The 45,498-nt window shown below is 29.8% G+C and carries 39 protein-coding genes (1 of these 39 running past the window's edge); 26 read left to right on the forward strand and 13 right to left on the reverse strand.

Annotation, left to right across the window (positions count from 1 at the left end; all coding sequences use genetic code 11):
* The 3 genes from rsgA to BVC87_RS07280 all read left to right on the forward strand — a co-directional run.
* Positions 1-348: the end of a ribosome small subunit-dependent GTPase A gene (rsgA, locus tag BVC87_RS07270; RefSeq protein ID WP_075341700.1), read on the forward strand. It extends 600 nt beyond the left edge of the window; 348 of the gene's 948 nt are visible here — the last part of the coding sequence; the start codon falls outside the window, past its left edge; the stop codon is at positions 346-348.
* 11 nt (positions 349-359) lie between these two features.
* Positions 360-812 carry a D-aminoacyl-tRNA deacylase gene (dtd, locus tag BVC87_RS07275; protein ID WP_075341701.1) on the forward strand — a complete coding sequence of 151 codons (453 nt, stop codon included), beginning with the start codon at positions 360-362 and terminating at the stop codon, positions 810-812.
* A gap of 73 nt (positions 813-885) precedes the next feature.
* Positions 886-1,530 carry a YceI family protein gene (locus tag BVC87_RS07280; protein ID WP_075341702.1) on the forward strand — a complete coding sequence of 215 codons (645 nt, stop codon included), beginning with the start codon at positions 886-888 and terminating at the stop codon, positions 1,528-1,530.
* Positions 1,531-1,673: 143 nt separating this feature from the next.
* Here BVC87_RS07280 and BVC87_RS07285 read toward each other — a convergent pair whose 3' ends face one another.
* Both BVC87_RS07285 and lipB read right to left on the reverse strand, forming a co-directional pair.
* Positions 1,674-3,020, reverse strand: coding sequence for a family 43 glycosylhydrolase (locus BVC87_RS07285; protein WP_159439331.1), 1,347 nt, complete (start codon positions 3,018-3,020; stop codon positions 1,674-1,676).
* Positions 3,021-3,130: 110 nt separating this feature from the next.
* A complete protein-coding gene (gene lipB, locus BVC87_RS07290) occupies positions 3,131-3,853 on the reverse strand; it encodes a lipoyl(octanoyl) transferase LipB (protein ID WP_075341741.1) in 723 nt (240 codons plus the stop codon).
* 72 nt (positions 3,854-3,925) lie between these two features.
* On the opposite strand from lipB, the gene BVC87_RS07295 reads away from it, so the two are divergent.
* Positions 3,926-7,252 carry a reprolysin-like metallopeptidase gene (locus tag BVC87_RS07295; RefSeq protein WP_075341704.1) on the forward strand — a complete coding sequence of 1,109 codons (3,327 nt, stop codon included), beginning with the start codon at positions 3,926-3,928 and terminating at the stop codon, positions 7,250-7,252.
* 52 nt (positions 7,253-7,304) lie between these two features.
* Here BVC87_RS07295 and BVC87_RS07300 read toward each other — a convergent pair whose 3' ends face one another.
* The 3 genes from BVC87_RS07300 to BVC87_RS07310 all read right to left on the reverse strand — a co-directional run bounded on the left by BVC87_RS07300 (position 7,305) and on the right by BVC87_RS07310 (position 11,778).
* On the reverse strand, positions 7,305-10,031 hold the full coding sequence (locus BVC87_RS07300; RefSeq protein ID WP_075341705.1) for a TonB-dependent receptor: 2,727 nt from the start codon (positions 10,029-10,031) through the stop codon (positions 7,305-7,307).
* A gap of 27 nt (positions 10,032-10,058) precedes the next feature.
* The gene (locus tag BVC87_RS07305) at positions 10,059-10,886 is read right to left on the reverse strand and encodes a GLPGLI family protein (protein WP_075341706.1); all 828 of its coding nucleotides are present in this window, start codon (positions 10,884-10,886) and stop codon (positions 10,059-10,061) included.
* A gap of 70 nt (positions 10,887-10,956) precedes the next feature.
* On the reverse strand, positions 10,957-11,778 hold the full coding sequence (locus BVC87_RS07310) for a GLPGLI family protein (RefSeq protein WP_075341707.1): 822 nt from the start codon (positions 11,776-11,778) through the stop codon (positions 10,957-10,959).
* A 125-nt stretch (positions 11,779-11,903) separates the two neighbouring features.
* Between BVC87_RS07310 and BVC87_RS07315 the strand changes: the two genes are divergently transcribed.
* The 12 genes from BVC87_RS07315 (at position 11,904) to BVC87_RS07365 (ending at position 23,123) form a co-directional block, all read left to right on the forward strand.
* Entirely contained in the window at positions 11,904-13,424 is a 1,521-nt protein-coding gene (locus BVC87_RS07315; protein WP_075341708.1) for a sensor histidine kinase, read from the forward strand.
* Positions 13,417-14,097 (forward strand): response regulator transcription factor, encoded by a 681-nt coding sequence (locus BVC87_RS07320; protein ID WP_075341709.1) that lies wholly within the window; start codon positions 13,417-13,419, stop codon positions 14,095-14,097. The genes BVC87_RS07315 and BVC87_RS07320 overlap by 8 nt, the downstream gene beginning before the upstream one ends.
* A 159-nt stretch (positions 14,098-14,256) precedes the next feature.
* Complete coding sequence (locus BVC87_RS07325; RefSeq protein ID WP_075341710.1) at positions 14,257-14,871, forward strand: deoxynucleoside kinase; 615 nt, start codon at positions 14,257-14,259, stop codon at positions 14,869-14,871.
* A gap of 6 nt (positions 14,872-14,877) precedes the next feature.
* Positions 14,878-15,543, forward strand: coding sequence for a response regulator transcription factor (locus BVC87_RS23920; RefSeq protein ID WP_075341711.1), 666 nt, complete (start codon positions 14,878-14,880; stop codon positions 15,541-15,543).
* A gap of 81 nt (positions 15,544-15,624) precedes the next feature.
* Positions 15,625-17,910, forward strand: a complete 2,286-nt coding sequence (locus tag BVC87_RS07335; protein ID WP_075341712.1) for an outer membrane beta-barrel protein — start codon at positions 15,625-15,627, stop codon at positions 17,908-17,910.
* 149 nt (positions 17,911-18,059) lie between these two features.
* Positions 18,060-19,553: a 7TM diverse intracellular signaling domain-containing protein gene (locus tag BVC87_RS07340; RefSeq protein WP_075341713.1), complete on the forward strand. Its 1,494-nt coding sequence runs from the start codon at positions 18,060-18,062 to the stop codon at positions 19,551-19,553.
* A gap of 226 nt (positions 19,554-19,779) precedes the next feature.
* Positions 19,780-19,956, forward strand: coding sequence for a hypothetical protein (locus BVC87_RS23370; protein WP_159439332.1), 177 nt, complete (start codon positions 19,780-19,782; stop codon positions 19,954-19,956).
* A gap of 43 nt (positions 19,957-19,999) precedes the next feature.
* Positions 20,000-20,428: a hypothetical protein gene (locus tag BVC87_RS07345; RefSeq protein WP_075341714.1), complete on the forward strand. Its 429-nt coding sequence runs from the start codon at positions 20,000-20,002 to the stop codon at positions 20,426-20,428.
* 228 nt (positions 20,429-20,656) lie between these two features.
* On the forward strand, positions 20,657-20,863 hold the full coding sequence (locus tag BVC87_RS07350) for a hypothetical protein (RefSeq protein ID WP_075341715.1): 207 nt from the start codon (positions 20,657-20,659) through the stop codon (positions 20,861-20,863).
* Positions 20,864-21,005: 142 nt separating this feature from the next.
* On the forward strand, positions 21,006-21,995 hold the full coding sequence (locus BVC87_RS07355; RefSeq protein ID WP_075341716.1) for an ATP-grasp domain-containing protein: 990 nt from the start codon (positions 21,006-21,008) through the stop codon (positions 21,993-21,995).
* Complete coding sequence (locus BVC87_RS07360; protein WP_075341717.1) at positions 21,992-22,171, forward strand: hypothetical protein; 180 nt, start codon at positions 21,992-21,994, stop codon at positions 22,169-22,171. Before BVC87_RS07355 ends, BVC87_RS07360 begins: the two co-directional genes overlap by 4 nt.
* Before the next feature lies 1 nt (position 22,172).
* A complete protein-coding gene (locus BVC87_RS07365; protein WP_075341718.1) occupies positions 22,173-23,123 on the forward strand; it encodes a hypothetical protein in 951 nt (316 codons plus the stop codon).
* 14 nt (positions 23,124-23,137) lie between these two features.
* On the opposite strand, the gene BVC87_RS07370 is transcribed toward BVC87_RS07365, so the two are convergent.
* Positions 23,138-23,872 (reverse strand): TrmH family RNA methyltransferase, encoded by a 735-nt coding sequence (locus BVC87_RS07370; protein WP_075341719.1) that lies wholly within the window; start codon positions 23,870-23,872, stop codon positions 23,138-23,140.
* Positions 23,873-23,943: 71 nt separating this feature from the next.
* Here BVC87_RS07370 and tamL point away from each other — a divergent pair, with 71 nt between their 5' ends.
* Complete coding sequence (tamL, locus tag BVC87_RS07375) at positions 23,944-26,418, forward strand: translocation and assembly module lipoprotein TamL (RefSeq protein ID WP_075341720.1); 2,475 nt, start codon at positions 23,944-23,946, stop codon at positions 26,416-26,418.
* Positions 26,419-26,527: 109 nt separating this feature from the next.
* Entirely contained in the window at positions 26,528-27,586 is a 1,059-nt protein-coding gene (fbaA, locus tag BVC87_RS07380) for a class II fructose-bisphosphate aldolase (RefSeq protein ID WP_075341721.1), read from the forward strand.
* A gap of 89 nt (positions 27,587-27,675) precedes the next feature.
* Here fbaA and BVC87_RS07385 read toward each other — a convergent pair whose 3' ends face one another.
* Positions 27,676-28,515 carry a hypothetical protein gene (locus BVC87_RS07385; protein WP_075341722.1) on the reverse strand — a complete coding sequence of 280 codons (840 nt, stop codon included), beginning with the start codon at positions 28,513-28,515 and terminating at the stop codon, positions 27,676-27,678.
* A gap of 239 nt (positions 28,516-28,754) precedes the next feature.
* On the opposite strand from BVC87_RS07385, the gene accD reads away from it, so the two are divergent.
* Entirely contained in the window at positions 28,755-29,612 is an 858-nt protein-coding gene (gene accD / locus BVC87_RS07390) for an acetyl-CoA carboxylase, carboxyltransferase subunit beta (protein WP_075341723.1), read from the forward strand.
* 76 nt (positions 29,613-29,688) lie between these two features.
* Here accD and BVC87_RS07395 read toward each other — a convergent pair whose 3' ends face one another.
* Positions 29,689-30,528 (reverse strand): hypothetical protein, encoded by an 840-nt coding sequence (locus BVC87_RS07395; protein WP_075341724.1) that lies wholly within the window; start codon positions 30,526-30,528, stop codon positions 29,689-29,691.
* Positions 30,529-30,815: 287 nt separating this feature from the next.
* Between BVC87_RS07395 and rpsO the strand changes: the two genes are divergently transcribed.
* Both rpsO and BVC87_RS07405 read left to right on the forward strand, forming a co-directional pair.
* The gene (gene rpsO / locus BVC87_RS07400) at positions 30,816-31,085 is read left to right on the forward strand and encodes a 30S ribosomal protein S15 (RefSeq protein WP_075341725.1); all 270 of its coding nucleotides are present in this window, start codon (positions 30,816-30,818) and stop codon (positions 31,083-31,085) included.
* Positions 31,086-31,238: 153 nt separating this feature from the next.
* Positions 31,239-33,437 carry a polyribonucleotide nucleotidyltransferase gene (locus tag BVC87_RS07405; protein WP_075341726.1) on the forward strand — a complete coding sequence of 733 codons (2,199 nt, stop codon included), beginning with the start codon at positions 31,239-31,241 and terminating at the stop codon, positions 33,435-33,437.
* An 80-nt stretch (positions 33,438-33,517) separates the two neighbouring features.
* Here the strand turns inward: BVC87_RS07405 and BVC87_RS07410 are convergent, their stop codons facing one another.
* Positions 33,518-35,659 (reverse strand): T9SS type A sorting domain-containing protein, encoded by a 2,142-nt coding sequence (locus BVC87_RS07410; RefSeq protein WP_075341727.1) that lies wholly within the window; start codon positions 35,657-35,659, stop codon positions 33,518-33,520.
* Positions 35,660-35,835: 176 nt separating this feature from the next.
* Here BVC87_RS07410 and BVC87_RS07415 point away from each other — a divergent pair, with 176 nt between their 5' ends.
* From BVC87_RS07415 to folK, 5 genes are all read left to right on the forward strand, one after another.
* A complete protein-coding gene (locus BVC87_RS07415) occupies positions 35,836-36,753 on the forward strand; it encodes a hypothetical protein (protein ID WP_075341728.1) in 918 nt (305 codons plus the stop codon).
* Positions 36,754-37,023: 270 nt separating this feature from the next.
* Entirely contained in the window at positions 37,024-37,866 is an 843-nt protein-coding gene (locus tag BVC87_RS07420) for a hypothetical protein (protein ID WP_075341729.1), read from the forward strand.
* A gap of 258 nt (positions 37,867-38,124) precedes the next feature.
* Positions 38,125-38,664 (forward strand): RNA polymerase sigma factor, encoded by a 540-nt coding sequence (locus BVC87_RS07425; RefSeq protein WP_075341730.1) that lies wholly within the window; start codon positions 38,125-38,127, stop codon positions 38,662-38,664.
* Positions 38,654-39,928, forward strand: a complete 1,275-nt coding sequence (locus tag BVC87_RS07430; protein ID WP_075341731.1) for a porin family protein — start codon at positions 38,654-38,656, stop codon at positions 39,926-39,928. The genes BVC87_RS07425 and BVC87_RS07430 overlap by 11 nt, the downstream gene beginning before the upstream one ends.
* Positions 39,929-40,006: 78 nt before the next feature.
* Positions 40,007-41,131: a 2-amino-4-hydroxy-6-hydroxymethyldihydropteridine diphosphokinase gene (gene folK / locus BVC87_RS07435; RefSeq protein WP_075341732.1), complete on the forward strand. Its 1,125-nt coding sequence runs from the start codon at positions 40,007-40,009 to the stop codon at positions 41,129-41,131.
* A gap of 74 nt (positions 41,132-41,205) precedes the next feature.
* Here the strand turns inward: folK and BVC87_RS07440 are convergent, their stop codons facing one another.
* The 4 genes from BVC87_RS07440 to BVC87_RS23380 all read right to left on the reverse strand — a co-directional run.
* The gene (locus tag BVC87_RS07440; RefSeq protein ID WP_262509523.1) at positions 41,206-42,261 is read right to left on the reverse strand and encodes a WG repeat-containing protein; all 1,056 of its coding nucleotides are present in this window, start codon (positions 42,259-42,261) and stop codon (positions 41,206-41,208) included.
* 18 nt (positions 42,262-42,279) lie between these two features.
* Positions 42,280-42,456 (reverse strand): hypothetical protein, encoded by a 177-nt coding sequence (locus BVC87_RS23375; RefSeq protein WP_159439333.1) that lies wholly within the window; start codon positions 42,454-42,456, stop codon positions 42,280-42,282.
* Between the two features lie 159 nt (positions 42,457-42,615).
* Positions 42,616-43,065 carry a hypothetical protein gene (locus BVC87_RS07445; RefSeq protein WP_075341734.1) on the reverse strand — a complete coding sequence of 150 codons (450 nt, stop codon included), beginning with the start codon at positions 43,063-43,065 and terminating at the stop codon, positions 42,616-42,618.
* On the reverse strand, positions 43,065-45,498 hold a 2,434-nt coding region (locus BVC87_RS23380; protein ID WP_200799174.1), incomplete at its 5' end, for a hypothetical protein. The genes BVC87_RS07445 and BVC87_RS23380, both read right to left, overlap by 1 nt.

Consider the following 45,498-nt stretch of genomic DNA (forward strand, 5'->3'; position numbering starts at 1 on the left):
TTAAAAACCAAAGAAATCTCTGAGCAACACAAGCAAGGGCAACATACTACCACATTTGCTGAAATGTTTGATTTAAGTTTTGATGCACATATTATTGATACCCCAGGAATCAAAGGTTTTGGTGTTGTAGATATGGATAAGGATGAGTTAGGAGATTATTTCCCTGAATTTTTTGCCTTAAAACAACATTGCAAATTCAATAATTGTATACATGTTAATGAACCACATTGTGCTGTTAAAGAAGCATTAGAAAATGAAGAAATATCTTGGTCTCGTTATAAAAGTTATCTCCAAATTCTAGAAGGTGAAGAAGAAAATTATAGAACTGATATTTTATCTGGAAAATAACTAATAAGTAGATGAAAGCTGTAATTCAACGCGTTTCAAGAGCAGGTGTAACTGTAGACAATAAAATTGTAGCCCAAATCCAACAAGGTTTATTAGTTTTAGTTGGAATAGAAGATGAAGATGCTGATGAAGACATATTATGGTTGACTAAAAAGATAGTAAACCTGAGAATTTTTAATGATGAAAATAATGTGATGAATTCTTCGTTATTACAAACTAATGGTGACGCTATTATTGTAAGTCAATTTACCTTACATGCCTCAACCAAAAAAGGGAACAGACCAAGTTATATCAAAGCTTCTAAACCTGATTTTGCCATACCTATGTATGAAAAGTTCATTACTGAATTTGAAAAGAGTCTTGGTAAAAAAGTTCAAACTGGTGTATTTGGTGCTGATATGAAAGTTGATTTACTAAATGATGGCCCAGTAACCATAATTATAGATACAAAAGACAAAAAATAATTCCATAGCAGGCAAATAATAAATATATTTGCCATGGAAAATAAATTTCGTAATAATAAATAATCTAAACAAAATGAAAAAATTATTCTTATCAATAGCTGTAGTAGCTATCGCGTTAACTTCTTGTAAAGGAGAAAAAAAGGTAGAGACTAAAGCAGAAGTTAAAGTTGAAGAGAAGGTTGCTGACCCAATCGCTTCTTTTAATGTGAATGTAACTGAGTCTACTATGACTTGGAAAGGAGATAAAAAAGTAGGTGATGCACATAATGGAGACATTAAATTACAAAAAGGAATTTTTGATGTTGAAAGCGGTGTTGTAAAGGCTGGTGAATTTGTAATTGACATGAATTCTATCAACTGTTTAGATTTAGAAGCAGGAAAAGGTAAAGAGAAATTAGAAGGGCATTTAAAGGCTTCTGACTTTTTCGATGTTGAAAAATTCCCAACTGCAAAGTTTGTTGTTGCTAGTTCTGAAGTTAAAGATGGTAAACTTCATATTACTGGAAATTTAACTATTAAAGATGTAACTAAAAGCATTACTGTTCCTACTACACTTACTGAAAACGGAAATGATATTACATTAAAAAGTGACGTTTTTAATGTAGATAGAACTGACTTTGGTGTACAATATGGTTCAGGTAAGTTTTTTGATAACTTAAAAGACAAAGCTATCAACGATTTAATTGCTTTTTCTTTTGATATTAAAGCAAGAAAGTAATTCTTACACCATATAGAGAAAAAAAAAAACGAGCTTTTAAAAGCTCGTTTTTTTTATGAATTCGTTTACCTAATCTAAGAAGGTTTTTAAAATAACATTTAGATATCTCGTAAACTTAACTTGATATTATTCGTCGTTTATATTTAATCAGATAATAACAACCAATTTATATTCGCACCCTTAGTATTACCATCTTGAGTTTTGAAGGTTATAAATATATCATGTACTCCAACAATCTTTCTTGTTAAATCGGTTTTCAACGTACGCCACTTATTCCATCCTCCAGTATACTTATTTTCGAATTCCGCTATCTTTACACCATCAAAAGTATCCAATCGTATTTCAAAAGTTCCAAATCGTTGACCGCAAGCTACTCTTGCTTCAACTGTTTTTGCTTTTGTAAAATCAACACGGTTAAACCTAATCCAACCATTATTTTTAGCATCGCAAACCATCCAACCTATAGGTTCATTACCTCCAACAAACTGGGTTTTACAATTATGTATCTCATTGTATCGATCAATTTGAATAGTATCTTTTATACGTGGCGTTCCTATTCCTCGTAATGTAGGAATCACTTTATTAATAGAACCTTTACTATCTCTATTGTAAGATGGAGCTTCGTCATTAAAGGCTAAATAATCTGCACATATTGATCTTAGTTTATTAGTTCCACTAATTGCCCAATTATGATAAAAAAGTATCCATTGATTTTGATATTTAACTATAGAATGGTGGTTCGTTCCTTTACCTATATTATCCATTATTTTTCCCATATACCGAAATGGTCCAAAAGGGTTTTCGCTTTTAGCATATCCAATTGTATATCCTTCATGATGAAATCCGTGTGCAAAAGTTAGGTAATAAATTCCTTTTCGTTTAAATGGAAACATAGCTTCTTTATATCCAACTGGTAATCCTTCAATATGTCTCGGTTGGGTTTTTAGTGATTTCATGTCATCATTTAACTTTGCTACTTTTCCCTCAGCCCAATACATATATGTTTCGCCATCATCATCAATGAGAACTCCTGGATCTATACCATCTAACCCTTCAATAGGTTTTTTCTCCCATCTGAAAGGACCTGTAGGGCTATCTGAAACTCCTACTCCTATTTTATGCCATTTACGATCATGAGGTTCAGCAGGAAAATAGTAATAATATTTTCCATTTTTTTCTACACAATCTGGCGCCCACATTGTGTAAGATCCTTTTTTACCCCACGGAACCTGATAGCTATTTAAAATACGACCATGATCTTTCCATGTATTCCCGTTTTCTAAAGAGAATACATGATAACCAGGCATACAAAAACGTGGAAACTCTTTTTCTCTTCCAACTGGAGGAATGGTATCACTAGATGGATAAACATATAATTTTCCATTAAAGACACGTGCTGTAGGGTCAGCTGTAAAAACATGAGTTATAATTGGGTTTTGTGCATTACTTCTTGCTGCTATAAGTATAAGAATGCAAATAACTATTTTCACATTATTCATTTTTGCGGCATTAGATTAGCTAATCTATTCTAAATGTAGTTATCTATACCGTTATATAGTAGCTTTTAGCTTTATGTTAAGTTTAAATCTAGTATTTTATGTTAAATTAAACCATTCCAAGGCATGTCTACAAACTCATTTACCTCAAAGAGCGATTTAAAATGGTACTGAATTTTGTTTTTTACTTCTTCCAAATCAAGTTTTCTTCCTAGTTCTACCTCTAATGAGGTTACTGATTTATCATTAATCCCGCAAGGTATGATATGATCAAAATAACCTAAATTGGTATTTACATTTAGTGCAAAGCCATGCATAGTAACCCATCTGCTTGTTCTAATTCCCATAGCACATATTTTTCTAGCAAATGGTGTACCAACATCTAACCAAACTCCAGTTTCTCCGGTACTTCGCTCTCCTTTTAATCCATATTCTGCAAGCACATTAATCATAACTTCCTCTAATAATCTTAAATACTTGTGAATATCAGTAAAAAAGTTTTCCAAATCTAAAATTGGGTACCCTACTACTTGCCCAGGTCCATGATACGTAATATCTCCTCCTCTATTTATCTTATAAAAAGAAATTTCTTTCTCTTTTAACTGATTTTCATTGAGAAGTAAATGCTTCATATCACCACTTTTCCCTAAAGTATATACATGTGGATGCTCTACAAATAGTAAATAATTTGGTGTAATTTCATTACTATTTTCTCTTCTATTTCTGATTTTCAAATCCACAATACTTTGTAGTAATTCAGTTTGAAAATCCCAAGTTAACTTGTAATCTTTTTGAAATAATTCGACTAAATAGACGTTTTTATTCATATTTTTACCTCTGTTTATATCTGATGTAAGTCCCTTTTTTTTCAATGTTTACATCATAATTCTTATCCTATAATGAAGAGAATTTTATTTTTATTATTCCTATTAAATGTAAGTTTTATTTTTTCGCAAAGTTCGTGGAAAAAACTCAATTCAGAAAATACAGCGCAAAAAGGTCAAAAGGTTTTTATAAATACCGAACCTAAAGAGTACAACTTATATAGTCTTGATTTTACTGCATTTCAAAAAGAACTTAATGAAAAAAATAAAGGAACTCAAAAAATAATCAGACTTCCAGATAATTCAGGAAATCTATCTGATTTTTACATTAAAGAACATACTAATTTTGGTCAGCCTTTACACACTGACTTTGATTTTATTCGTTCTTATGATATTCAAAATAGTAAAGATGCATCTACTACGGGTAAAATAAGCATTGGAGCTGATGGAGTACATGTAACTATATACTCTCATAAACATAAAACTTTTTATATAGATCCTTATACAAAGGATAACGTATATATAGCTTATAATAGAAAAAATATTAAAGCTAAAGCATCTCATTTTGGATGCGACTTAGTAGAGAAAATAGAAAATTCTAAAAATAAGAATCCTATATCTAACAGAATTAGTAATGATGGTTTATTAAGAACATATAGATTAGCTTTATCTTGTACAGGAGAATATGCACAATTTCATATTAGAAATCAAGGAGTAGAGACGGGTAGTGAAGCACAGCAAAGAGCTGCTGTTTTATCTGCCATGAATACTACCATGACTAGAGTTAATGGACTTTTTGAAAGAGATTTATCTGTTACTATGAATATAGTGCTTGTGGGTGGGGCTAATCCATTAATTTTCTTAGATCCAGACACGGATGACTTTACAAATACTAATGGACGTCAATTATTAGACGAAAACCAAGCAGTTACTGACAATATAATAGGCACTGCTAACTATGATATTGGACACATTTTCTCTACCGGAGGTGGTGGTGTTGCTGTACTAGGTTCAGTATGTGGAAATTTTAAAGCTAATGGTGTAACAGGGTTACCTTCGCCTATTGGAGATAGTTTTAATGTTGATTTTGTTGCACATGAAATAGGTCATCAATTTGGTGGACATCATACGTTCAATGGTGATACAGGAAACTGCGCAGGGGTAAATAGAAATAACCCTACAGCTGTTGAACCTGGAAGTGGTAGTACTATAATGGCTTATGCAGGAATTTGTGCTCCTCAAAATGTTCAAAATAATAGTGATGATTATTTTCATGCAATTTCTATCCAAGAAATCAACAACTTTATAGATGCTAGAGGAAATTGTGCCACTACTGCTGATACAGGGAATACTAATCCGACTGTAAATGCTGGAGCCGATTATACTGTTCCAAAATCTACTCCTCTAATGTTAAATGGATCTGCAACTGATGCAGAAGATAATGCTACGCTAACGTATTGTTGGGAGCAAATTGATAATGAAATTACTGATCCAATACCGAATCCAGATAGTACAGGCGGAGCTCTTTTTAGATCATTGCCTCCTACTACTGTTACAAACCGATACTTCCCAACATTACAAACAGTTGTTAACGGCACCTCTTCTCAATGGGAAGTACTGCCAAATGTTGCTAGAGAAATGAACTTTTCCTTGCTAGTGAGAGATAATAGAGCTGGAGGTGGAACCACAGGAAGAGATGATGTGAAAATAACAGTTGCTGATGCTGAACCTTTTGTAGTAACCTCACAGAATTCTGCTGTAACTTGGGATGCGGCATCTACTAAACTCATCACATGGGATACATCTACTACTAATCAAGCCCCAATAAATTGTCAGAACGTAACCATTAAATTATCTGTTGATGGTGGACAAACTTTCCCAACTATTTTAGCTCAAAATGTTCCTAACGATGGTAGTCAAGAAATTACAGTTCCTAATAATCCTACCGATGAAGGTAGAATACTAGTAGAAGCAGCAGATAACATTTTTTATAATGTGAATAGTGCAAACATCACTATTTTAGATTCTGGACCAACTTTTTCATTTTCAAACACTTCTGCTAATCAAGAAATTTGCTCATCTACTACTTCTTCTACTCAATTTGTAGTGAATGTAGACTACCTAAGAGGATTTTCTGACGAAGTAAATTTCTCTGTTTCTAATTTACCAACTAATGCTACTGCAACCTTAAATCCTAGTAATTTAACTGCGCCAGGACCAATAACAGTTACCATTAACAATTTAAATAATGTAACACCTCAAAATTATAGTATCACTATTGAAGGACAATCTGTTACTACTGCTGTAACTAGACGAATTGATCTTCCAGATTTAACCGTATACAATGATGATTTTGATGAGATACAAATCAATTTCCCTAGTAATAATGATGTTAATATCACTACGGATCGCTTAACATTAGATTGGAATGACAGCTTTAATTCTACTTCATACGATGTACAATTAGCCTTAGATAACGAGTTTAATACTATAGCTTTTTCTGCTGAAAACATTACGGATAGTAATTATGAAATCCCTGATTTTTTAGAGTGGGGTACTACCTATTACTGGCGTGTTAGACCTAAAAACATCTGTGGAGATGGAGCATATTCTTTTATTAGTCAATTTACCACAGAAGAAGAAAATTTTTGTCAATCTAACTTTCAACAAGTTATTGAAAGTGAATTTATTTCTAATGTAAGTTTTAATGCAATTAATCATGACTCTGGAGACGACCATGATCCTGAACCTGATGATGGTTATCAAGATTTCACTAGTATCTCAACATCATTAGCGAGAGGAAAAACCTATCCCATAAGTGTAACATTTAACACCAGAGGTTTTCAAGATAACTGTCTAGTTTTCATTGACTGGAATAATGATAGTAGATTTAATAATGATACTGAAAAATATGATTTAGGAGAACATCGAAATACCATTTCTACCGCTACGGCTGAAATAACTGTTCCTGATAATGCTGTATTAGGTAAAATTCGTATGCGAGTGCTTATACAATACTTTGATGGTAATATTGCCATTGGACAAGGGGCTTGTGATATAGATCACAATACAGAATCTGGAGAAACGGAAGACTATTCTCTAGTAATTCTTGAAAGTGATTTGGGACAAAAAGACGATGTATTCAGTAGTTTCAGTTTAGGTCCTAACCCTACTAAAGATTATAATATCAACTTATCTTTTGATGTAGACGATATTAATACTCCAGTAACGTTACGTTTATATGATTATACAGGAAGATTATTAAAAACCATGGCGTATAGAAGTGATCTTACTTTCTTTACAGAAAGAATTGATTTCTCTGATATTGGTTTTGGTTTATACATTCTTCAAATTAAAAATGGAGAAAAAGAAGTCAACAAAAAAATAATTATCAATAGATAAAAAAGAATCCATGATAACAAAAGCTCCTTTTTTAAAGGAGCTTTTTGTTGTTTTATAAATTATAAGTAACTGAAAAGGTGAGAAACCTAGGTTGAACTATATATACCGAAGAACTATTAAAAATAGCATTTGAATCATCTTGATTTAATGATTTCGTATTTAATAAGTTGGTTGCTTTAATTTTATATTCCCATTTACTATCTCCTTTTTGATAGCTTAAATCTGCATCCCAAAAACTATAGTCATTTAATGTGCTAGATTGATTTCTAAAGTTATTATACGTATATCTAGTATTAAATATCAAATTATCCGTAATAAATGCATCAAAATTTACAAAAGGACTATGGGTCGTAAACGTATTTACTATTCCTCCTTGATCATAGGTATTAATACTTACATTATAACCTATATCAAAATTTGGAAAATCTTTAAAATTAGAACTAAATCTTGTTCTGTAAGATTGTGTAAATGAATTCGATTCTCTGTTTTCGTTTTCTCCAATTTCTCTAGAAAAGAAAAGGTTATTTGACACTGCATATGCTAGATTACCGCCTAAAGTAATCTTGAATTTTCTATAACTTTTTTGAAAATTAGCATTCGCAGAAATCGTTTCATCTGGAAACGCTGAATTAATAGAACTAGAGACTTGATCTACACCATTAAAGACAGTAACTCCTTTTACAGCATCGATTAATTTACTATAATTTACACTAGCAAAAACATTTGTATAATTAAACATATTAAAACTGAAGTAACTTAGATTTATAGTATGAGATAATGAACTCTCTAACTCTCTATTACCACTGTATAAACGGTTATAATTATTAAACACAAAATTTTCTGCAACTCTATTAATATCCGTAAAACTTACTTGTTGACTATAATTTAATCGTAAGGTTTCCGATTTTTTTAACGCTAATTTTACCGAAGCATCTGGTAGAAGTTTTGTAAAACTATTATCAAAAACACTACCCAATTGTGTATTTACTGCCGAATATTTATGTGCTGTAAAACCTTGATTAAAGGTAAAAATACCTGTAATGAATTTATAATGCAAGCCTAAATAATAATCGTCAAAAGTATACGCTACATCATTAATTGTATTCGGATTTGAAATATGTACTTGGTCTCCATTATCTAATACTTGGAAAACATCTGAATTAAATTGCTGATTGCTTAAAGTTGTACCTAACGTGAGATTTAAATGACTTTTAGGATTAATCACATAATAGTAATCTAACTTGGCATCCAATTTATTTGTTTTAACTCTTTTGTTTTGTGAAACATCAAATAATGACTGATTGGTAAGTCCTAATTGATTAAAAAATGATAGTTGTAATAATTGTGCGTTATAAAACGGATCTTCATCTTGCCATAAATGTTGCGCTTCAAAAGCAAAGATGTTACTCTCATTTAATGTATAGTAATAATTTACATTTTGATTGATAGAAAATGGATTCTGACTTGTTAATTGTGTAATAGGTAATGAGGTTACATTTCCATCAATAGTTGTTCTATTTGAAGTTAATAATTGATTTTCTTTTTGTCCAGAGACCTTTGCAAAAATATCATAGTCTAATTGATTATTTGTATTTGCTTTATAACTTGAACTTAATTTAATTAAGCCTAAATCACTTTGTTGATTTGTTAAGCTTTCTGTAGTTTCTGTTGCAATAGATTGGCTATCATTTTCATCTGGATTTAAATAATTTCGTATAGTATTCTCTTCTAAATCAGTGTCTGAACCTGAATAGATAGCAAAACCGCTTACATCCCAATTTTCTTTAGGCGAATAACTAAAGTTTAAAGCCCCAAAACGAGAAACTATTTCTTTAGCTTTATTATTTCTCAACGTTAAAAAACCAATATCTGAAGAAGCTACATTAAACCCTGTACCTCTTCCTCCAGAACCTCTAAAACCTCCTGTGAATTTAAAATAGTCTCGTCGAGTAAAGGGTACTTCTCCTATGTTATTAAAATCGGTAATTAGATTTAAACTAAATTTTGGACTGTAGTAAAATAATTTAGGATGTACTATATACCTTGTATCTTCACGTGCCATACCAATTCCTACTGAAATCTCTCCAAACCAAAAGTTTTTCTTTCCTTCTTTTAATTTTAAATTGATAACAATATTATCTTCATTATCCGTTACACTACTCATTTGTTGTACTTCACTATGATTCTTTAGTACCTGAACCTTATCAATTGCATTCGCAGGTATATTTTTGGTAGCCAACTTAGAATCTCCATCAAAAAAATCTTTCCCTTCTACCATTACTTTACTAACCGTCTTACCTTCTACCTGAATTTCCCCTTCATCATTTACTTCTACTCCAGGCAGTTTTTTAAGCACATCTCCTAATTTTTTTTCTGTACCACTCTTAAAAGAATCGGCATTATACACAATAGTATCTCCTTTAACTGTTACTGGCATTTTAGAAATAATTTCTACCTCATCTAAGGTATTATCTAATTCTAAAACTATGTTTTTATTTAATTCAGATTCTTCTGTAGTAATTAGAATCTCTCTTGTTTTCATTCCTACATAACTAGCTCTAATACTATACTTTGAATTTCTCTTCAAATTCAATTTATAATTCCCAAATGCATCCGTAAATCCATATGAATCTATTTTTTTTGTTTGCTGATTCATTGCAATTATATTGGCCATTTCTAGGACATTTCCATTTGCATCTGAAATAACACCTGTTAGTTTAATTTGGGCACTAGCATAACTAGCAATTAAAATAATTGCCAAGAGTACTATTTTTTTCATTCCTAAAATTTTGTTGTTGAATATTTCTTAACGCCTAGATCGGCCTCCTCTACGACCTCTCCATATTTCTCTCATCTCCTTCATCTTCTTTTTTACAATTTCGTTGTATTCTACTCTGGTTACTTTATCTCCTTTAGTTAATTGCTTTATTTCAATTCTTTCATTTGGATTCAATACTACTTCAGTACATAAAATTGTTGTTCTATCAGAATTTACTTCTAAAATTAATCCAGGTAAACCCCAAAAATCAGCCGGACCATTACTTATTGGTATTTGAGGAGTATACCAAGCTGTAACTAAAACTTCCTTAGGCTTTTTTTTCTCTTCTGGAGTTTGTCTACTCCTTTTAGTTCCACCTCTTTTTGGTCTTTCCCTTCTACTCCAATCAAAAGCATTTGTTTCCTTCAGCATTATTGCTTTATAACACATATAGTTTCCTATTTTTTTTGTCTCTCCACTCATTTCCCATTGTGGTAAACTAGCATCATCTTCTATCAAAAAGTTTTTGCCAAAAAATTCCTTTTTCTCTAAAAAAATCTTGTCTGATGTGTTTTTGTATAGTGTACCAATTGACATGCTACTAAATCGAAAATTGCCTTTTCCTGGAACTTCTAATTTTTCTTCTTCTTTATATATTGATTCATTTTTATTGAAATTTAGAATGTAAGTTTTGTTTAACATATTTGTCATGCCTTCTAAAACTCTTTTCTTTTGCTCTTCAGACATTTGCCTATTATTGAATCGATCAGCATCAAATGTTGTTTTAGTTTTATAAACCGCTTTACCGTAAAAATCATTTTGAGCAAAACCTATAAAAGTGAAGCAAATAAGTAGACTAGTAAAAAATAATTTCATTATTGATTGATTTTTAGTTGTGTTACTTTGACAACAAAAAATCATAATGGTTTAATCTATTTCTTAAAAATTAGCCCCTAATTTCAATGCTCATAGAATCTCCTCCTCTTTTACTTTTGAATCTTTCAATCATTTCTTGAGTTTTTTCTTTTACAATGGCTTCCATTTCTTTTTGGTTTACCTTTTTACCTTTAGTAGGCTCTTTTATTTCTATTTTTTGGCCTGGATTAAGAACCACTTCAGAACAAACAATCGACTGCTTACCTTCATGTACTTCTAAAATCAAACCAGGCAACCCCCAATACATTGACGGACCATCACTTACAGGGATTTCAGGAGTAAACCATGCTGTAGTCACTACTGTTACTTTTTCTTTTTTTTCTTCAACCTCTCCATCCGTCATCATATGAGACACTCTTTCTTCTTCTTTAGTTCTTGTTGCCTTGTAACATGTATATATTCCAATTTTTTTAGTTTCATCTGTCATTTCCCATTCTGGGTCTAATAAAACATCTTGTATAAGAAATCGTTTTCCACTAATTTCGGTTTTATTACTATATCTTTTTTCTGATGTATTTTTATACAGTACATCGTTAGCTCCTCCATTTCCGAAAACCATAACATTCACTCCCCCAGTTTGCACTTCAGGCTCTAACTCTTGATTTTCTGTATATGTAGAATTTGTTTTTGTGAAATTTAGTGTAAATGTTTTTTGAAACATTTTCTTTAATCTTTTCATAATGTAATCATCTAGCTCCTTATCTTCAGAACCTTTAACTTCTGCTTTGTTCTTTTCAAAACTTCTATGTGTTTTGTATACTGCCTTCCCTTGAAATTCTTGTCCCTGTGAAATGAAACAAATCATAAATGATACTATTAAAATAATTCTCATCTTTTTTATTTTTATATTTAAGTTATTTCACAAAGATGTAGACAAAATCTAATCAGTAAAGTTAACTAGTGTTAACTAGTGTTAATCGACTTATATTTAAGCATATATAAATGTATTTTTGAAGCATGAATACTAAAAGATATAACTGGATTTTTTACTTCATAATCATAACAATTATTACAACTTTAATTGTACAATTTTATTGGAATTATAAAAACTACCAGCTTAATAAACAGAGAGTTCATAACGAAATTAAAGAGAGTTTTGAAGATGCTGTAGATGATTATATTACGAGATCTGATGTCGCTATCTATTTGAATAGTTTTAGAAGAAATGAAAATCCACAAAACGATTATATTAAAACAATGGATAGTTTATTCATTATTTTCCCTTTAGTAAATGAAAAATATAAATTAGAAAAAAGCTATTATTTAAACAATAAAGATAGTTTACCTAAAAAAAGAAAAATTTCTAAAAATTATTCGCTAGATAGTATTGTAAAGAAGTTTTCTTCTCCTCTTTTAAATCAGAAAAAAATTACTGTAAAAAGTTTTGATACTATTAAAAATTACACCAAAATAGTAACTGTTAAGGATAATTCATATTTCCAAAACAAACTAAAAATGATTATTGATATAATGGATGAACGTATATTAGATATTAACGAAATAGATTCATTATTAAAAAATTCGTTAGACGGAAAAAAAATAAATGCTAATTATAGTTTTGAATACTCTATTAAGGATAAAAAAATTATAAATTTTGAAGATTTTTCTCAAAACAATTTTAAAATACTTAGATCAGATTCCCCAAGATTACCTTCAAAAAGTAATTTAAAACTAAAATATACAAGTCCTAGTATTGAAATTTTAAAACGAAGTTTTACTGGAATATTACTTTCTTTATTGTTATCTCTAGCAGTAATTTCTAGCTTATTCTATCTGTTAAAAGTGATTCAACAACAGAAACAATTGGCCGAAATAAAAAATGATTTGATTAGTAATATTACCCACGAATTTAAAACTCCAATAACTACAGTATCCACCGCTTTAGAAGCTATTACTAGTTTTAATGTTGTGCAAGATGTGGAAAAAACCAAAAAGTATATAGCAATTTCGGAACATCAAATTCAAAAATTACATCTAATGGTAGAAAAACTATTAGAAACAGCAACACTTGATAGTGAAAAATTATTATTAAAAGAAGAACCTATTGATATTATTCATCTATTAGAAAAACTTAGTAATAAACATCAATTATTTACAACGGAAAAAGAAATACTCTTTTCTTCAAATATTGAAACATTAACCATTCAAGTTGATCCATTTCATTTAGAGAATGCTATTTCTAATTTACTTGATAATGCCATAAAATATGGAGGAAATATGATTAAGCTTATTTGTAAGGACAGCAACAAAGAAATTGAAATAAGTGTATCTGATAATGGTTTGGGTATAGATAAAAATCAACAAGAAAAAATCTTTGATAAATTTTATAGAGTTCCTAAGGGAAATACTCACGACGTAAAAGGTTTTGGTATTGGGCTATATTACACAAAAAAGATTATTGAAAAACACAAAGGGAGTATTCAGTTAACTTCTACTCCTGAAGCAACTACATTTAAAATTCTATTACCGCATGAATAAAAATATTAAACTATTATTAGCTGAAGATGAGCCCAGTCTTGGACAAATAGTAAAGGAAAGTTTAGAAACTAGAAACTTCGAGGTATTTCATGCATTAAATGGTGAAGAAGCTTATAAAATATACTGTAAAGAACAACCTGAAATTTTGGTATTGGATGTAATGATGCCCAAAAAAGATGGGTTTACTTTAGCTCAGGAAATCAGGCAAGAAAACGCCACGATTCCTATTATTTTTTTAACTGCAAAATCACAAACCAAAGATGTCATAGATGGTTTTAAACATGGTGGTAACGATTATCTAAAAAAACCATTCTCTATGGAAGAACTCATTGTAAGAGTTCATAATTTACTAGATAGAATTACTTTAAAAAGGAATAATGAGAGTATTAGTATTGGTCAATACGTTTTTAATTATGAAAAGCAAAAATTGTTTTTTAATGATCAAACCATAATACTTACACACAGAGAAAGTCAACTGCTATATCACCTAATAGAAAGAAAAAATGAAGTTTTGGATCGTTCTTTTATCTTAAAAAAGCTCTGGGGTAATGATGATTTTTTTAATGCTCGTAGTATGGATGTTTTTATTTCTAAACTTAGAAAAAAACTACAGCAAGATATTTCTATAGAAATTATTAATATTCGTGGATATGGTTATAAATTAACTTGTTGATATTACAAAAAAACTGTTCTCAATATTGAATAAAAAAATTCATAAACACCATATACTAATTTGTGAAATTTACAGTTATATTCTAGTAAATAAAACCTCCCCATTATAAAAATAGTCGGAAATAATATGTAATTTTGACCGGCTTTAAAACCAAAACAAATGCACGTAGCTATAGCAGGTAATATTGGCGCAGGAAAAACTACCTTAACTAAATTATTAGCAAAACATTACAATTGGCAACCTCATTTTGAATCTGTAGATGAAAATCCGTATTTGGATGATTTTTATGGTGAAATGGAGCGTTGGTCTTTTAATTTACAAGTTTATTTCTTGAACAGTAGGTTTCGTCAAATTTTAGAGTTTAGAGAGTCTGGTAAAAATGTAATTCAAGATAGAACTATTTATGAAGATGCACATATTTTTGCTCCTAACTTGCATGCAATGGGCTTAATGACCAATCGTGATTTTAGCAACTATACCTCTCTATTTGAATTGATGGAAAAGTTAGTTAATGCCCCTGATTTATTAATTTATTTACGTGCTGACATTTCTACATTGGTTGGACAAATTCATAAACGTGGTAGAGACTACGAAAGTTCAATTAGTATAGATTATTTAAGTCGATTAAATGAACGTTATGAGGCTTGGATTAGTAAATACAATAAAGGGAAATTGTTGGTTATAGATGTCAATAAACTAGACTTTGTCGATAATCAAGAAGATTTAGGGTATATTATCGATAGAATAGATGCTCAAATAAATGGATTATTTTAAAATAATATGTCTATTAGAAAAATATATACTCTACTATTTCTTTCTATATCTAGTTTTGTTTTTTCTAAAAACATATCACCTGATAAATTTGTAAAAGCAACACATAACAGCTTTTTTTATAACGTCAAAAAAGTAAATTATGAGTTCAAAAAAGATTTGTTTGATCGATCTATTCAGAAAAATAAAACAAATCAAAAAGATACCACTCTCTTTATTAAATTAGATAGTATTAAACAATTACATCAAAAGAAATTACTCCAAAAAGATGTACTAAAAAACACTAGCTATTACACAAACTTCTTAAAAGATTTAAAAAATAGTACAATTTCTAGCGATCAATATATTTTTTTAGAGAACGAATTACTCAAAATTTCTGTTGTTAATACCGATAAAAAATTCCGTTTTATCAGAATGATAGCAATACTTTTGTTTATCAGTATTGTCCTCATTATACTATACATTTTAAAAACTACCAAAAAGAAAGTCACTACAGTAGATTTAACAAAACAAGAAATTGCTATAAAGGAACTTATTATTCATGGTAAAACAAATAAAGAAATTGCTAATGAGTTACACATTAGTTTAAATACTGTGAAAACGCATATTTCAAACATCTACCAAAAACTAAACATCTCTAATAGAAGGGATTTGATACTTAATTTTAAAAATTAGTACTGGTACTAGTACTAAAATCACCCTGTAGTTCCTAATTTTTATAATCACTTTTTAAGTTTTTTGCTTCAAAAACAACTAATGAAGCATTTCACTTTTATCTTACTTTTAATCTTATCAAGCTCCCTATTCAGTCAAACAAATTTTTCTATTTCTGGAACTGTTTACGATACTAATAGTACTATAGTTGATAATGGAGATCTACTACTTATTTCAAAAAATAATGGAAAGATACTTACCTATACTTTTATTGAAAACGGTAAGTTTTATTTTGATGCCATTAAACAAGGAACATATATTTTAAAAATACATGCTATCTCTTATGAGGAGTTTTCACAGGAAATAATCCTCAATAACAATATTGACCTCCAATTTTCTTTAACTCCAAAACACAACCTTTTAAACGAAGTAGAAATAACAACTCGTAAAAGATTGATTCAAAACAAAAAAGGAAATATTCTAATCAATGTAGAAAACAGTATTTTTTCAGCAGAACCAACTACTACTAATTTACTCGCAAAACTTCCCAAACTACAAGTTAATGAAACACAAGAAACACTTGAAATAATAGGTAAAGGAACTCCTTTAATTTATATAGACAATCAACAAGTTCCTTTTCAAATGCTAAATACACTCCAAGTTGATGACATAAAAACTATAGAGATCATTAACAATCCTTCTGTTAAATATGAAGCCAATGCTAATGCTGTACTTCTGATTACGCTTAAAAAAAACACCTCAAACGAGCTAAAAATACTCTTAAGAGAAACTACTGCTTTTAAAAGATTTTTCAATAATTATATATCGAGTTACGTTAGCTTTAAAAAAAATAAAAACGAGATTAAATTAAGTATTGCATATAATGCGATGAATGTCTGGGAACGAAATAACACTTCGTATGCTATCCCTAGCGAAAATATTGTGTCGAATCATGTAATAACATCCGTTACTAATAGAAAGCAAGCTGTATTCAATGGTGGGTTTTATCATCAAATTAATGACAAGGATTATTTTTCTATTAATTCAAATACCCAAGCACAAAAAGAACCTTTTTCTTTCAATACCATTACTAATTATAGCGAAGATAATATGCTAGATACAATTGATACTTCTACTAATGATTTAGGGAGCAGGTATTTTACTACAACTTCTTTAAATTATCAAAAACAATTTAAAAATACTGACATTCTTTTTTTTGGTGCACAACACGTTTTTTATGTAAAAAAGATAACAAATAATATTACCAACACCAGTAATGATCAAACTTTTGATGTGACCAGAACTCAAAACTTTTCTATTGATTCTTACATTGCTAAAATCAATTACGAGAAGAAGTTTTCTGAAAATAGCACATTAGAAAGTGGTATTTCCTTTTTAAAGACTAAAACAGGTAACGATAATAATTCTATAATTTATAATTTCATTGAAGAGAATAAAGCTTTTTACCTTCAATTATCTTCAAAATTATTCAAAAAATTAAATTACTCTTTAGGTTTCCGAGTTGAAGGCAATACAACTTTAGGATATTTTACAGACAGAAAAGATGATCGATCTTATCGAAAAAACACATTCCTATTTCCAAAATTTAATATTCATATTCCTTTTAAAAAAGAGCAATCTTTAACATTAAATTACAGTAAGAATATTGCAAGACCAGCTTTTTCTTCACTTTCAAATACTGCTGCATATGTAAATCCTTATATTGAATTTACAGGAAATTTAAATCTTAAAAATGCTGTTACAGATGAACTTTCTTTGCATTATTCTTTTAATAAAAAAGCGATAACTCTTGAATATAGTTATACCAAAAATTCTATTAAGCCATTTACATTCAATTACAATCCTTCAAACCAAACTACAACCATACTACCTTTAAATTTTACTGAAAGAACAAATATTCGTTTAGAGGCTAATATTCCTATTTCGTATGGACTTTGGTCTTCAGAAAATAGTTTAAACTTTTTGTATTCTCGATTTGTTGATCATCATTCAATTGAAACAAATTTAAAACCTTATTTATATTATTATTCCAATCAAACATTCTCCATAAATAATATCACTTCCTTTAATCTCAATTTATGGGGAACCACTCTAAAAGGAGAAGGTCCTTTTAGTACATTACCCGTTTTTACTATGAATGCATCTTTTCAAAAGAAATTTAAAAATATAGATCTCACCTTAAGCTATAATGATATTTTCAACACACTAGAGTTTAGTGAAAATCATATGTTACCTAACATAAATGGTAATACACTATTCTTTACAGATGTGAATGCTTTTTCTTTAGCATTGAAATATAATTTTGGTAAAATCAGAAAGAGTAATTACAAGAATAAAACTGTTAGTAATACGAGAAGGATTAGATAAGTTTGTATATCTATTTTTCAGATCTTCACTTTATGATGATTTTTTTAAGTTTTTGTTATTTTATATATATTTATTACGATAATTTTTAAATAAAACCTAATTATTATAATAAAACTATAAAAATTAGTCCTCCAAAAAATCTAACTAAAATGATAGGAAGAAGATTTCTATTACTGCTATTTGTATTCATAATTTATATAATTCCTATATACTCTAGCGAGCATAAAAATGATTTAAGTCACATTACTTTTACTTATAACTACTATATAGATAAGGCTAATGAATTCCAAATAAATAAATCTCTAGAGATTCCTTTTAGAAACTCAACCCCTATTAATTTTCCTTTTTTTAAAGGAACGATTTTTATAAAAATTACCTTAAATAATACAAGCCCTTTACAACAAGAACTTGTTCTCTTCAACAATGATATTATCAACAGAAATTATTATTTCTATACATTATCTCATACACCTAACATACAGCAAACTCCCTGTAACAATAGATCTTTTAGTTTTAGTAAACCCAATTATAAGATAACATTACATCCAAACGAGCAAAAAGTCTATTACATTCAATGTAAAAGTGATGGTAGAGCCATTCGGGCCACTCCTCATATTGTTTCTCTAAATCATTTTATTAGTTTAATGCGTCAAGAAAATATTAAAAACACCTTTTTCTATGGTGTTATTTTTATAATCTTACTAATTAATATTTTCTATTGGAGGTTTTTACAGAAGAAAGTATATCTCTATTACGTATCTTATATACTATTCACACTACTTTTCTATTTAGGATTTGATGGCTACCTTTTTAACCTAGGTATTTCCGATACTATTATAGAACATTTTATATTTTTTGCTCTAAAGTGTATGGTTTTTGCGCTGCTACTATTCAGTGCATATTTCCTAAACATTAAAAACTCTAACCCTAACTTTTACAAACATTTAAAAAGATATACTGCTATGATAATGGTAAGTGTATTAGTGTATCAATTATTTTTCTGCACTTATGAGGTAGGTAAAATTCATATTATTGAATTCTGTTTTGGTTTTGTATGGCTCTTCTTACTCATATATATGATTGTAATTGCACTACAAAAAAACCGAGCCAATACTCGTTACTATCTTTTAGCCATAAGTACTGCTTTATTTTTTGTTTTAATTGGTATTATAAATATCAGTTTAAAAACAGGAACAACAGGGAAATTTTTATTTAAAATCGGTACTACCATTGAGTTTATAATTTTCACCTATGTAACAGCCAAAATATTAGAAAGGAATACTAAAAAATTACAATCGAAGCTTTCTGAAGTACATACACATCAACTAAAAAAGACCGACTTACTTACTATTTTTAAACTTTTAGAAGCTAATATTACCTGTGAAGAAGAATGGACTACCTTTAAAAATAAATTACAAGAATTAAATCCAAATTTTTTGACTAACCTCTATCAAAATCATCCCACACTTTCTAAATCTGAAATAAGGTTACTCACTTTAGTTAAAATAGGTTTTACACAAAAAGAAATTGCCAATGTTTTATATATAGCTCAAGAGAGTGTGAAAAAAGCTAAGCAGCGTGTTAGAAAAAAAATAGGGTTAAGTAAAGAAATAACTTTATCTAATTATTTAGCCACTATATAACTCATTATCCTCAGTTTTTTAGGGCTTTTTTATCTTGTCCCCTATTTTGTATCCCTACTAAAATCACAAAGTAATCATTTCTTTTTATAGGTTTGAAGAAGGTTATACTCGTACATATCTGTTGAGTGATTCCTAATTGCCAGATTAGATAAACCTACTTTAATGATCATCCAAAATATTAAACCTTGGCTATAGCTAACAGTATAGTCAATTAAAAAATTAAGAAATGAAAACAACAAACTTTTTTAAAACACTTACTAAACATCAATTATTACAGCTTAAAGGAGGAAGAAAAAACAACACATGTAACACTAACAGAGGAACAATTAATGACCATGATGAAAATGATGATGAAGACATGATAACTACTCCTATTGGCAGTCTAATAGTTAAAAGAAAATAATAGTACAAACCTTACCTGTTTAACCTCTCTAAAAAATAGTATAATGAAATTTAAAACTATTTATATTCTAGTATTTGCGCTACTGTTGTCGTGTACTTCCGAAGATAACTTAATCGAAACTACCTCTAAACCAACACCTTCATTGAGAAGTAAAAAAATGATAGAAAAAAACAAAAGATTTCCTTGGTATATTCCAACTATTTCTGGATGTGGAGGAGGGTTTAATGTTACGATAGCTTCTGAAAGTGGATTTGTTCCTACAGGGCAATTATTTAGTTATGAAATATATTTAGAAGACACTTATCCTGATGGGGCCATTCTTGATTCTGGAGAAATTTCTTCTGGAGAAAACACAAATTGGGTTTTAGCACCTTGTACAACATATGTATTTGTTTTTCATAACACACCATGGTCTCCTACTATTACAGTAACTGGTATTACAGATGGATGTGGAGGAATATTCATTTGTTAAAACCACGCCTATATACTGTTCTTAAATATTAGTTATCATAAAGCTTTGCTTTGACTAATATAACAGAATGAATACATCTAAGGTGTGCTGGCACACATCTTAAAAACCTCTCTAATTGCCAGATTAGAGAAATGTAGTGGTAAGCTGAAAACACTTGTGTAATCTAAAAAGAGTAAGCATTAACCTTTGGCTAAAACTAAAAGCCAATCTTTTAAAACTATTTTAATTATGAAATCTTTTGAAAAATTTAAAAACAAAAAAACAGCATTAAAAAATATTATTGGAGGTGCTCCTAACTATGAAAAAACTTATGGTTATAATCATGAAACAGGCGAAGAAGAGTCAGATTTAGCCGGTAGATGTTTTGGTGCTCATCCTAGTAATGGTACATATACTGACTATTATGCAAAGCGTAGTTATGTAGCTGCTGGTTAATTATTACATAAGACTGTCTAAGAAGACATTACGACAAACAAAACGAAGGAATCTTTGTAAAACTACAACTCTAATTATAAAGTTACTGATTCTTTCACAAGAACATTAATTACTTCTTAGACAGCCTATTTATAATCAATTTATGAAAACAACAACCTCTATTACAAAACAACCAGAAATTTTAATCATTTCATCTGAAGAAGATTCTAATTACAAATCAATAACTGAATGGCTTGCTTATTATAAGGCTGATTTCTTTTGTATAAATGCCTACAGCGACATTTTAAGTATACATAGTTATGATATGCAAACACAAGAAATGTCTTTACTTATAGAGAATCAGAATCAGGAATTCATAATAGATATAAACAATGTAAAAACTGTTTTTATACGAAAAGGAATATTAAACTTTAAAGTGAATCCGATTTCAGATGCATTATTAAAACAACATGCTGTTTTAGATTATATATATCATTATGAAAAATCTCTAAATGAGTTTCTTGAATATTATTTTCGATCAAGATGTAATGTTATTGGTTTATGGGGAGCTGCTTTTATCAATAAATTGATTGTTTTAGAAGAAGCTAAAAAAGTAGATTTTAAAATACCTGAAACATTCTTAAAAACAAACTTAAACACCTTAAAAACTAATACCTCATATATTTCAAAAACAGTTGCAATTCCTCTAATTACAACTTCTAACCATAAAAAATTCATGACCTATACGGGTAAACTAGATTTTTCTTTATTTCCGAAAAGAATAATGACTTCATTAATTCAAAAAGAAATAAAAAAGCTATTTGAGATACGAGTATTTGTTTTTCTAAAAAAAATATATTCCATGGCGATCTTCTCGCAGATGAATAAAGAGTCAGTAGTTGATTATAGAGTATATAACAATGATACTCCTTACTTAGAAGAACCTTATACAATTCCAAATTATCTACAAAAGAAAATTTTGAAATTAATGGAAGTTTTGAAATTAAATACAGGATCATTTGACTTCATGTATACCGAAGATGGTGAATATTATTTTTTAGAAGTGAATCCTGTTGGACAGTTTGGACACTTAGGAAGAGTTTGCGGTGTTGATTTAAATAAAGTTATTGCTCAAGAAATTATCTCATTATGAAAAACAATCACGAATACATAACACAACTAAAAAAATATGGTCTTCCTGCAGATGTATTGAATGTCAATTCATTTCCGATAAAACAAAATACTACTCAAAAAACAAACCATCTCTATTCTAAAATTAGTAGAGCCAATTGGAACAACTTTATAATGCCTTTTAAAAAAATTATATAAAATGTACGGAATTTCAAGTAATATAACACTTACCAAAGGATATCGTAAGAGCATTTTAGCCAATTTCGGAAGTAGAGATATCTTTCATATCAACAATACTGAAGTCAAAGAAATCGCTACACTATTTGAACAACGTTTTTTTGAAAAAGAAGAAGTTAGTCCCGAGTTATTTCAATTTCTATATGACCATAGAATGATATATAAAACCCAAAAAAAAATCCAACATCATTTCCCTAAAATCAATAGAATATATGAATCAAGACACACAATTGAATTTTTAATACTAGATTATTCAAACGATACTACATTACAAAAAGCAATTGAAATATGTAGTGCTATTAGAATTCCTAATTTGTTAATCAGAGGAAACAAAAATATAATTGATAGAATAAGAAACTCTATTTCAAATCTATCTTACCCTGAATCTGTTACCTTCATTACTTCTAACCCATCCCTTCTTAAATTAAAAAATTTGTTTAGAATTGTCATTCAAGAAGAAGACATTCAATCATTTGTAAATAGAGACACAATTGACCTAAACCCTATTTTATTTACAGAGTCTCTTTCTTATCATACTTACTTTCACAAAAAAATATATATCGATTCTAATGGTTTTGTTAAAAACACCCCTGAGTCTAAAGAGGTATTTCTCAATATAAAAGAAAGTAACTTTATAGAAAAAATTAAAAACATAATCATTACAAAAGAATTTAGAAAATATTGGAAAGTTCATAAGGACCTATGTGATATTTGTAAACATTGCGAGTTTAGGCATATGTGTGTAGATAATAGGATCCCTTTTCAAAGAATTCCCAAAGAATGGTATCATGAAAACGAATGTACCTACAATCCATTCATTTCAAAATGGCAAGGAGAAAAAGGATATCAATCTATTAAATCATTAGGAATAAGGAGTACTAAAGACGAGTTTTCATCACCATTAAAAATCTGATTTAATGAATACTATCAAACATTTCTTTTAAATTCACTCAATAAAATAGCAGTAGCAGTAGCCACATTTAAACTCTCCGTTTCTTGAGTTTCACCAAATCTAGGAATACTTATTTTATTGGATACTACACTTCGTATCTCTTTAGATATACCGTTAGCTTCATTTCCCATAATCAGTATTGCTTTTTCAGGTAACACTGTTTTATACACATTAGTCCCCTCCATATCAGCTATATATGTTGGAAGTTTTGTTTCCTCAAGGAAAGAAGATAAATTAGTATAATTAATAGAAACTCTAGTAATAGACCCCATAGTAGATTGAATTACTTTTTGATTATAGCAATCTACAGTATCTGTAGAACAAATCAATTGTTCAATACCAAACCAGTCACATAGTCGAATAATAGTACCCAAGTTTCCAGGGTCATTAATTCCATCGAGAGCTACTACTAAACCTTTTACTTCATTTTCTTCAGGTACTGGAATTTCAAAAACTCCTAATACTTTATTTGGTGTTTTTAAACTACTAATTTTTTTTAGTTCTACTTCAGAAATTTGAGTTGTTTTTTCTAAATATTGAGAAGGCACGTCAAAATCTTCTGTTGTAAAAAGCATATGGAGTTGTAGTGAGGAACTTAATAATTCTCCTACAACTTTAACTCCTTCTGCTACAAAAAGCTGATGTGTTTTTCTATATTTTTTTTGTCCTAAGCTATTGATTAATTTAATTTGGTTTTTAGATAGACTCATTTGTAGTTTTTTAACAACTCTTTTAACCTTAAAATTGGTATTTTTGACAATTAATGCGACGCGTAAAGTTAATGAAAAAACCCATTTTTTATTTTGTTTTGCTTATAGTTTTTAGCTCTTGTAGCACTATTAAGCATGTTGCTAAAAATGAGTTATTATTAACCAAAAACACTATTATTATTGATAGTGCAAAGCAAAACGATGAAAAAATAAACGATTTACTTCTTCAACGCCCTAATGCAAGAGCTATAGGCTTACCTTTATCATTATACTTCTACAACTTAGGAAATCCTAAGGGATCTCAAGATGTTGACGATTGGAAAGTTAATCATCCTAGATGGTATAAATTATTCAAAGATGTTTTTTCTGAAAAGCAAAGTATAGCTGTAGCTAATACATTTATTGGTTTAAATAACTGGTATTTAAAAAATGGACAAGCTCCCATTGTAATCGATGATATTAAAACTAAAAAAACAGTTAATAAGTTACAAGCATACTTTGTAACTGAAGGTTACTTTAGAGCGAAAGTGGGGTCTAAAAAAGATACAGTAGGTAAAAGAAAAGGAGCTATAACCTATACCATAACCAAAGGAAAACCTTCTTTTCTGGATTCTATTTATACCGATATAAAATCTCCAATATTAGACTCTTTATATCAAAAAAATGCTCATAAAAACTTTCTTAAAAAGGGCGATCAGTATAAAAACAATAATTTTATTAAAGAAGCCAATAGAGTTGTAAAGTCGTTTAGAAATCAAGGGATTTACCATTTCAATGAAAACTACTTGCTTTTTGAACCTGACACACTGCAAGATTATAAAAAAACTAAGGTCCGAATAGAAATTAGGGATCAATTGGTAGAAAGAAACGGACAATATATTTCTAAACCGTTTAAAATTCAAAAGATTAAGAACATTAATGTATATACTGACTATACTTATAACGAGAGAAACGCCCCTTATTTAGATTCTATAAATTACAAAGGAATAAATTTCTATGCTCATAAAAAATTAAAGTATAATCCTAAATATCTGTATGAGTCTATATTTATTAAGCCTAATCAAATTTATACTGATTCTTTAAGAAATCTAACTCAAATTCACTTACGTGGATTAAATAATTTTAAAACTACATCCATTCGTTACAATCCAATTAATGATAACGAACTTGATGCTAATATTCGGTTATCACCCATAGAAAAATATAGCATTGGAATAGAAACTGAATTATCTCGATCTAATATTAGAAATTTTGATATCTCAGCTAAATTTTCTATTTCAAATAGAAATACATTTAGAGGTGCAGAATTATTCAAACTCTCTGTTTTAGGAGCGTATTTTAACTCTACTAATGGTCCGGGTTGGGAAGTTGGAGCAAATTTATCTTTAGAAGTACCTCGATTTATGGCTCCTTTTGGCCTACATAAATTTGTTCCTAAACGAATGCTACCTAGAACCAATTTTTATACCGGTTTAAGTATTCAAAAAAACATAGCACTAGACAAACAGAATATCTCTTTGGGTGTAGACTATAGATGGCAATATACTCCGAGAAAATCCATACAACTAGAATTATTAAATGCTCAATATATTAGGAATTTAAATGTTAGTAATTACTTCACAATTTATAGTTCAGAGTATAGAAAACTAATAGAAGTAAACAATGATTTCCTACCTGGATCTACTTTACCTAATCCTGAAGACAATGAAGCTATAGTTCAAAAAATGAGGGAAATTTCTGAAGATTTAAATTTTAGAAATGATAATCCTATTGCATTTAGAGACAACCAAAACATACTGAATCGATATAATATTATTACTTCAGATTTCTTAATTCCTGAAATAGCTTACACTTTTACCTACAACAACCAAGAAGGTATTAAAGATGCTAGTTTTTCTTATTTCAGAGCTAGGATAGCAAACTCTGGAAATGTTATGGGTTTATTATCTAATCAGACTAATGCTAATGGAAAAACAACGGTATTTAAAATACCAATAGCTCAATATTTTAAAACGGATATCGAATACAAAAAATTCTGGGATTTAGGTCAAAATAATGTATTAGCACATCGTACATTTTTAGGAGCTATAATTACCTATAACAACTCTGAAATCCCTTTTTCTAGGAGCTATTTCGCTGGAGGATCAAACGATATTAGGGCTTGGAGAACTTATGACTTAGGACCTGGTAGAAGAACTCCTGGATTAGAGTATAACATAGGAAGTTTAAAATTCCTTTCTTCTTTTGAATATCGATTTGATGTTGCAGGTAGTTTAAAAAGTGCTCTTTTCGTTGACTTTGGTAACATTTGGGATATCACCAATTCATCTTTAGTTGACCAAGAATCAAAATTCCAAAGTATAAAATCGTTAACTGATATGGCTGTGGGTACTGGATTTGGACTTCGCTATGATTTTAAATTTTTAGTAGCTCGCCTCGATTTAGGTTTTAAAGTCAGAGAACCTTATTTAAACAATAAAAGATGGTTTCAAAACACTAATTTTGCTAATGCCATCTATAACATAGGAATTAACTATCCATTTTAAAATCTTAGTGTTACTAAAACGTAATCGTAATCTATCGTGGTTTTTCTTCCAATAAACCAAAAATTATGTAGCTTTGTTTCCACTGAATCACTAATCTAAAACTTAAGAAATGATAAAACCAGGAGTAGCAACTGGACGAGAAGTTCAGGAGATTTTCAAATTAGCAAAAGAAAAAGCGTTCGCATTACCTGCAGTTAATGTTGTAGGTTCAAACTCAATAAATTCCGTTTTAGAAACTGCCAAAGAAGTAAATGCTCCTGTAATTATACAGTTTTCTAATGGTGGCGCACAGTTTAATGCTGGTAAGGGACTATCTAATGAAGACCAAAAAGCAGCTATCGCTGGAGCTGTTGCTGGTGCAAAACATATCCACTTAATGGCAGAGGCTTATGGTGTACCAGTAATTTTACATACTGACCACGCTGCAAAAAAGTTATTACCTTGGATCGATGGTTTATTAGATGCTAGTGAAAAGTATTTTGCTGAGACAGGAAAACCTTTATATAGCTCTCACATGATTGATTTATCTGAAGAGCCTATTGAAGAAAACATCGAAATTTGTAAAGAATATTTAGCTCGAATGAGCAAAATGGGTATGACTTTAGAAATAGAGCTAGGTATCACTGGTGGTGAAGAAGACGGTGTAGACAATACTGATGTTGATAGCTCAAAATTATATACACAACCTGAAGAAGTAGCTTATGCTTATGAAGAGTTATTAAAAGTAAGTGATCAATTTACTGTTGCTGCTGCTTTTGGTAATGTACATGGTGTTTACAAACCAGGAAATGTAAAATTAACTCCAAAAATTTTAAAGAACTCTCAGGAGTATATTTCTGAAAAATACAACGTTGCTCCTAACACTATTGATTTTGTATTCCATGGTGGTTCTGGATCTACTTTAGAAGAAATTCGTGAAGCAATCGGATATGGTGTTATCAAAATGAATATCGATACTGATTTACAATATGCTTTTAATGAAGGAATTCGTGATTATATGTTAGAGAAGAAAGATTATGTATCTTCTCAAATTGGTAATCCTGATGGAGATGATATTCCTAATAAGAAATATTATGACCCTCGTAAATGGTTACGTGAAGGAGAAATCACATTTAAAGCAAGATTAAAGAAAGCTTTTGAAGACTTAAATAATATAGACACACTATAATATAATAGTATTATCAAATTATACTAAATTCTAAAACAAAACCGCATTTTGAAATTATCAAAATGCGGTTTTGTTTTAGATACACTTTTTTAAGGTAAAAAAGTTTTAAACTCTTTTAATATAGTATAAACTACCTCTGCATTATTCTCATGATATCTTCTTGCCCAAAAACCATAGCTATCAAAAACATCTTGTATTTCAATACCCTCTTCATAAGGTTCGCTCATAATCATTTTAATATTTTCACTTGGCAAATTCAATAAAAAATCTTCGTCCCAACCCCATTCTCGAGAATCAAACTTAGTATATAATTCCAGGAAAAAATCAGAAGAAACTTCATCATCTTCATAAGTAGCTATTAAAAAGTTAATCCTTCTTTCCAGCCCAGAAGATTCGTAAGCTCCTGTAAGTTTTATAGCTTCCGATACATACTCAACAATTTCTTCATTAAAAAAACTTCTAATATTCTTTGAACTCCTATCAAATCTATTCATTAAATACCACACAAAATCCTTTTGATCTTCTACGGGATTTTCCTCGAAAAAATCAGAAAAATGGAAGAAATCATTATAAATTCTATAAAAACTATTATTCTTAAAATCTGCCAACTCTATAGCTTTATCAAAAAAGTCTTTTTTATTTAAAATAAATTGCATCTTCTCATCCAAAAGAAAACTCGCATCATTTTTAGATAAATAAAATTGTGATTTTGCTTTTTCTTCTAAGTTTTTAATTTTTGCTTCGTTCTTTTCATTAATCTCTTTCATAGAAAAATTTACAGACTCTTTTATTTGAATTTTCTTTTTTAAAGATGCTATTTCTGTTTTATACTCCTCTATCTCTTTTTGGGTCTCCTTATTTTCGAGATTACAAGAAAGAAAACAGCTTACTACTAAAATGCTTATACTCTTTTTAACTACATTTTTCATCTGTATTGAAAGTATTTTTGGTTCGTTAATAGGTATGCAAGTGTAAATTGAAAATAACCATATGTTGTTACGGAATGTATATTTGAAAAGCTTTAATACATATTTGAAAAACTTGCATTTTTATGTGAAAACAAGTTTCAACCATTTTGTGAAAAAAAACTTTTACATTTGTAGCCTAACCTACCCCTAAAATAAGGGTTAAATTATTTAAACTAGTACTAAACAAACAAAACTAGATTATGGCTTGGTTTAAACGTAAAGACAAAGGGATACAAACCCCTACAGAAGAAAAAAAAGACACACCTAAAGGCTTGTGGTACAAAACCCCAAGTGGAAAAATAATAGATACTGAAGAACTAAAGAGAAACTTATATGTAAGTCCTGAAGATGGTTACCATGTAAGGGTTGGTAGTAAAGAGTATTTCGAATTATTTTTTGATAATAACGAATTCACAGAATTGAATGAAAACTTAGTAGCTAAAGACCCTCTTAAGTTTGAAGATACTAAGAAATACCCAAAACGTTTAAAAGACGCACAAGAAAAAACAGGATTAAAAGATGCTGTTAGAACTGCGGTAGGTAAATCTTTAGGAAAAGATTTAGTGATCGCTTCTATGGATTTCTCTTTTATTGGAGGATCAATGGGTAGTGTAGTTGGAGAAAAAATTGCTAGAGCAATTGATTATTCAATTAAAAATGGAATTCCTTTTTTAATGATTTCAAAATCTGGTGGTGCGCGTATGATGGAAGCTTCATTATCACTAATGCAACTGGTAAAGACTTCTGCAAAACTAGCACAATTAGCAGATGCTAAAATACCATATGTATCATTATGTACAGATCCTACTACAGGAGGTACAACAGCTTCATTTGCGATGTTAGGTGATATTAATATTGCAGAGCCAAATGCTTTAATTGCGTTTGCTGGACCACGTGTTGTAAAAGATACTACTGGTAAAGAGTTACCAGAAGGTTTCCAACGTTCTGAATTTGTTCTAGAGCATGGTTTCTTAGATGCTATATATGAACGTAAAGATTTAAAAGAAAAAGTAAATCTTTACTTAGATTTAATTCAAAATCAACCTGTAAGAGCATAAAAAATACTTATAAAATTAAAAAGACCAGCTTATGCTGGTCTTTTTTTATCCCTAATTTAATTACACAAGATTTATCTTACTTTTTTCGTAATGATATCTCTCTTGTTTCTCCTGCTGCATTAGTTACAGTCGCTACATTATCACAAGTTCCATCTCCAAAATCTAACGTATAAACTTCTCCGTTCTTTGTAATTTCTGTAACGCCACTCACTATATATCTACATGCAAATTCTCTTCTTAATTTTTCTTTAATGTCTCCTGCAAATGTTTCTCCATCTTTATTTACAAACTCCCAATTCCCCGAAATTAAATACACATCATCTCCTTTCGTTCTAGTTTCATCCCCTTCAGTCTTTTCATAAGTTCTTGTTCCCTCCATAGATACCACTTCTCCTGAAACTAAAGTAACTGTAATAGCTATTGAACGTGTTTTCTCTTTATTCCCTTCTGCATTCTCTTTAACTTTAACTACCGATTTAGACCCTTCGATTTGATTTCCATCTACAGAAAAGCCATCAAAAGTTACTTCTTTAGAAAAACTTTCATCTACTCTTGTATATACTATAACAATCTTACCTGCAAATTCCCTACCTCTAGGTCCAACACATCCCTCTCCAAAATCTAAAGTAACCGTTATGGTTTGATTCACTTCATCAATTTCTACAGTTCTTGTTACACAATCTGCAATACTACTTTTACTGGGATCGATACCTTTAGCAGCTTCATTTCTATCAAAATCATTATACTCTAAAAAGTCATCAAGATCAGATGTGATGTCTTCAAGTACTACTGCATCTTGGATTTCTTCAGTATTTAAATCCTCTACACTAGTCGTTCCTTCTTCATCAGAACAAGAAATCATCAATAAACCTCCAAACAACATGGCTACTGCTAATTTTAATACTTTACTTGTCATAATTCATTGTTTTTAAAAGTTAATATGTTTCTTAGACCATTATCTTTTCAAAAGGTTTAATTCTTATAGTTCATTTGATACATTTAACTTTGATAAAATGAATATATATTTTTGTTATCTAAAATCAATTCAATCAAACAACTTAACTACCTAATTATCTTTACTATACATTTTTATTACCGTCCAAATGTTTGTTTATATTTACTTTCTTAATTCAAAAAAATAATTGTACTTTTGCCACTTCAATGAAATTTTTTATACATTAAAATCATTTAAACAATATTGGTATGTATTTAACTAAAGAAGTAAAAGAGCAAATTTTTGCAAAGCACGGTAAAGACGGAAAAGATACTGGAACTGCTGAAGGACAGATCGCGTTATTTACTCACAGAATTAACCACTTAACTGAACACCTAAAAAGAAATCGTAAAGATTTTAACACAGAGCGTTCGTTAGTGAAAATGGTAGGTAAGCGTAGAAGTTTACTTGACTACTTAAAGAAGAAAGATATCAACAGATATCGTGCAATTATCAAGGAATTAGGAATTAGAAAATAATACCTAACTAAAAGAGGCTGGAATTTTCAGCCTCTTTTTTATTTTCTTTACTATCTTTATCAAAAGTTATTTGACTTCAAAAAACTTCCATTGGAATAACAATACAACAACAACACAACACACAACGTAATTTTTATTTGAAAAAAAAACTTTATGATTCCAAAAGTATTTAGCCAAGTTATAGAACTTGGAGACGGAAGAACTATTACATTAGAGACAGGAAAATTAGCAAAACAAGCAGATGGTTCTGTTGTTGTAAAAATGGGAGACACAATGCTGTTAGCCACTGTAGTTTCGGCTAGAGAAGCAAACCCAGGAATAGACTTTTTACCGCTTACTGTTGATTATCGTGAAAAATTTGCCGCTGCTGGTAGGTATCCAGGTGGTTTTATGAAACGTGAGGCAAGACCTAGTAATGATGAGATATTAACGATGCGTTTAGTGGATAGAGTACTTCGTCCATTATTTCCAAAAGATTATCATGCCGAAACTCAAGTTATGATTCAATTAATGTCTCATGATCCTGAAGTTATGCCTGATGCGTTAGCTGGTTTAGCTGCTTCTACAGCTATCCAATTGTCTGACATTCCTTTTGAAACGCCTATTTCTGAAGTTCGTGTAGCTAGAATTGACGGTGAATTTATAATTAATCCAAGTTTTGATCAGTTAAAACAAGCTGATATAGACATGATGATTGGTGCTTCTGCCGATTCTGTAGCGATGGTAGAAGGAGAAATGGATGAAGTTTCTGAAGAGGAAATGGCAGATGCAATTAAGTTTGCACACGAAGCTATCAAAGTTCAGTGTGCCGCTCAAGTAGCATTAGCTGAAGCTGTTGGTAAAAAAGAAACTCGTGAATATGAAGGTGAAGCTGTAGATGAAGAATTAGCTGCTAAAATTCACGAAGCTACATATCAAAAATGTTACGATATCGCTAAAAAAGGAACTTCTAAACAAGAACGTGGTTTAGCTTTTTCTGAAGTTAAAGAAGAAGTAAAAGCAATGTTTACTGAAGAGGAACTTGAAGAAATTGGTGATTTAGTATCTAAATACTTCAGTAAAGCACATAAAGCTGCTGTACGTGACTTAACACTAAATGAAGGATTACGTTTAGATGGTCGTACTACTACTGATATTAGACCAATTTGGTGTGAGGTAGACTATTTACCAAGAACTCATGGTTCTTCAATTTTTACTAGAGGGGAAACTCAAGCATTAGCTACAGTAACTTTAGGTACATCTAGAGATGCAAACATGATTGACTCTCCTACTATTCAAGATGAAGAGCGTTTTTATTTACATTATAACTTCCCTCCATTTTCAACAGGTGAGGCAAGACCTATAAGAGGTACTTCTCGTCGTGAAATTGGACATGGGAACTTAGCACAACGTGCTTTAAAAGGAATGGTTCCTGAGGATTGTCCTTATACTGTACGTGTTGTTTCTGAGGTATTAGAAAGTAACGGATCATCTTCTATGGCAACAGTTTGTTCTGGTACAATGGCATTAATGGATGCTGGTGTACAATTAAAGAAACCTGTTTCTGGTATTGCTATGGGATTAATTTCAGATGGAGATCGTTATGCTGTATTATCTGATATCTTAGGAGATGAAGATCATTTAGGTGATATGGACTTTAAAGTAACGGGTACTGCTGAAGGTATTACAGCTTGTCAAATGGATATTAAGATTAAAGGATTATCATACGAAATCTTAGTAAAAGCATTAATGCAAGCTCGTGATGGTCGTTTACATATCTTAGAAAAGTTAACAGATACTATTGCACAACCTAATGCATCTGTAAAAGCTCATGCTCCAAAAATGGTTACAGTACGTATTGCTGGAGAATATATTGGTGCTGTTATTGGACCAGGTGGTAAACATATTCAAGAATTACAAAAAGAGACGGAAACTACTATTGTAATTAATGAAGATGAAGTTACCGAAGAAGGAATTGTTGAAATTTTAGGTACTAATCAAGAAGGAATTGATAAAGTTTTAGCAAGAATAGATTCAATTACATTTAAACCACAAAAAGGAAGCATTTACGAAACTAAAGTAGTTAAAATACTTGATTTTGGTGCTGTAGTAGAATATACTGAAGCTCCAGGAAATGAAGTATTATTACATATTTCTGAATTAGCTTGGGAACGCACAAATAATGTTACTGATGTAGTGAATATTGGTGATATTGTAGATGTGAAATACTTTGGTGTAGATCCTAAAACTCGTAAAGAGAAAGTATCTAGAAAAGCTTTATTACCAAGACCACCTAGAGAGGATAAAAAGCCTAAAGATGGTCAGAAGCCTAGAGGTGAGCAAAAACCTAAACAAGAGAAGAAAGAAGCTTAAAAACAGCTTTTACTCATAATACAAAAAGGGTATTTGAATTCATTTTCAAATACCCTTTTTTCTATACTTAGATTACTATATTATTCTTTTACAAAAATCTTATTGCTAGTTACCTCTGGCGAAACTACTTTTACCACATAATTACCCGCATTTAAATCATTAATAGGAAATGTTGCTATGCTTCCTTCTATAAATTTATTCAATTCAAAAGACGCAACTCTCGCTCCTAAAATAGAGTAAATTTCTACAGAAGCCTCCTTAAAATTAAATGTATCATTAAAAAGAATACTAAACTTATCTTTTACAGGATTGGGATATAAAACACCTATACCCTCTTCTTTTACAACTACATCATTATTACTTAAAGTTGCTCCAGTATCTTCTATAGCATCAATACCTGCAGTCCATTTTGTACCTCCAAATTCGTAAGCACCTAAATCTGGCGCACTTCCATTAAATGATTTTGAAAAACCAGCAACTACTACTCCATTATCTACTACCGCACTTGATGTTAGCGGAGTAAAATCTTGAGCATTAGCATCGGTAAACGGTGAAGTGGCACTGATTAAATTATCTTTAACATCAAAACCTGTTCCATCAAACCAATCTCCAACATTTGAGTAGTTGTTATACACTCTATTGTTTTTTTGCTCATATCCATTAACCCAAGACGCCATAGCTTGACCACAGTTCCATAATGTATTATGAAAGAAATCCAAATTCCAATTTGCCCAATTCACCTGATAACCCGACCAAGATACATTCCATACTACATTATGATGTACTACATATCCCTTACTATTGTTATCTAAATAAATTCCAGCTGCCTTTGTTCCAGCATAAGAAGGTGGTTTAGAATCATGAAACCAATTATGATGAACTTCAGTTCTTTTTAAATCATTATTCCCAACGGTATAAAATACTCCAGAATCAGCATTTATCAATTGAGCTTTAGATACATCATTATACGCAACCTCACAATTATCTCCACTTACATAAATTCCATCACGACCAGAATTTACTACTTTATTTTTCAGAACTTTTACATTATTAGCTGTAGACCTGATTGGTGTTGCATGAATTCCTAAATAGTCGATATTAGAAATTGTATTTTTTTCTATAATAGAATTATGTGCTTTTGCCCAATTTTGAACTGAAATTCCGTTAGCTGAACTATGATCAATAATACAGTTTCTTACAATAGTATTAGGACCTAAAACTTCTATTGCAGATTCACCAACACCTGCAGAAGTACTTGCTAAATTATCAAAACCTTCACTTCCGTGAATGATCTTATTATTTTCAAAAATATTGAAACCTCCTCTAATTTTTACGCTTCCCCCAAAAAACTCAATACCCTCAATACGTATATAATCACCTTTTAATTCTGCAGTAAATTTATGCGTTGCATATTCTACTGAATTGTCTTTGGGTTTAGTTCCATCTGCAGTTTGAAAAAATACTGTTTTTGTTTCGTGGTTGTAATACCATTCTCTACCATAATCTAATGCTTCCAGCTTATTGAACAAATATAGCTGACCTCTATGCCCATTTCTTAAAATAGTAGGATTATGAGGGTCAAATGGCCATTTGTTGATATTAACTCCTACGTGTTCTATTCTATTTGCATTACTATTTGTAATTTTTCTTGTCCAACTCGTTCCAGAATGTCCTCCTATATAGTACACTAACCCTCCTGTCCAATCAAAATTAGGAACATCAGGAACTACAAAATAGTTACTTCCTCCACTATCTATAAATTTACAATCTACGGTAAATCTATTATTATCTTCATTATTCGGCCATCTCGCTAAATCCATGTGTTCGCCATTGTGATATACATTTCTAAATCTTTCATCTATAGTCATATTTACAGAAGTTTTGTAAATATTTCCTGAGTGATTTTGCCAACCGTTAATATATTTTGTTGCTTTTATTTTTACAGTTTCACCAGCTGCTGCTTTAAATGTTAGATAATTGCCAGCGGAACCGTCTTTATTTACTATTAATTGTTCATTATAAACTCCTCCTTTTATAATACAAGTACTTCCAGGAGTCATAAGAGATACAGCTTTGTTAAACGTCTTAAAAGGACTCGTTGCTGTACCTGAATTCGTATCGCTACCATTAGTAGCCACATAATAGGTGCTTTGCGCCATCAATGCTACACTCGCATTTATAAAAAACAAGATAGCTAAAACGTTGTAGTAGTTATTTTTCATGGTTGTAGAGATTATTTTCTAAACAAACGTATGTCTCTCTTTTGTAGTATGTATGACACAAAAAACATAAACATTTGTTAATCTTAAAACAGTTTTTTCACTATCTAACGCAACCTTTTCATCTTTTCTAGATTACACTAAAAGAGTTTAACAAAATAGACTAAAATATTCATCATATGAAAACTTTCAATCTTGCCTTTACTATTGTAATCATACTATTAACTAGTATTTCTTGCTCAACTAGTTTAGATAATGAACCTAATGACAATTCAACAACTACATTAAAATTACATTCCATTACAACTGAAACCTTTCAAAATGATGTTTATATAAGCTATTACATTATAAATTTTCAGAATAATAAAGTCATCAATACTGAGAGTAACAATGGTGCTTCTAGTACATATTTATATAATGGAGATTTAGTTTCTAAGGTTATGGCATACCAATCAAATGGTAACTTAAGTTACTCTTTAAATTATACATACGATAATTCTGGACGATTACTTCATAAAAAATATATGCTTACTCCTGAAGACATTAACCACGAACACATTATTACATATAACGATGCTGACAAAACAATTCAATTTGACCTTACTTGGACAGATGGAGCCTCTAATCAAAGAAAAATTACTCTTGATAATACTAATGTAGTTCAATCTGAAGTTTTAGATAATTCTTCTGTAAGAACATATACGTATGCTAATAATAATGTAGTGGATATCACTAACGAAATGGATGGACAGATTATTGATAAAGCTGAATTTCAATATTTAAATAAGGAGGTATCTGAATTTTATCAATATCAGAAATTCCTATATGGAGACCAATGGAAAAATAATATAATATTGAATAGACAATTTGGATATGGTAGTCGTGAAGCACATCAATTTAGCAATCATTATGTATCTAACTATATAGTTACCCATTACGATTCTTCTGGCAAAATTGAATTCAAGGGAAATTTCACATATGAATTTGACGACAATAATCATATTATTAAACAGGTAGAAAATGGTATTGTAATAGATACAGACAAGCCTAACAATGTTAACACTTATAAACATATAACAACTTATATTTATGAATAAGAGTCTATATATAATGCAACAAAATGCTATGAAAATTTAATCAACTAATCACAACTTCTCAAAGTGTCTTTATTTAAGGCACTTTGATTATTATTATCATATACTTGGATACTTAAAAACAGTTTACACATACTTTTTATTTAAGTGTAGAAAAAACATTTATTACTTTAAAATATCTTTTTCAACTATTTTTTACGACCTTTCGTACTTTTTAGATCACAAATAAGAGGGCTTAGTACGAAAGCTATTTTTTTAGATATCCATGACGCAATGAAGTTACACTCAATACAGCACGAAGTTTATAAAAACGATGATTATCTATGGAAACATACTGAATATTTTAAAAATAATAAGTTAGTCCAATTCGATAATATGAGTGGAGCTATTAGAAAGTACACCTATGAAAAAGGCTTACTTTCTGAGATTTATGTATATGATCTTAATGGTAATTTAGAGGAGACTATTAGTTATTCGTACGACAACTTAGGAAAAATTATACATAAAGAATACTTTCAACATCTTAACAATACACATTTTAAATACGATGTTGATTATCAAGACCCTAACAATATTATTACTATTTCTCTAATAAGACAAGACGGTAGTATTAATAATCGAAAGATTTTTCTTCATCATAATATAACAAAGCAAGCTAAAACTTTAATAAATCCTACTAATCAGAACCATAGTTTTGATGAAGAAACTACATATAACAACAACGATAATAATTTAGTTGACATTATTAATAAAAGTAATGATCAAATAGAAGATGAAATACAATTCTCTTATCTAGATAAAAAAGTATCAGAACATTACAACTATTACAAGCATCTATTCGGTAGCGCATGGAAAAGTAATTTAATTGTAAGTCGTCAATATGGATATCATCTTGATAGAAAAATGTCTCAAGTGAGTGACCAATACATTTCGCGTTATGATAGAAAATCATATGACATTGAAGGTAAAGTTACTTATAAAGAATCTGCCACTTATACTTACGAATTCGATAATTATAACAACATCACTAAACAAACAGAAATTCTTGTTATTACAGATCTTTTTTCAGATCAAACCATAACTTACAAACACATTACTACTTTTAAGTATGAATAAGCTGTAATGGTATTCATAATATATTAAAATGTCTTTTTTTTAATTTCCTACGCAACCTTTTCACTTTTTTTAGATTACAAGTAAAAGAGATTAAAAAAACAGACTGAAATATATTATTAACCATGGAAAAACTAGTCTATACGTTCAGTATTTTATGTAGTATTTTCTTTTTCTCTTGTACATTAGAGGATAAATAAAGCCGAAAATACTATTAACAAAACTGTAACCCAATAACTTTGTGACTAATATATATACCTTTTGAATCTAGAAGAATTAATCAACTCATGTGGAAAAGGAAACACAGCTTCTCAAAGTGTCTTATATCAAACCTATAAAGACACTTTGTTTGCTGTTTCATTAAAATATTGTAAAAACCGAGAAGAAGCTCAAGATAATTTACAAGATGCCTTCTTGGAAATATTTAAACGCATTAAAAAATTTAAACATGTGGGTTCTTTTGAAGGTTGGATGAAAAGGATAACAATTAATAAGGCTATAGATAAGTATAAGAAAAATGTAAAGTCTAAAGATTTAAATTACCATTCGCTTACACAAGAGGAAGTAGCTATTACTCCCATAGATCAAATACCCTTGGCAACCATTTTAAAGTTTATTCAAAATTTACCAGATCAGTACCGACTGGTTTTTAATTTATATGAACTTGATGATTTCTCACATCGAGAAATTTCAAAGTTATTAGCCATTTCTGAAGGAACATCAAAATCGAATTTGAATAGGGCAAAAAAAATTTTAAAGCAAAATATTAACGAATACCATAAACAAGTACATGAAGAATAATAGCGAAGATATAGGATTGGTATTTAAAGATAAATTAAATACACTACATGATTCTCCAGATGATTTTCTTTGGGATAGTATAGAACGTAAACTACGTAAAAGAAAGAAAAGAGCACTAGTGATAAAAATTACAATTATTTGTTTATTGGTATTTATGGGATTGTTAGCGTCTAAATCGTTTCAAAGCTCAAAAAGTGTAGGAAATCATACGGAGTCTAAACCAACACCAAAAAAATTAATCTCTAAAGATCAAGAATCTAGTACCACAGTAAAGCCTGATGATATTGATTCCAATAGAAATCATTACAAACACAAGAATAGTACTACAGATACCAATAAACAAGATGACAAAAAAATGCAACTAACTACCAAGCAAACTAAACTTCATCAAAAAGGTAAATTAAGTAAGGAACATACTATCCAAAAGGCTAATTCTACACAGAATATATCATTAGTAATAAACGAAAATATAAGTAGTAAAGATTCAATCCAAATGCTAACTTTACAGTCTAAAGGGTATTCTGGACCTAAAAATGTATTTAGCACACTAGACCTCCAAAATAAAGAGCAACAAGAACACTTTAAAAAAGGATTTAGTATTACTTTAAATGGTCAAATCAGTTCATTAAACTTTTACTCTAAAGGTAATGCTTTATCTCAACGTTTAATTGATAATAAAAAAACAAATAATATATCGTTTAATTATGGAGTGAATGTAAACTATCATATCAATGATTATTTCCTACTTCGTGTGGGATTGCATCGATTAAATTTACAATACACCACAAGTGGTATCAATATTTCAGGTAGCAACAGTCAATTGAGTTCCCTTTCGGATATTCGAAGTTTAACCTCGTCTTTATTCAATCAAAATATTGCTACACTATTCAACAATGATGAACGTATAAACATTACTGAAAAAATAAGTTATCTGGAAATTCCTATGGAGTTTAAGTACACTTTTATTAGAAAGAAGGTGAATCTAAGTCTTATTGCTGGATATAGTTTTCTCTTTTTAAATGATGCTCAGGTTTTTGGCGAATCACAAAATACTACTGAATTTCTAATCGGAAATAGTAGTGCATATAACGCTAAAAATTATTCTCTAAACCTAGGATTAGGAAGTACAATTCCGGTGTATAAAAAACTAGATCTCATTCTGGAATTGAATTATAAAAATTATTTTACCACCTATATTACCAATAGTAACAATTTACAACCTTTTACCTTAAACCTGAATACTGGGATTCGATATAAATTTTAATTTTTATGTTGAATTGATCACAAAATCTATAATAAATTAACGCTGCTTTTTGTTTCTTTGTTGCATTAAATTGAAGCATTGAGAATACAGCGTATTACATATGTATCATTAGGTACAAATCAAGGAAATAGAGTCGATAATCTTCAAAAAGCTATTGACGCTATAGCTGATGAAATTGGGTCTGTACTCAAAATAGCAGCCATTTATGAAACGCCTGCTCTTGGGTTTACTGGTCACGATTTTTACAATACCTGTATTAAAGTGTCTACCTATTTACCTCCAGAGGTTTTAATTGCAAAACTTTTGGATATCGAAAAAGAGTTGGGTAGAGTACGTTCTAAAGATGGAGGTTATACTGATCGTTTAATTGATCTTGATATTTTATTATTTGATGATGAAATTATCTTTACTGAAGAGCTTATTGTACCACACCCAAGAATGCTTTCTCGTAAGTTTGCGCTTGTCCCTTTAGCTGAAATTGCAGGTACTGTTTTTCATCCTATTGAAAAAAAGCAGATCAATCATTGTTTAGCACAGTGTACTGACGATTCTGAAATTTCAAAACTAGATATTGTATTACAAAGGCCTATAGCTATTTCCGAAAAATACAATTACATTGCTATTGAAGGAAATATTGGTGCAGGAAAAACCACCTTGGCTCATATGATTTCTAACGAATACAATGCCAAATTAGTGTTAGAACGTTTTGCTGACAATCCGTTTCTTCCTAAGTTTTATCAAGACCAAGAGCGCTATGCTTTTCCTTTAGAAATGAGTTTTTTAGCTGATAGATATCAACAGCTTTCTGATGATTTAGCTCAATTTGACTTATTTAAAAACTGTATTGTTTCTGATTATTATATTTTTAAGTCTTTAATTTTTGCACAAGTAACTCTTCAGAATGATGAGTATGTATTGTACAGAAAGTTATTTGATGTGATGTATAAGGAGATTGTAAAACCTGATTTGTATGTGTATTTATATCAGAATACAGATCGCTTATTGCAAAATATCCAAAAGCGTGGTCGCGACTATGAACAAAACATTGAAGCCTCTTACCTAGCTAAAATTCATGATGGGTATAGCAACTTTATAAAAACCCAACAGAATTTAAATGTTTTAGTTATTGATGTTTCTGAATTGGATTTTGTACGTCATAAAAAGGATTATAAATCTATTTTAAAGCAGATTAGAGATTTTTAGAGAAAACAATAACCAGAAATTAAAAAAACACTCGAACTAATCGAGTGTTTTTAGATTGTTTTTTTGTACGAAAATCATTCTGCAAACCTAATCATACCTTCACTTTCATACCACATTTGCTTCTGCTTGATAGGAACTATTTCCTTGCCTTTTTTATTTATATAGCCAAACTTATCTCCTATTCGTACAAAAGCTAAACCATTTAAAAAAGGTAATACAGAATCATAAATAGCGGGTATAACAATTTTTCCCTTTTTGTTAATAAACCCATCTTTACCTTCTTTAGTTGTATAAACTGCTAAATTTTCAGAGAAAAAAGGATAGCTATTGGGATTTAATTTAAAATCGATCTTAATTTTATTTTTTGTGTTAATACATCCAAAAAAGTCTCCTTTTTTTACAAAAGCCAGACCATCTAAAAATGTATAAGCCTCATCATACTCAAAAGGTATCTTTATTTCATTATTCTTATTAATAAATCCCCATTTCTTTCCTTTTTTTACAGGTATTAGGTTTTCCGTAATATGAAAACCTATTTTATCATATTCTATAGGTATAGCTTCCTTTCCTTTATTATCTATAAAACCCCACTTACCATCTTTAGCTACAGCGTAAAAATTTTTATCGCTAACATAATACAGTTTATCATATCTTGGTTCTATTATGATTTCTTTCTTTAAATTCATTAAACCGTTTAACTTTCTTCCTTTTACAACTTTTTCAAATTGAAGTAATGAATCAGTTCTAAAAAAATAACTTCGAATGTTATAAGTAGTATCTATTTTAAAAAGTTCTCTTCCTTTTTCATTAAGAATCGAATACAGCCCTCCTTTTTCTATTGTACGAAAATTATGAAAACCAAAATTACTTATCCTTATGTATTTAAAATCTGTAATAGGTTTTCCGTTACGATCTATCAAACCATATTTTTTACCTTTTTTAGCAATACCCGTATTACCGTAATAAAAATATGTTTTATCGTAATTTTCGAAAAGTTTTATTCTTCCTTTTTTATCAATAAAACCATATATAGAATCTTGAATAATATTTGCATAATCTCCATAAAAATCTGTAGCCATGTTTATTTTTGGCTGTATAATAATTTTTCCTTTTTTATTGAAAAAACCTATTTTACGTGAGTTTTCAGGTTACTTTTCAAAGTAAAGTTGCCACATTAAATTATCTGCAACAGTATTAGTTTGTGATTTTTCTGGGCTTCTTCCTAAATATTGCATTACATATATATCAGGTGTTATGTTTTTTTGTGCAAAAACAGTATTCAATAGCAAGGTAAGTGCAAAAAGCACTAAAATTTTATTTTTCATTTTAATGTTTAGTTTATTGTAGTAATTTTTATTTAAAAGAATATAAAGAAAGTTACTTTTTAGATTAGACTATTTACTTTTTAATTTTATTAGCTTTTATGTAAATTAGAATTAGTACCTGAATTCTTTCAGATACTAATTCAATATTAATATTATTCATTAATCTTTATCATCTCTGTAAACTCCATAACACCAATCTTTATAATAGCCTCCTTCTGCTTCTATTTTTTCTAAATCTTCTAGTGTAAAGAAAGATTCTCCGTATAATGATATCACGTGATTAGGATTAAACTTTAAATAGGCTAAAGAAAAATCATACATTAAATGATCATATTCTGCTTGATCTGTAACTCCTAACCTATAATATTTTTGACCATTCTCTTCTAATTCCATTTGATTGGTTTCTAAACCTAAATAAAAATAGTCTTCACACTCTTGATTATCTTTTTTATAATCTTTAGAAAGATAAATATCCTGATACTTACTTAAAGATAGCTCATCTTTTTTATTAATATTGATTGTGAAACCGTTATCAGAAGACAGTCTAATTATACTCTCAATAATATTTTCCGGTTTAACTTTTTCTTTTGTTAAAATTAATAACGCCATTATTTTATAATTTTTAATAGTTCTTCTAATGAGTTAATAAGAATTACTTCATTAGGTATTTGCGATAATACTTTAGCTTTATCGGCTGCAGATAAAGCCTCATCTATATAAAGAATAGTTTGTTTTTGAAAAGGGTTTAAATAATTATCCAAATAACTGTTGATATATTTATCTAATTGTCCTTCCTTAAGAGATTTAAATGTTTTTTTTACTTCTATTATATACTTTGAAGTTTCAATATCAATATCCCCAACAACATTACTTGTTGCCACATCTTTAATTTTTAAACCAAAAGCTTTAATTTCTACACCTGCCTTTTGTAAGGCCTCTCCTACTTTACCTTCTATAAACTTACCTGCATCTTTACTTTTTAAAGCACTAGCTATACTTTGTTTTATTGAATTAGGATGTTGGGTAGACCATTTTAATATATTTCCACTAAAATTTTTATATTCAATTTTACCAGCTACATCTTTAATTACACCTAAAATTCCCTCACTAATACTCTCAACTAATAATTTCACCTCATCTACACCTCTTGCAATAACATTACCTGCTTTATCTCTTAACTGTAATACACCGTTTACAATTTTTACGGCATACCCTTTCTTCATTATTTTAAGTAAAGGTTTAATAAATTTAATAATTTTTCTAAACACTTTAATTCCTTTACTTCCAGGAATTATAGATAGTGCTAAATATCCTGCTCCCTCTAATCTTGATACTTGGTTACCATTGAGGTCTTTACCATATAGTACGATTGTAATATCTTCTATAGGTAACGCATACATACCAATAGCTTTACCAAGATCTTCAGCACCACTTGCAAATAATTTCTCTAAATTTTCAGCAGTTTTTTCTTTAGTTATTAATAATTCTGACCATTGAGTATCTATTAATTTAATATAAAAATATCTTTCATTGGCTACGAAGCCCATTGTAGTTCTATATTTATTAGTTAACTGCCCTGATTTTGTTAATGTTTTTTCAAAACTACTTGCTGCCACTATGGAACCATTTGTTAATTTAAAATATGAAATACCTTTACTTAAATCATGATGGAAATGTGTGTATTTTAAGCTTTTTTCTCCTTCTATAAAACCTGTTCCTGCTTTCCAAGGAATATTGCTACCTAATTGCTCAAGTTCTACTTGTCCAGCTACCCAATTCTGTGCTAATTGAGAATAATCATTTCCTATAAAATTTTTAAACTCATTAGCTTTATCTTCATTCTCATACAACCATTTCTTTTGCTCAGTATTTTCAATTTTAAGGTCTGAAATCAATTTAGCAATAGGAGCACCTGCTCTTATTTCTGCTTTAAATTGATTTTCTATTCCCTGTCTGGCTATACCATTACTACCAAGTGCTGCTTGCGTAAATTCTTTTACTCTTTTAATATTATCATACACCCATTGTTTTTGGTAAGTGTCTTGTATCATTAACCATTCAATAACACGTGCTGAAGTAGCGCCATCTGCTATAATACTTTCTATAATTCTTTTGGTACTGGCATACATGTTTCCTCCAGTAAGATTGATATCATCATCATTAGGATTGTTACCAAACTCTCCTAAACCATCTTGTTGGGCTGCGAATTCTAAATCAAGTCTAAATTGTTCTGCTAATTCAGGGTTATCATTTAAAAAATTATATTCATGCAGATTACTTATGTTCAATGCCTGTACTAAATAGTCTACACTAGAGTTAGCACCAATAGGTGTTTCTCGTAAGAGTTTATCAATAAGCTCTTGTTTTAACTTTTGATGATCAGCTTTCGCTTTAATTATATTCCAATGACCTCCATTATATTTTTCATATAAAATAATCTCCCAGTGATTTGAGTGAAAAGGGCTTGTCTTTGGATCAATTCTTCCTTTTGCATAGTCTTCCATATAGTCTGGCGAAGCAATATCTAATTTACTAGCAAACTTACTAAAGGCTATATCTACGCTAGGAGGTAATACATAAGGAGCGCTAAACCTATCTTTATGCGCTTCATAATGTAATGAAAACTGCATATAGTTCGCTCTATTCCAAGGAGTCAATCCATTATGATAATTTTCTTTAACTCTAATGGCTGCTTCTAATAAACCTTGTTTAAAATTTGATTCGTGAATCTCATCTCCAATCAAAGCGTATTCGTGAAGTGCTAAACTAGTATTCGAGAGCTCTGTAATCGCATTACTAATGGCATTTCTAACGCTTCCTAAATCTTTAAAATTTTGTATTGGAATACCATTTACTTTTACATCTGCATATAGAGAATTTGTAATATTTCCATTTTTAATTTCTGCTTCTCTCTGTTTTAAGAGTTTTAAAGTTTTAGTATTGCTACGTTTTTCTCCACTTAACCTACTTGTTGCTTTGCTAACATTATTGGTAATAACATGGTTAAACCCTGTAATATTACCTTCTTCAGTATTTCTAAAA

Origin of the sequence: Tenacibaculum agarivorans (assembly GCF_001936575.1) — a bacterium.
Classification (GTDB): Bacteria; Bacteroidota; Bacteroidia; order Flavobacteriales; family Flavobacteriaceae; genus Polaribacter; species Polaribacter agarivorans.

Excerpts from the sequence above, each read along its gene's own strand:
- tamL (WP_075341720.1), top strand. The coding sequence starts at position 23,944 with ATGAAAAAACCCATTTTTTATTTTGTTTTGCTTATAGTTTTTAGCTCT.
- BVC87_RS07360 (WP_075341717.1), top strand. The coding sequence starts at position 21,992 with ATGAAAAACAATCACGAATACATAACACAACTAAAAAAATATGGTCTT.
- accD (WP_075341723.1), top strand. The coding sequence starts at position 28,755 with ATGGCTTGGTTTAAACGTAAAGACAAAGGGATACAAACCCCTACAGAA.
- BVC87_RS23370 (WP_159439332.1), top strand. The coding sequence starts at position 19,780 with ATGAAAACAACAAACTTTTTTAAAACACTTACTAAACATCAATTATTA.
- BVC87_RS07415 (WP_075341728.1), top strand. The coding sequence starts at position 35,836 with ATGAAAACTTTCAATCTTGCCTTTACTATTGTAATCATACTATTAACT.
- BVC87_RS07305 (WP_075341706.1), bottom strand. The coding sequence starts at position 10,886 with ATGAAATTATTTTTTACTAGTCTACTTATTTGCTTCACTTTTATAGGT.
- BVC87_RS07445 (WP_075341734.1), bottom strand. The coding sequence starts at position 43,065 with ATGGCGTTATTAATTTTAACAAAAGAAAAAGTTAAACCGGAAAATATT.
- BVC87_RS07335 (WP_075341712.1), top strand. The coding sequence starts at position 15,625 with ATGAAGCATTTCACTTTTATCTTACTTTTAATCTTATCAAGCTCCCTA.
- lipB (WP_075341741.1), bottom strand. The coding sequence starts at position 3,853 with ATGAATAAAAACGTCTATTTAGTCGAATTATTTCAAAAAGATTACAAG.
- BVC87_RS07325 (WP_075341710.1), top strand. The coding sequence starts at position 14,257 with ATGCACGTAGCTATAGCAGGTAATATTGGCGCAGGAAAAACTACCTTA.
- BVC87_RS07430 (WP_075341731.1), top strand. The coding sequence starts at position 38,654 with ATGAAGAATAATAGCGAAGATATAGGATTGGTATTTAAAGATAAATTA.
- BVC87_RS07385 (WP_075341722.1), bottom strand. The coding sequence starts at position 28,515 with ATGAAAAATGTAGTTAAAAAGAGTATAAGCATTTTAGTAGTAAGCTGT.
- BVC87_RS07310 (WP_075341707.1), bottom strand. The coding sequence starts at position 11,778 with ATGAGAATTATTTTAATAGTATCATTTATGATTTGTTTCATTTCACAG.
- BVC87_RS07300 (WP_075341705.1), bottom strand. The coding sequence starts at position 10,031 with ATGAAAAAAATAGTACTCTTGGCAATTATTTTAATTGCTAGTTATGCT.
- BVC87_RS07280 (WP_075341702.1), top strand. The coding sequence starts at position 886 with ATGAAAAAATTATTCTTATCAATAGCTGTAGTAGCTATCGCGTTAACT.
- BVC87_RS07350 (WP_075341715.1), top strand. The coding sequence starts at position 20,657 with ATGAAATCTTTTGAAAAATTTAAAAACAAAAAAACAGCATTAAAAAAT.
- BVC87_RS07355 (WP_075341716.1), top strand. The coding sequence starts at position 21,006 with ATGAAAACAACAACCTCTATTACAAAACAACCAGAAATTTTAATCATT.
- BVC87_RS07345 (WP_075341714.1), top strand. The coding sequence starts at position 20,000 with ATGAAATTTAAAACTATTTATATTCTAGTATTTGCGCTACTGTTGTCG.
- dtd (WP_075341701.1), top strand. The coding sequence starts at position 360 with ATGAAAGCTGTAATTCAACGCGTTTCAAGAGCAGGTGTAACTGTAGAC.
- BVC87_RS23920 (WP_075341711.1), top strand. The coding sequence starts at position 14,878 with ATGTCTATTAGAAAAATATATACTCTACTATTTCTTTCTATATCTAGT.
- fbaA (WP_075341721.1), top strand. The coding sequence starts at position 26,528 with ATGATAAAACCAGGAGTAGCAACTGGACGAGAAGTTCAGGAGATTTTC.
- BVC87_RS07370 (WP_075341719.1), bottom strand. The coding sequence starts at position 23,872 with ATGAGTCTATCTAAAAACCAAATTAAATTAATCAATAGCTTAGGACAA.
- BVC87_RS07405 (WP_075341726.1), top strand. The coding sequence starts at position 31,239 with ATGATTCCAAAAGTATTTAGCCAAGTTATAGAACTTGGAGACGGAAGA.
- BVC87_RS07320 (WP_075341709.1), top strand. The coding sequence starts at position 13,417 with ATGAATAAAAATATTAAACTATTATTAGCTGAAGATGAGCCCAGTCTT.
- BVC87_RS07395 (WP_075341724.1), bottom strand. The coding sequence starts at position 30,528 with ATGACAAGTAAAGTATTAAAATTAGCAGTAGCCATGTTGTTTGGAGGT.
- rpsO (WP_075341725.1), top strand. The coding sequence starts at position 30,816 with ATGTATTTAACTAAAGAAGTAAAAGAGCAAATTTTTGCAAAGCACGGT.
- BVC87_RS07315 (WP_075341708.1), top strand. The coding sequence starts at position 11,904 with ATGAATACTAAAAGATATAACTGGATTTTTTACTTCATAATCATAACA.
- BVC87_RS07340 (WP_075341713.1), top strand. The coding sequence starts at position 18,060 with ATGATAGGAAGAAGATTTCTATTACTGCTATTTGTATTCATAATTTAT.
- BVC87_RS23375 (WP_159439333.1), bottom strand. The coding sequence starts at position 42,456 with ATGAAAAATAAAATTTTAGTGCTTTTTGCACTTACCTTGCTATTGAAT.
- BVC87_RS07295 (WP_075341704.1), top strand. The coding sequence starts at position 3,926 with ATGAAGAGAATTTTATTTTTATTATTCCTATTAAATGTAAGTTTTATT.
- BVC87_RS07420 (WP_075341729.1), top strand. The coding sequence starts at position 37,024 with ATGAAGTTACACTCAATACAGCACGAAGTTTATAAAAACGATGATTAT.
- BVC87_RS07410 (WP_075341727.1), bottom strand. The coding sequence starts at position 35,659 with ATGAAAAATAACTACTACAACGTTTTAGCTATCTTGTTTTTTATAAAT.
- BVC87_RS07365 (WP_075341718.1), top strand. The coding sequence starts at position 22,173 with ATGTACGGAATTTCAAGTAATATAACACTTACCAAAGGATATCGTAAG.